Here is a 46407-nt window from a genome sequence, read left to right as displayed (position 1 = left end):
TTAAATTCCTACTTATTGCTAACCCTTTTTTTTGACTTAAAATAAAGTATTTAAAAATCAATATATTAAAAAATCACTTAAAAAAAGGGTTTTTAATAGTAAAATTGCGCTTTGTCTTTTTAACAACTGCATTTATAGTATATTCGATTCTAGTTCACTGCCGTGTAGGTAGTTTATAAAGCACTCTAAACATTGAATTAAATCATATTTAAGTTCACTGACGTGTAGGTGGCCAAAAATCCATACAAACCGCCTTCTTGAAGTGACCCCCAATAGTTGGACAACCAATTACTGGGGGTCTTTTTATGTCAAAATATAGTCGAAAATTAAAAATTATCATAGCTAATGAATTCTTATCAGGAGAATCATCGAAAATTCTTTCAAAAAAATATGCGATATCTGCTCGTCAGATTCGATATTGGTCCCAAGTGGTTGCGATTCATGGTGGTAACGCCTTTCAACCAACACCTCATTTACGTCATGCCGAAGCAAGATTACAAGCACTAAAATTAATGTGGACAAATAATTGGTCTCTCGGGCACACTAGTGCTATGCTTAATTTAAGTTCCCCCGGGCTTCTATTTGTTTGGCTTGATAGATATCATAAAAAAGGTTTCCGAGGGCTTGAATATCGTTCCAGAGGAAGACCCTGTATGAAGCAACCCCGTATTGAACCCACTCACAGTGATGATGAAAAAACAATTGAAGAATTAAAAGAGGAAATTGCTTATCTACGAGCAGAAAATGCTGTTCTAAAAAAGTTAGAAGAGCTAAAGCAAGCAAAACGACAACAAACAAAGAAAAAACGTTAGTTGTTTTAGCTCTTAAATATCAGTATTCCTTAAAACATTTGCTATCAGCAACAAAACTGGCAAAAAGTGTTTTTTATTATCATGTTAATAGGTTGAAAACCCCGTCTGCTTATGAAAATGAGTTAAAACGTATTGAATCGATTTACCATGAACATAAAGGGCGTTATGGTTATCGCCGAATTCATTTAGCGTTGATAAATGAAGGAATTAAGCTCAATCATAAAACGGTACAACGATTAATGGGTCAACTTAATCTCAAATCGACAGTAAGACCTAAAAAATATCGTTCTTATCGTGGAGAGACAGGTAAAACAGTAGCTAATTATCTTAAAAGAGATTTTGAATCATCGAGACCGAATGAAAAATGGGTAACGGATGTCACAGAATTTAAGGTAAATGAACAGAAAATTTACCTATCGCCCATTATCGATTTATATAATCAAGAAGTAATCGCTTATAAAGTGGCTAAAAATGCACGTTTGACCTTGGTGACAGATATGCTTCAAAAAGGGATATCACGATTAAAACAGTGTGAAAAACCGTTACTACATAGTGACCAAGGCTGGCAATATAGAAATTGCCATTATCAGAAGCTACTAGCTAATAATGGCATCAAACAAAGTATGTCCAGAAAAGGAAATTGTTTAGATAATGCGGTAGCTGAAAACTTTTTTGGTCTATTAAAATCAGAAATGTATCATGGACAATGCTTTCAAGATGCAGATGAATTGATTGAAAAAATAGAAGAATATATAGAATACTACAACATCAAACGGATTAAGGCCAAATTAAAAGGCCTGACTCCGGTTGAATATCGAAATCAGGCCTTACAAGCCGCTTAATAAAAGTGTCCAACTTTATGGGGTCACTTCATAGGAACGGTTTTTTATTATTGGTTAGATAATTTTACAATTATCCTTGGTATTTTTTCATGACAATTGATGCATTAGTACCGCCGAAACCAAAGCTATTAGACATTACTGTGGTTAATTCACGTTCGGTTGGCTCGGTAATAATATTCATGCCTACTGCTTCATCTGCAAGTTCGTCAATATTGATACTTGGTGTAATAAAGCCGTGTTCAAGCATAAGTAGTGAATAAATCAATTCTTGTGCACCGGTGGCACTTAATGAGTGACCAGTCATGGATTTAGTTGAAGAGATAGCCGGGATATTATCACCAAATACTTGTTTGATTGCCCATAATTCTTTGACATCACCAACTGGAGTTGAGGTACCATGGGTATTGATATAATCAACTGGCCCATCAAGATCTTGAATAGCAAGCTGCATACAACGCATTGCCCCTTCACCAGATGGAGCTACCATGTCATAACCATCTGATGTTGCGCCATAACCAACAAGTTCACCATAGATATGTGCACCACGGGCAAGAGCATGTTCAAGTTCTTCAACTACTACCATTCCGGCACCGCCTGCGATTACAAAACCATCACGGTTTTTATCATAGGCACGAGATGCTTTTTCTGGTGTGTCGTTATATTTAGTTGATAAGGCGCCCATAGCATCAAATTCGCATGACATTTCCCAACATAGTTCTTCACCACCACCAGCAAACACGACATCTTGTTTACCAAGTTGAATAAGTTCAGCAGCATGACCAATGCAGTGTACTGATGTTGCACAAGCTGAAGTCATTGAGTAGCTAACACCTTTAATTTTAAATGGTGTCGCTAAACATGCAGAAATCGCTGATGACATCGATTTTGTTACTGCATAAGGGCCAACACCTCTTAAACCTTTTTCTTTCATGCCGGCAACAACATTATATTGAGTTTTGGTTGAGCCACCATAACCAGCGATAAGACCTGTGCGTGGATTAGATACTTGCTCTGGGGTTAATTTTGCATCTTCGATTGCTTGTTGTAGCGCAAGATATCCATAAATAGATGCATCGTTCATAAAACGGACAACTTTTCGATCGATTAATCCAGTTGTATCTAATTTGACATTACCACAAACATGACTACGCATTCCGCTATCTTTCATTTCTTGCGAAAAAGTAATACCACTTCGGCCTACTCTTAACGATTCTAAAACTTCTTTGGTATTATTCCCAATGCTTGAAAGAATACCTAATCCTGTAATTACTACACGTTTCATCTAATGCTCTACTCCTAAGTTAACTGGCTTCATATGAAAAATTGGTCTGATTATAGCGTACACTTGTAAGCTGAACAATACCCTCAGATTGATTTTATTTGTTAAGTTAATAAATAAAATTGGCATGACCGGTCAATAAATCAATTAATATGATTATATTTACGTTCTATTAATAATATCTTTATTAAATCAGTCTTAATCGCGAGTTTATTGAACAAATATTTTTTAAATTCGATCTGATTATTAACTTGCTTATACCAATAAAATCACTATAATACTGTAAATATATACAGTTGTTGGTAATGATTATGATTCAAGAGAAAATGATCTCAAAGCTTGAGATTTTAGCCGAATCTGCAAAATATGATATTTCATGTGCTTCAAGTGGTACTTCACGCAGTAATAAAAGTAAAGGTATTGGTAGTGCTTCGCGCTGTGGTATTTGCCATTCATTTACTGCTGATGGTCGATGCGTTTCGCTGTTAAAAATCATGTTAACTAATTATTGCATGTTTGACTGTGCTTATTGTATCAATCGCCAGAGTAATGATATTCCTCGTGCAGGATTTACGCCGAAAGAGTTAGCGGAACTGACGATTGAATTTTATCGTCGCAATTATATTGAAGGGCTGTTTTTAAGTTCGGGTATTGTCCGTAGTGCTGATCATACGATGGAAAAAATGATTCGTGTGGTCAAAATATTACGGCAAGAATATAACTTTAATGGTTATATTCATATGAAGGCGATTCCAGGTGCCAGCAATGAATTAATTCGTGAAGCAGGTTTACTCGTTGATCGAATGAGTGTCAATTTAGAGATCCCTACCGAGCGTAATTTAAAATTATTGGCGCCAGATAAAGATCATCAAACCATTTATCAACCAATGCGGCATATTCAGCAAAATTTGCTAGAAAATATTGAAGATCGTAAAAAAATCAAATCAACACCAAAATTTGTTCCGGCAGGGCAAAGTACTCAGGTGATTATTGGTGCGACAGATGAAACCGATAATCAAATTTTACAGCTCACCGCCAAGCTATATAAGCGACCAAGTATGAAACGGGTTTACTATTCGGGATTTATTCCAGTAAATAGTTATGATAAGCGATTACCGGTTTTGCAAGAAGTTCCAAGAGTGCGAGAAAATCGTTTATATCAGGCAGATTGGTTACTTCGTTTTTATGATTTTAGTGTCGATGAAATTGTAAATGATGAACATCCAGATCTTGATTTGACGGTTGATCCCAAATTATCTTGGGCGATTCGTAATCCGCAATTTTTTCCGGTTGATATCAATCGGGATAGTTACCAAAAAATCTTGCGCGTACCAGGTATTGGAGTTAAATCAGCAAAATTAATTGTTATGGCAAGGCGACATCGCAAACTAAATAAAGAGGCGCTCAAACGTATTGGTGTGGTGCTAAAACGTGCACAGTTTTTTATTATTTGTCATGAAATGAATACTTTCAAAGTATTGGATTCATCTGCTGAATATATACGTCTAAGTTTACAAGATACGCCTCGGCTTGAAGTAAAACAACAATCTATTCCACAACAACTGGTTATGGGATGGTAATTTATGCTAGCGTTTTATTATGATAAATCTTTTGAAGGGTTAATGTGCGCGGTATTTGATGCATTTAAACTAAAAAAAATGCCTGAATGTTTATTAGCTGAGGGCGAAGATGTGCCACTTTTGGTTACTGATTTTCATCAAGTTGAGTATCGCAACAGTAAGTATGAGCGTGTTTATTCTGCACTGCAAAAAAAATTATCGCAGATTGCACTAAATCAACTCTTGTTTACTTGGCTTTCAGAATTACCTAAAAGTGATTTAATTATTTTTCGCTATATTTGTAAAGTATTTAAGTCAACCAATTCGATTGAAACTGATTTTGCTGATGCGGATGTGTTAGCTGTTTATGATATAGCCAAAAAGGTAAATAAAGAAAAACATCATATTCAGCAATTTGTTCGCTTTAATAGCATTCAAAATCCAGCGAACAGTTGTGATAATAATGACAAAATTTACTTTGCGGTTATAGAGCCTATATATAACGCTTTACCGTTAACCACTCGATTTTTTAAAGATCGTTATGCCGATCAAAAATGGGCAATTTATGATGAAAAACGCCAATATGGTTATTTTTATGATTTAGATAAGATTGAGCAAATCTGCTTGAACGATAACGATCCTCTGATCGTTAATAAGCAAATTAACCAAGATTATCTAACTGATGATGAAAAATTGTTTCAAACCATGTGGAATCGTTATTGTCAGGCCTTAACCATTAAGGAACGAGTCAATCCAAGATTACAAAGGCAAAATATGCCTAGACGGTTCTGGCACCATTTACCCGAAATGCAAGGCAAATAAAAAACGCCGAATAAATCGGCGTTAATTAATGATAAATAGTAAAATTTATTGGGCATCAATTTCATCAATAATGCCGTTAATGCTTTGTTGGCGTTGTTGTTCTTTTTGCTCATCAACTTTACCGCCAGAGGCATTAAAATCATTGCGCTGGAAGTAAGCATTACGCATAAAGTTGTATGGGTCATCACTATTTTTAATTAAATCTTCATACTCAATGGCCACAGCTCGAGCTTCAATGCCATCAAATACACCGCGAACCAGTGCCCATTGCCAATCGATCCAAACAAGTGGTGGATATAAAGTATCAACCAGATCACCTCCTTCTTGACGAAGTGTTGCCGAACCATAGAAAGGTAATACAACATAAGGGCCATAAGGGACATCGTAATGACCTAATGTATCACCAAAACCACGTTTAGGACCTTTTTGTAATTGAGGATCTGCTACACTTGCAACATCAAATAAACCGGCAACACCAAAAACTGTATTAATAAAGAATCTTGCTAAATGTTTACCGGCTTCATGCCCTTCACCTTGTAAAGCACTATTTACCATTGATGCTGGTTCAGAAAGGTTAGATGAAAAATTAACTACCCCTTTACGAACTGGTGTTGGTACATAATCTTTCCACACTACGGCAGCAGGGCGCAAAATATAAGGGTCAAGCGCATAGTAGTTAACATTAAACATGGTTTTATTAAAACCCGATAACGGGTCACTATAACTATTTGTTTCAGCCTTATAGGTCGCACAACCTGTCAACGCTAAAACCGAGAACATCATACCTATAATTTTTTTTCTCATAATGCTACCGAATACAAGTGATAAAATGTCGAATGTAAGGATTGTATCATGTTTGCTTAAAATAGAAAATTTTTCATTATTTGATTGATATTGCATTGATAAATTTATTAGAATAAACGCCTTTGATGACCTCATAGTTAAATGGATATAACAAGCCCCTCCTAAGGGCTAGTTGTAGGTTCGATTCCTACTGGGGTCAATTTTATTTTAAATTCAAACTAATAAAATTTATCAGTGATGCAGTAATCTCCTTAAAGTTTTACTACATCAATATTTTATTAAATACCTTTTTTAACCCGCTCCCATTCAGTTTTTAAAACATTTTGCGTGTTTTTTGTTAGTTGTTTTTGATAAGAAGTTAGAATTTTATTTGATTTATCTTAATTCGGATTTAGCATAAGTTGTAAAAGTTATGAATTAAAGATTATGCTTTTAGCGAAATTTTATATAGCAGTTGTGGTTTATTTTTTTGTTAGTAGCAATTTTTTTATTTTTCGATGGTTTTATAAGCAATTTAAAATATACCAATTAAAATTCCCACTATTTTACGATATTAATTACACTGTAATCTGTTGTGTTATTTAAAATCGATGAATTGGTTCATTACTATATTGTTGAAATTATACATAGAATAAACTATGCTTTTTTTATTTAAATCAGTAGATAATTAATAATTGTTTTGAACAATTATATTACTCTTTTGAGTATAAACAGTACAATTATCAGGAATGTCTTTGTTTATAAATGACATGGCTCCAATTTTGACATTATTCCCAATAGTTATTTCGCCACCTAATATGATAGAGTTTGTCCCAATATAAACGTTATCACCAATTATTATGTTTATTGGCTCATGTCCTATACCTATGGTTACATTATGATGAACAATAAAGTTTTCTCCTATAGTTACATTTTTATTGATAGTAATAGAGTGTGGATGAACAATTGATAAATTTTTACCAATTTTAGTGCCTAACATTATATCAATACAGAACTGATTAATTAATTTCATCTGTATACGTTTTGCAATATCCTTCTGTTTTCTATTACCGTATAAATACATTTCGTTAATAAGTCGCCACCAAAATAGATATTTTTTTTGTAATGACCTTGTGCTTAAGTATGATTTTAATATTCTATAGATAGATATTTTTTTTCCACCAGTTAATTCGTTTAACCAACATTGTTTCAAATGCGTCAAATCATGATTAAGCAAAAAATGAATAATTTGTATGTATTTCATTGAAATAATCCTTTATTTTAACTGGTTTAATTCTAACATATTTAATTTATTAATCTTAAAAAACATTTGAGTCTAAAACCAAAAGAAGTTGTTAATATTAATTAGGCTCTAAATGATGAGATATAAAAAAATCAATTAATTTGATATTAACTTAATAAGTGTTAATATATAATAATAAGAAAAAATTTTATAACTAAATATATGAATATTAATTACTTTACTTTACTTTTTGTTGTTGTTAGTCCTTTTGTTTTTATGTCAATTATGTATTATTTTCTGCCGAAAAGAATTAAACATGTCTTGGTTGACGAAAAAAATAAATACCAAAATATTGATGGATTAAGAGGTATAGCCGCAATATGCGTAATGTTTGTTCATTCCTTGTTATCATATCATTTTCTTCATTTCAAAACATGGTGGGATCAAGATACTTTATCTCAAACATTTGATAAATCAGTAAATCTTGATATTGGTGCGACAATTTATTCCCTCGGTGGATTTGGTGTCTGTATTTTCTTTATGATTACCGGTTTTTTGTTTTATGATAAGCTTATCCGCTCTGAAGGACATATTAATATTAAAAACTTTTTTATAAAAAGATTTTTTAGAATTTCACCATTATATTATTTTGTAATTTTGTTGGTTTTTGTTTCCGCTTTAATCACTGGACCAGCTGAATTTTCAAGTCTTAAAAAATGTATCAAATCTTTTTTATCGTGGTTATGTTTTTATTTTGTAGACATAAAAACAATTTCTTCAATAGCTCCTGGTTCAGTACCTTTAGCTGGTGTTTTATGGACTTTAAAAATAGAGTGGATTTTTTATTTTTGTGTTCCGTTTCTAAGTTTATTTAATAGAAAAAAAATTGTTTCAATTGCATTTGTTTTGCTAGGGTTAGCGACTATTATTATCATAAATCAGTCTAAAATAATGGTATTAACTATTACTAATATCATACCTTTCTTTTTTGGGATGTTAGCCAGCTTAATTGCTAATAATTATTTAAAAATTAACAAAAAAATATTAGTTAACCACATAACCTCATTTATCATTTTATTAATAACAATGTTTTCTGTTTTTCTACATAATAAACCACTTGTTTATTGCTTATTATTAGGGTTGGTATTTATAGTTATTAGCAATGGTAATTCTGTTTTTGGACTATTAAAGACAAAAATCTTAATTTCACTTGGTACCATTAGCTATAGTATTTATTTAATTCATGGTTTGATTTTATTTCTAATAAATTTGGTATTTTTAAGAAATGGTAGCTATTTAGTCAATACATTAATAACAATATTTATAACATTATTGGTTAGCATATTTACGTTTTATTTTGTAGAAAGAACAGGTATTAATTTTGGTGGAAAAATAACTAAATCTAAAAAAAGTTGATCAATGAATCTTAGTTTCTGAAAGTCATTATGATAATCTGCATTTGGATTATCATATTTAGTTTTTTATTTGATAACTGATTTATGTAAACTTTAGTGATTTTTATTGTTACTCTATTTTTCAATAATTGTTATTTTGATTGATTATCGATTAATATTGTTTAGTGAAAATGATTAAGCGACGGCTCGCATAAATTAGTTATTTTGATATTAAAATAACTAATTATTGACATAGGGTAATCCCGGTTTTACCTCAACAGTTTTTTTTTAGGTGATTTAAATTTGTTGTAAGGCTTGTAGGATAAATCTTTGAATTGGTACGCCCGGGTGGACTCGAACCACTGACCCCCACCATGTCAAGGTGATGCTCTAACCAACTGAGCTACGGGCGTACATTTGAAACATGCAAATATTAGCTGGCAAATTGTTTTGTTTCAAGTAAAAAAAATCAAAATTAGTTGTTTTTTTAATCTTTTGCGTTTGTTTGTTGGAAAAACAGTCAATATTGTTAATCCAATAATATACAGATTCTTGTTTTTTGCCATTTTTACTCAACGATGTTATTTTTTGAAGAAATTCTATTTATTACGATTTGTAAATAAATGTAAATTCACGGTGGTTTGTTCATATCAAATTCGATATACTCCATAGAAAATAGATAAGGTATTACTGGTTCAGGTTAGTATGTCATTTAGAGATCAGATTGAGGACGTGTTACACAATGTTTTTGGTTACAAATCGTTTAGAAATCAGCAAAGAGATATAATTGAATCAGTTATTGCCGGACGAGATACATTAACCATTATTCCAACTGGTGGTGGCAAATCACTTTGTTACCAGATTCCGGCTGTATTATTGCCCGGTACAGCATTGGTTATTTCGCCACTTATTTCGTTAATGAAGGATCAAGTCGATCAATTATTAGTTAATGGGATTCCAGCCGCTTTTTTAAATGCAACTCAAGCTCCAGAAGAGCAACAAAATATTATTGAAAAATATTTAAATCATTCAATTAAATTATTATATATTTCACCTGAGCGACTGGCTGTGTCGTCCTTTTCTTCATTAATTACTGCTCATCCTCCTTCATTAATCGCTATTGATGAGGCGCATTGTATTTCACAATGGGGGCATGATTTTAGACCTGACTATCGTCAATTAAGCCATTTATCATTGCGTTTCCCTGAAGTGCCTATTATAGCGTTAACAGCAACTGCCGATAAATTGACTCAAGCTGATGTGATTAATCAACTTAATTTAATCGATCCTTTGGTGGTAGTGCGTAGTTTTGATCGGCCAAATATACGTTATACGGTAGTTGAAAAATTTAATCTTACTGAGCAAGTTGTCTCTTTTATTGAAACGCAAAAGGGGAATAGTGGTATTGTTTACTGTTCAAGTCGCTCCAAAGTTGAGGATATGACAACCAGACTTGCTAAAAGGGGGTTCTCTGTCGTTGCTTATCATGCTGGTTTAACCACTGCTGAACGTCAACAAGCACAGGAGAGTTTTTTGAAAGATAATGTGCAAATTATTGTTGCAACCGTCGCTTTTGGTATGGGAATTAACAAACCTAATGTTCGTTTTGTAGTGCATGCTGATTGCCCTAGAACAATTGAGGCATATTATCAAGAAACTGGTCGAGCTGGCCGGGATGGCGTTCCGGCAGAGGCACTTTTATTATTTAATAGTAAAGATCTAAATTGGTACCATCGACAAATCGCCGATAAACCAGAGAATAAACATAAGCAAGTTGAGCTACATAAGATACAAGCTATGGAGTCATTTGCCCAAAGTATGACTTGTCGGCGCACGGTATTACTTAACTATTTTGGCGAAAATAGAACCGAACCTTGCAACAACTGTGATATCTGTCTTTATCCTCCTGAGCATTATGATGGATTAATTGATGCACAAAAAATACTTTCTTGTATATACCGAGTTGAGCAGCGTTATGGTGCTCAATATGTTGTTGATGTACTACGAGGATCTTCGCGCTCGCAAATTAAAGAAAATGGCCATGACAAATTATCGGTTTATGGTATAGGTAAAGCGCATTCTTCTGACTATTGGCTTAGTGTAATTAGACAATTAATTTATTTGGGATATGTCAGTCAAAATATTTCCACCTTCACTACGTTACAATTGACCGAACAAGCACGTGCGATACTTAAAGGTCAAGTAGCCTTATCTTTAGCAAAACCACGTTTAGAAATCGTGAAGAAAAGTCGTTTAAATCGTTATGCTAGAGCGATTAATTTAACTACGATATTATCTTATGAAGAACGAATATTATTCAACAATCTTAAGCGGTTGCGCAAAGAAATTGCTGATATGGAAGATATTGCCCCCTATATTGTATTTAGTGATGCAACCTTGCTTGAAATGGTGCAAACTAAACCAGAAAGTAAGAAACAACTGATTAATGTTACCGGTGTTGGCAAAATTAAATTAGAAAAATATGGTAATCTTTTCTTAGACGAAATTAATGATTTTATGATAAAAAACTTATAACAATGTTTAAAATATTATCTATAATAGCTATTTTTTAAATCATTTTAATTATTTTTTATAATTTAATTTATTAAAAATGGAGTTTTTATGCCCACTATGAATGATATGCCACAGATGTTGGCATTAGTTTTATTGCTTATTATTTTATATCTAGGTGATGTTGTTTCAACACGGACTAAAGCTTGGATACCTTCAGTTTTTATTTGTGCTGTCCTGTTTTTATTAGGTTATTGGACATTCTTCCCAACTGATATTGTTGCTCGAGCAGGTATCCCAAATGTAGTAGCTGTTATGTTTATGTATTTATTGATTGTAAACATGGGAACTTTGTTATCAATAAATGAGTTGATACTACAATGGAAGACAATACTTATATCGCTTTCAGGAATTGTGGGTATTATTGTTGTTGCTATTATAGTTGGATATCTATTTTTTGACCTCAACACCATTATTGTCGCTATTCCACCATTAGTAGGTGGTATTGTTTCAGCTATTATTATGGCTAAAGGAGCAACTGAGGCAGGATTGCCAGATCTGGCTGTATTTGCAATTATAATCTATGTAATGCAAGGTTTTATTGGTTATCCATTAACATCAATTATGCTGAAAAAAGAAGGTCGCCGAGTATTGAAAAAATATCATGAAGGGACTTGGGTCGTTGAAAAAGATGTTAGCACTATGGATAAGCAAGCTGCAACTACTGATGAAAATCCGATGCCAAGTCTGTTTGCTAAAATTCCAGCAAGTTATAATTCTTCGTACTTTATCTTTTTACGTATTGCAATAGTGGGCTTTTTAGCTTACTCAGTATCGGAAGTATTGAAACCTGTCGTCAGTATTAGTCCATTTGTTTTATGTTTATTATTTGGTGTTGTTGCTGCTTCTTTAGGTTTTTTAGAACGTCACCCTTTAAAGAAAGCCGGTGGTTTTGGGCTTGCGGTTATGGGGTTAATGTTATTTATTTTTGATACTTTGAGCCGAGCAACGCCGGATATGTTAATTAGACTTATCACACCTTTAATTATTTTTATTCTTTCTGCTGTTGTTGGGATGTTTATTTTTTCGGTTATTGTTGGTAAAGTTTTAAAAGTAAGTAAAGAAATGGCTTTTTCGATCGCTTTAACAGCACTATATGGCTTTCCGGCTGATTATATTATCACTAACGAGGTTATTAATAATTTAACCAAAGATCCAAAAGAGAAAGAGGTATTAACCAGCCATATGTTACCACCGATGTTAATTGGAGGATTTATTTCAGTAACGATGGTATCGGTTGTATTAGCTGGCATCATGGTTAATATGATTGTTGGTCCGTTAACGCCAATCAAATAGTTGGAAATTTAATTATCAGATTCAACTTGTAGATTTGTGCAAATATGTGCACTATTAAAAGAATACATATGAAATATATAAAAGGTAGTAACATGATTAATCAAACTATTAAAGATTCAATAAAACAGAACATTAACGACATGATTACGTTTCGTCGTGATTTACATCGCCATCCAGAATTACCGTGGGAAGAATTTAGAACCACTGATAGAATTGCTGAAGAACTTGATAAAATTGGTATTACTTATCGACGCACTAAGCCGACAGGTATTATTGCTGAGATCCAAGGCGGTAAGCCAGGCAAAACGATTTTACTTAGGGCAGATATTGATGCTTTACCGGTTAAGGAATTAAGTACCAATATTGATTATCAATCCACTATTGATGGCAAAATGCATGCTTGTGGACATGATACTCATACCGCTATGCTGCTCACTGCTGCTAAAACGTTATATTCTATTCGGGAACAGTTAAAAGGTAATGTGCGATTAGTATTTCAGCCGGCTGAAGAAATTGCACAAGGGGCAAAAGGGATGATCGAACAAGGCGTACTTGAAGGTGTTGATAGCGCTTTTGGTATGCATATATGGTCACAAATGCCAGTTGGTAAAGTATCTTGTGTTGTTGGTTCAAGCTTTGCTTCAGCAGATCTATTAACGGTTAAATTTAAAGGTCGTGGTGGTCATGGTTCAATGCCACATGATACCGTGGATGCGGTTATGGTTGCATCTGCATTTGTTATGAATGTTCAATCAATTGTTTCTCGTGAAATATCGCCTCTCGATCCTGCGGTTGTGACTATAGGTCGAATGGATGTGGGTACGCGTTTTAACGTAATTGCTGAAAATGCGGTATTAGAAGGTACTGTGAGATGTTTTAATGTTGCAGTGCGTGAAAAAATTGAAGCTGCAATTAGACGTTATGCCAACCAAGTAGCAGCTATGTATAGAGCGACCGCTGAAGTCGAGTATATCTATGGGACCTTACCAGTTATAAACGATAAAGAAAGCGCACTATTAGCACAAAAAGTCATTGTTGAATCATTTGGTGAAGATGCATTGTATTTTGAAGCACCAACTACCGGTGGTGAAGACTTTAGTTATTATACTGAAAACATTCCTGGTGCTTTTGCTTTAGTTGGATCTGGTAATCCTGAAAAAGATACTCAATGGCCACATCACCATGGCTGTTTTAATGTTGATGAAGATGGTATGGCGTTAGGTGCAGAATTTTATGCACAATATGCATGGGCCTATTTAAATCAAGATTAGCCATTCATAATTAATCATCAATTGATTATTTTCTTTACTTATCAACCTTCGATTTACTGTTTGAAGGTTGATAAATCATTTTTCAATAAATTAACTCCCCAAAACAGCCTAATAATTTGAAAATTTGTGCAAAGGGGATTTTATTGCTAAAAAATCTAACCTAATATCGAATCGGTTATCGGCATCTTAAAGACTAAATTGACACTTTATGGTATGATTAGCAAAATTTATTAGTAAAAGTAATGGTGATTATGAGTTATCAAGTCTTAGCACGTAAGTGGCGACCAAAATCATTTTCTGAAGTAGTAGGGCAACAGCATGTTTTAAAAATTTTATCTAATGCTCTTTCTCTTGGTCGAGTACATCACGCTTATCTGTTCTCTGGTACTCGAGGTGTAGGTAAAACTTCGATTGCTCGATTATTAGCCAAAGGTTTAAATTGTGAAAGTGGTATAACGGCAACGCCTTGTGGTGTTTGTGATAATTGTCGTGAGATTGAACAGGGGCGTTTTGTTGACTTACTCGAAATTGATGCTGCCTCACGTACTAAAGTCGAAGATACTCGGGAAATTTTAGATAATATTCAATATTTGCCAAGCAAAGGCCGTTTTAAGGTTTACTTAATCGATGAAGTACATATGCTCTCTCGTAGTAGCTTCAATGCTTTATTAAAAACATTGGAAGAACCACCAGAACACGTTAAGTTTTTATTAGCAACAACTGATCCGCAAAAATTACCTATCACTATTTTATCGCGCTGTCTGCATCTGCACTTAAATGTGCTTGATACATCATTAATTGCTGAGCAACTAAAACATATTTTGCAATTAGAACAAATTGACAGTGAACCACGAGCAATACAGCTGTTAGCTAAAGCAGCAAATGGTAGTATGCGCGATGCATTAAGTTTAACCGATCAAGCAATAGCGCTTGGTAATGGTAAAATTGATGCAGCGTCAACAGCCTCCATGCTTGGTACTTTAGATAAAGCAATTCCTTTTTCATTAATTAATGCTCTTTATCAAAATGATGGTAATACTTTGATGCAACAGATTGAAGCGGCTGCTGTGCAAGGTGCAGATTGGGATAATTTATTAGCCGAATCTATTGCTTTGTTACATCAAATTGCCTTATTACAAGTTGTGCCGACAGCATTGGGTGATTATACAGATAATGAAGAACAGTTACGCTTCTTAGCTCAATATATGGCGCCTAATGATGTGCAACTGTTTTATCAAATTTTATTAATGGGTCGGAAAGAACTTGCTTTTGCACCAGATAAAAAAATGGGTGTTGAAATGAGTTTTTTACGCGCTTTAGCATTTATGCCTAAAAATGTCGATGCGATTATGCCACCAGCTGCAACAGCGACTACACCGACTACACCGACAAAAAAAGTTGAATCGCCTATTAGAACACAACCAGCTCAGGTTGTGACGACTTCATCACAAAACGCAAATGAGGCAGCGCCTATACAGCAAACTGTTAAGTCAGCTATTGAGAATCAGCAATTAAATGACAGTACAATAGTAAGACCAGCTACTAGTGATGAAAATACTGTTTCACAACCAGAAATATCACTTCCTGATGATGCATCATCAATCACTAAAAATATTTTAGAGATGCGAATGCAGTTAATGAAAGAGGAACAAAAGCCAAAAAAGCCTGAATTGGTTGATCACCATCAACCATCTAATTCTTTAATTAACAGTAAACGGGATGACGTTCAGCAGCTTGCCAAGCTAGGCAATGATAGTGAAAAAAGTGATGAGGAAGTGGAACAAGAAGAGATAACTGCTGAAAATTATCAATGGCAGGCTTGTGGCATAGTTGAAACAAAAAATGAACCAGCACTTGATGCAAAAACATTATGCGATTCTTTCAAAGTTGATAAAACGCCAGAAATGGTTAAAAAATTAATTGTCGAAATGGCTGAAAAAGACGCTTGGTGTGCTGAAATTGAACAATTAGAACTTGCGCCATTAATTAAACAAATTGCGATTAACTCCTACCCTGAATTAATTGATGATAATCATATTATTTTGCATACGCGTTCGGCTGTGGAGCATCTAGCTAAATCGTCAGCAAATTGTATTAAGTTGCGAACTGCGCTGTCAAATTATCGTCAAAAAACACTCAATCTAGAGGTGGTGATTGATGATAATAAGGCTAATAAGACACCGTTAGAATTGCGTGAGGATTTATATCAACAAAAGCTTGAACAAGCTAAATTGACGATTCATCAAGATCCTAAAGTTGAGACGATTTGTCAATATTTTGATGCCAAGATTGATGAATCGAGTATTCGTCCTGTATAATTACAGAATAAATGTTTTTTAATGAGGAATAATTATGTTTCCAGGTGGAAAAGGCGGTTTGGGTAATTTGATGAAACAAGCCCAACAAATGCAAGCAAAAATGCAGCAAGCTCAGGAAGAAATTGCTAAATTAGAAGTTACCGGTGAGTCAGGTGCTGGTATCGTTAAAGTAACTGTAAATGGTGCGCATAGTTGTAAACGTGTGGAAATTGATCCATCTTTATTAACTGAAGATGATAAAGAAATGTTAGAAGATTTGATTGCGGCTGCTTACAATGATGCAACTCGTCGTTTAGAAGAAGCGCAAAAAGAAAGAATGGCTCAAGTAACTGGCGGCATGCAATTACCTCCAGGCTTTAAAATGCCATTTTAAGTTGAAAAATTAATCAGATATCGTCTTATGCATTTTGCCGACTAAGTCGGCAAAATTTCTTTTTATCTCCTGTCTATTTATACAGTTTTTCTTTATTAATTTTTTCCTATCAGGTAAACTAACTGATAATTACATTCAATTCACTTTCAATGTTGATTATATCAATTTGATTAATCTAGAATCTTAAATATTGTTTAATTTAGGGTTATTTTAAGCAAACTTATTTAATCAACATTAAATTTATTAAGGATATATTGTGATAGGTCGTTTACGTGGAATCATTATTGAAAAACAACCACCTAAAGTATTAATTGAAGTTGGTGGTGTTGGCTATGAAGTTTTTATGCCAATGACCTGTTTTTATGAGTTACCCGACAATGGCAAAGAGGTAATTGTGTTAACTCATTTTGCTGTTCGAGAAGATGCTCAAGTGCTTTATGGTTTTAATCATGAACAAGAACGAGAGTTATTTCGTGAATTAATTAAAGTTAATGGCGTTGGCCCAAAATTAGCCCTGGCGATTTTATCTGGAATGTCAGCAGCGCAATTTATTAATGCTGTTGAACAAGGTGAAATTAAAACATTGGTCAAATTACCGGGGGTAGGGACTAAAACCGCTGAACGATTAATTGTTGAAATGAAAGATCGTGTTAAACGCTTTGGTGAAGAACTATCAAATGTTAACCCGGCTATTGATATTGGTGATATTAAAAAATCATCCAACCAAATTGAAAGTGAAGCAGTTTCAGCGCTTATTGCTTTGGGTTATAAACCACAAGAAGCCAGCCGTATTATTAGTAAAGTCATTAAACCAGAAATGGATTGTGAAATGCTAATACGTGAAGCATTAAAGTCAGTATTATAAAGTAGGTATTGATAATGATTGAAGCGGATCGTTTAATTGCTCCACAGGCACAAAAAGAAGAAGAGTCTTTAGATCGAGCCATTCGTCCTAAGTATTTGGATGAATATATTGGCCAACCTCAAGTTCGTGAGCAGATGAAAATTTTTATTCAAGCTGCTAAACAGCGTAGTGACGCACTTGATCATGTTTTAATATTTGGTCCTCCAGGTCTAGGTAAAACTACATTGGCAAATATTGTTGCTAATGAAATGAATGTTAATTTACGTACCACATCAGGCCCTGTATTGGAAAAAGCGGGTGATTTAGCTGCTATGCTAACCAATTTAGAACCTAATGATGTGCTATTTATTGATGAAATTCATCGATTATCGCCAGTTGTTGAAGAAATCTTATATCCGGCAATGGAAGATTATCAACTTGATATTATGATTGGTGAAGGGCCAGCAGCACGTTCAATTAAAATAGATCTGCCTCCTTTTACCCTCATTGGCGCAACGACTCGAGCGGGCTCATTAACGTCGCCATTACGTGATCGCTTTGGTATTGTGCAACGACTTGAGTTTTATCGTGTAGAAGATTTGGAATATATTGTTAGCCGTAGTGCAAAATTTTTAGGTATGGATCTTTCTAAAGAAGGGGCTTACTTAATTGCTAAACGATCTCGAGGTACGCCACGGATTGCTAACCGTTTATTACGACGAGTTAGGGATTATGCTGATGTTAAATCTAAAGGCGTTATTGATGAACGAATTGCCACTCAAGCATTAGATATGTTAGATGTAGATAATGAAGGCTTTGATTATATGGATCGTAAGTTACTTCTGGCTATTATCGAGAAATTTATGGGTGGGCCAGTAGGTTTAGATAATATTGCAGCTGCAATAGGTGAAGAGCGTGAAACTATTGAAGATGTGTTAGAACCATTTTTGATTCAACAAGGTTATATCCAAAGAACGCCGAGAGGCCGAATTGCCACACCTCATGCTTATCGACATTTTGGTATTGTTCAAGATGATTAACTAGACCAACTGACTTTCAGTTTAAATTGCCGAATATTTGATAAAACACCGCCGATTGGCGGTGTTTTGCTTTTGTAGTATAAATTAACCGAGTTCTTTTTCAGTAAAAATACCACTGAATAAATCAGTACTAAGATAACGTTCACCTGAAGATGGTAAGATAACCACGATGGTTTTATTGGCATTTTCTGGTAGTCGCGCCAAGCGGTCAGCAGCAAATACTGCCGCACCGGACGAAATTCCTGCTAAAATACCTTCTTTTTCCATTAATAGCCGCGCAGTATCGATAGCATCTTCATTGCTTACTTTTTCGACCAAGTCAATCAAACTTAAATCTAAATTATCAGGAATGAATCCTGCACCAATACCTTGTATTTTATGTGGTCCTGGTTTGATTGGCTCACCAGCAAGTGCTTGGCTAATAACAGGTGAGGTACTTGGTTCAACCGCTACTGCAGTGATGTTTTTACCTTGTGTTTTTTTAATATACTTAGTTACACCAGTAAAAGTCCCACCAGTGCCGACACCAGCAACAAAAATATCGACTTGTCCATCTGTGTCAAGCCAGATTTCTGGTCCGGTAGTTTTTTCATGAATTTCTGGATTAGCGGCATTACTGAATTGTTGCAGCATAATATTGTGTTTAGGATTACTAGCAACAATCTCTTCCGCTTTTTCGATTGCGCCTTTCATTCCTTTAGCTGCATCGGTTAGCACGAGATTAGCACCTAAAGCTTTTAAAAGTTTACGGCGTTCAATGCTCATGCTTTCAGGCATGGTTAAGGTTAATTTATATCCACGAGCAGCTGCAACCGCAGCAAGTGCGATACCAGTATTACCACTGGTTGGCTCGATAAGTTCAACATCAGGGTTTAATAAACCACGTTTCTCAGCATCCCAAATCATATTTGATGCAATGCGACACTTGATACTGAAACTAGGATTACGAGATTCTACTTTGGCTAATATATTTCCTTGTCCGAAATGTTTTAATCGAACTAAAGGTGTATGGCCAATGGTCTGTGAATTATCATCAAATATTTTACTCATGTTTGAATCCTTTTTTATTGCCTAATGATAAATAGTATCACTTTGTTAAGATTAATATCATTATAAATATAACTATAAAAGATGAAACTAATTAATAATTATAACAATATGCATTTTGGGAATAAGCAATAGATTAAAAGAGCAAATGCTTGAACATTATCATGATGAAAAACGGATTGGCTTAAATTGGCAGGTATATCTATCGCCAAATTACAGTAAGTCTACTAAATTTATGTTGTACATATAAAAAAGGTAATATAAATTAATATTTTGATAAAGAGTAATAATTAGCTAAAAGATAATTTCTTATCCGTATAGTAAACTTTTTAGAAAAAGGAAAATTTTAAGCGCAATATATTGATAAAAATAATTCAATTTAATCGAAGACGTCATTTTCCATATCTAACTCAATTTTTTTAATCGCTTGTTCACAACGATATATACGATTATCTAATGCTGCTATTTTTGTATAATCAATAGCCTCAGGTGATAGTTCTAATTCGTATTTCATCTCTTGCAATCGACGTAGATAATCTAAATGTCTGGAATGTTTTTCCGCAACGGTTTCTTTAATCACGTAACTGGTTGGTTGCTTACGTAAATGTACAGTAGCAAGTTCTCGACTTAGAGCAGTGATTTGGTCAATAAGTTTTTCTGATAAAAATTCAATTTGACTCAGTTTTTCGGTTAAAGCGGCATCACAGAGGGATTGATAAGTAAGCTTAATCTTATCGATATAAAATTGGAAATCGACTTCAATCTTACTGCTATTAAACAGATGTTCATCAAAATAGTGTTCTTGATAAGCAGGTTGATCTGATAGGTTGATCTGTTGCTCAAGTTGATTGATCTGCTCTTTTAATTTTTCCAAAAAGTTCTGCATAAATATATCTTCATTGTTGGTTAGATGTATCATCATCTTGTCCAAAATAATTGCCTAAATGAATTTTAGATAGATTCATCAATTTCATTAATGCTTCAAACGTTAATTTTTCATTAGGATTGCGATTTGGACTGATTACTTTTTTTTCGATTAGTTGTAATTTAATACGGTTATAATCATCAACCAAATTTAGTGGTAATGGTGATTGAGATCGATAGCCTAACCATAATATTCCTTGAATGGGTAAGCTCAAAGCAAATAAAATGGTAACAATAGTTACCGCTAATTGTGCTGGTAAATAATATTGCCAAACAATTAAGCCAATAATAATTGGTGGTAAGATTTTTTTCGCGGTTTTTATGTGGTTAATAATTTTTAATTCCGGAAATGAATATGAAAGCGCCTTATCTTTGGGGCAAAGATCCATATATGTTTGACCTGCCTTAAATTTTTTAACTAAATTCATCTGATTTGGATTCCTCGACATTCACATTTTAATGTCTTAAAATAGTGTCATTCAAATTGGGGGCTCTCTTTATTTTATCTTAAAAACCAAGATATCAGAAGTCGCCTTGTATATCACATTGATTATTTAATCATGTGTAGAGTTACCAATTTTGATTGGTATATATCTTTTTATTCAATTTATAGGAATTACTATGTCATCAAGTAATAACGCTCTTGTTCTGAATTGTGGAAGTTCATCTTTAAAATTTGCAATCATAAACCCTGAAAATGGTGATGAATTTTTATCTGGCTTAGCTGAATGTTTTCACCTTCCTGATGCTCGTATTAAATGGAAATTAGATGGTGAAAAGAAAGAAGCTTCTTTAGGTGCTGGTGCAGCGCATAGCGAAGCAATTAGATTTATTGTAAACAGTATTTTTCCACAAAAACCAGAATTATTAGATAGTATCAAATCAATTGGGCACCGTATTGTTCATGGTGGTGAGAAATATACCCAATCAGTTGTAATTGATGATTCAGTATTAAAAGGGATTGAAGAAGCAGCAGCTTTCGCACCTTTACATAATCCAGCTCATTTAATTGGTATTCGTGAAGCTTATGTTGCTTTTCCTCATTTAAAAGATAAAAACGTCGCAGTATTTGATACCGCATTCCATACTACAATGCCTAAAGAAGCATATTTATATGCAATTCCTAATGAATTATATACTAAACATGGTATTCGTCGTTATGGAGCTCATGGTACAAGTCACTATTATGTTAGCCGTGAAGCTGCTAAATTATTAAATAAACCTGTAGAAGAAACTAACGTGATTACTTGTCACTTAGGTAATGGTGCCTCTATTACTGCAGTTAAAAATGGTAAATGTGTTGAAACTTCAATGGGATTAACGCCACTTGAAGGTCTAGTTATGGGTACTCGTAGTGGTGATATTGATCCGGCTATTATGTTCTTCTTACATGACAACTTAAAAATGTCTGTTGCTGACATTAACAATTTATTAAACAAAAAATCTGGTTTACTAGGTTTAACAGGGGTTAGCAGTGACTGTCGTTATGTAACCGAAAATTACGATAAAGATGAAAATGCAAAAAATGCCTTAGATGTTTTTGTTCATCGTTTAGTAAAATACATTGGTGGTTATGCAATGTTATTAGACGGTCGTCTAGATGCAATCGTATTTACTGGCGGTATCGGCGAAAATTCTGAAGAAGTTCGTCGTATGACTTTACAAAAATTAAGCTTACTTGGTTTTGAACTTGATCAAGAACGCAACTTAGCGGCTCGTTTTGGTAAAGGTGGTAAAATTACTAAAGATGGTTCAGCAATCGCGATGGTAATTCCAACCAATGAAGAACTTGTCATTGCTCAAGATGCTGCACGTTTAACAGCTTAAAAGCTTTTAAAACCGCCTACAAGGCGGTTTGTTTTTTGGATTTAATAAAAGAATTAAGAGGAAACAAATTATGTCTCGTACCATTATGCTGATTCCAACAGGTACCAATGTTGGTTTAACAGGTGTAAGTCTAGGTGTTATTCGAGCAATGGAGCGTCAAGGTATTAATTTAAATGTATTTAAACCTGTTGCGCAACCAAGAGCAGGTGGCGATGCCCCTGATAATACAACTACTTTAGTTAGCTCAAACACATCCATTCCTACTTTAAAACCGTTAAAAATGAGTCATGTTGAGAACCTATTAGGTTTAAATCAACAAGATGTATTAATGGAAGAAATTGTCGCTCTGTATGCTGAAAATACCAAAGGTGCTGATGTTGTTTTAGTTGAAGGTATTGTACCGACAACTGATTATCCATTTGCTAATGAGTTAAATAATAACATTGCTAAAACACTTGGCGCTGAAATTATTTTTGTTGTAAATATGGGTAAAGATAATCCTGAACAGTTAAAAGATCGTATTGAGATTGCCCGTTCTAATTTTGGTGGCATTAAAAATGATAAGATTATTGGTGTCATTGTTAATAAAGTCAATGCTCCAGTTGAAGAGCAAAATCTTGCCCGTCCTGATGTGGCCGAAATTTATCATACGCCAAAATTTGATAATAAAAAAATCACTATTAAGGATTTAAGCGAGCATAGTCCATTACCAGTTCTTGGCTGTATTCCTTGGAATATTGATTTGAGTGCTTGCCGAGCAATCGATATTGCTAAACATTTTGATGCAAAAATTATTAATGAAGGTGCAATTAAAAATCGTCGAATTAAACACGTTTCTTTCTGTTCTCGTAGCGTCCAAAATATCATCAATCACCTGCAACCAAATGCGCTTTTAGTAACTTCAGCCGACCGCGCTGATGTATTGGTTACTATTAGTTTAGCAGCGATGAATGGTGTTGCCATTGGCGGGGTATTACTAACTGGTGGTTACGAGATTGATGACAAAGTGTATAAGTTATGTCAACCAGCATTTGATACTGGTTTACCGGTATTTACGGTTAAAACAAATACATTCCAAACTTCAATTAACTTACAACAATTTAATCTAGAAATCCCAGTTGATGACAAAGAGCGTATGGATAATACTCAAAACTTTGTTGCTGACCATATTGATGCAAATTGGATTAAATCATTAAATGAAGTTGTAAATTCTGCACGACGTTTATCTCCTCCTGCATTCCGTTATCAATTAACTGAACTTGCTCGTAATGCGAAAAAAGTGGTGGTATTACCAGAAGGCGACGAACCAAGAACCGTTAAAGCTGCTGCAATTTGTGCTGAGCGTAACATTGCAAAATGTTTGCTGATTGGTAATCCAGATGAAGTTCGTAAAGTGGCTGCATCACAAGGTGTTACCTTAGGCGCTGGTGTTGAAATTGTTGATCCAGAACGTATTCGTGAAAAATATGTACCACGTTTAGTCGAATTGCGTAAAAACAAAGGTATGACAGAAGTCATTGCTCGTGAGCAATTAGCAGATAATGTAGTACTTGGTACAATGATGCTTGAAGCAAACGAAGTTGATGGTTTAGTTTCAGGTGCAGTACACACTACAGCGAATACAATTCGTCCACCATTACAATTAATCAAAACTGCACCAGGAAGCTCACTTGTATCATCAGTGTTCTTTATGTTGATGCCAGACCAAGTGTATATCTACGGTGACTGCGCAATCAATCCAGATCCGAATGCACAAGAGCTTGCGGAAATTGCTATCCAATCTGCTGATACTGCAATTGCCTTTGGTATTGAACCACGCGTTGCAATGATCTCTTACTCAACCGGTAGTTCTGGTCAAGGTGCCGATGTTGAGAAAGTGAAAGAAGCTACTCGTATAGCACAAGAAAAACGCCCTGATCTAATGATCGATGGTCCATTACAATATGATGCTGCCGTTATGCCTGATGTGGCAAAATCTAAAGCACCTAATTCACAAGTAGCTGGTAAAGCAACAGTATTTATCTTCCCTGATTTAAATACTGGTAACACCACTTACAAAGCGGTACAACGTTCAGCGGATCTTGTCTCAATTGGTCCTATGTTACAAGGTATGCGTAAACCTGTGAACGACTTATCACGTGGTGCATTGGTAGATGATATTGTTTATACTATCGCATTAACAGCTATTCAATCAGCACAAGAACAAAATGCTGCTAAATAGTTAGTATTTATACGGCAATTTATGAGAGGTTATTAATAACCTCTCATTTTTATTTCACCTACCAATCCTCTTATTTTTAAATACGGTTTTTTGATTGCAATTCAATAAATGACAAAATACTTTTGGGACTGGTTTTTAGCTCTTTAGGGTTTATATTTATGTGATATAAATTATATAAATGTGAATTTACTATCTGTTTAAACTATTATCTATAGATAAATTCGAGTTATTTTTGCATTAATAATAACGAATTTTAAAGTAACAACATTGAGTTTTGCGATATAGTTCGATTTTTAATGACCTTTATTGAAGTTAAGACGCTATGAATTTTCTTAATAAGCTAAATAATTTATACCTCACTTTGCAAACGGCTATTTTCTCATCTTGATTAAGATAGTCATGTACAAAATAAGATTATAAACCTTTATGTCGTAGGATGAATATACAAAAAAAATGTTTATACGCTATTTAAGCTTAATAATTAGATGATACAATAGCCACCAACTTTTATATTAGCCCATATTTTAGGAATTAAGATTGATGAATAAAGACATCCACCAGCAGCGTATATTAATTTTGGATTTTGGCTCACAAGTAACGCAGTTAATTGCTCGACGAGTTCGTGAAATCGGTGTTTATTGTGAACTTTGGCCATGGGATGTTTCGGAAGAAAAAATTAAACAATTTAATCCTAAAGGTATCATTTTATCGGGTGGTCCCGAAAGTACTACCGAGCAAAATAGCCCTCGTGCACCTGAATATGTATTTAATGCAGGAGTGCCGGTATTAGGTATTTGCTATGGTATGCAAACAATGGCGATCCAGTTAGGTAAGGGCGGAGTCGTTACTGCATCTAATCAACGTGAATTTGGTTATGCTAAAGTAGATATTGTTGCAAAATCAAAATTAACAGACGGAATTTTAGATAGCATTAATGATCAAGGTATTAATCAGCTTGATGTTTGGATGAGCCATGGTGATAAAGTAACCTCATTACCAGACACATTTAATTTAATCGGTCAAACAGAAACCTGTCCATTTGCTATTATGGCAAATGATGAAAAACAATTTTATGGTGTACAGTTTCATCCTGAAGTTACTCATACTGTTAAAGGATTTGAACTATTACAACGCTTTGTTATCGATATTTGTCATTGTGAAAAATTGTGGACACCTTCTTCAATTATTACTGATGCCGTGGCACGTATTAAAGAGAAAGTTGGCCAAGATAAAGTATTGTTGGGCCTATCTGGTGGTGTTGACTCTTCGGTTACTGCACTATTATTACATCAAGCAATTGGCGATCAATTAACCTGTGTTTTTGTTGATCATGGTTTATTACGTTTAAATGAAGCACAACAAGTAATGGACATGTTTGGTGATAAATTTGGTTTAAATATTATCGCGGTTAATGCTGAAGATCGCTTTATGGCGGCATTAAAAGGTGAAGCAGATCCTGAAGCTAAACGTAAAATCATTGGCCGAGAGTTTGTTGCAGTTTTTGATGAAGAAGCAGCAAAACTTAAAGATGTAAAATGGCTAGCTCAAGGGACTATTTATCCCGATGTTATTGAATCAGCCGCCGCTGACACAGGTAAAGCGCATGTTATCAAATCTCACCACAATGTCGGTGGTCTACCAGAAGATATGAAAATGGGCTTAGTTGAACCATTACGTGAATTATTCAAAGATGAAGTACGTAAAGTTGGTTTAGAACTCGGTTTACCATACGATATGCTATATCGTCATCCATTCCCTGGACCAGGTTTAGGCGTACGCGTATTAGGTGAAGTGAAAAAAGAGTACTGTGATTTATTAAGACAAGCGGATGCTATCTTTATCGAAGAACTTTACAAAGCTGAACTATACCACAAAGTTAGCCAAGCATTTACCGTATTCCTACCGGTACGTTCAGTTGGTGTTATGGGCGATGGTCGTCGCTATGATTGGGTTGTCTCGCTACGAGCCGTAGAAACCATCGACTTTATGACCGCCCATTGGGCGCATCTTCCTTACGACTTTTTAGGAAGAGTATCAAACCGTATCATCAACGAAGTTAATGGCATATCACGAGTTGTATATGACATCAGCGGCAAACCGCCAGCGACTATTGAGTGGGAATGATTCCGCGTCTGGCACAGCCAGGCACCTGATGGCATGAAATGCCGCTAAGCCCGCGTAATTGCGGGCTTTTTTTTGTTTGTGTTTGGCACGATCTGGCAACGGGAGGAAGCGCCAAGCACCGTTTGAGCATGGCATTAAAGCTGGTATTATGGTTTGGCGATGCCATGATTGATGCCGATACCATGCTGCGTTCTTTTGTGTGTTCATGGTATTAATATTCTATAAGTTACTGTTTCGTAAGAAAAAATACGATAAATTCGAGATTTTTTCAGCATGGTATCGGAGACGAAGAAGGACAAGGTACATGCTGACCGATACCAAGCTGCGCAATCTCAAGCCCAGGGACAAACTCTACAAAGTGAATGACCGGGAAGGTCTCTATGTGGCAGTGACTCCAGCCGGCTCCATCTCGTTCCGTTACAACTACTCAATCAACGGTCGGCAGGAGACCATCACCTTTGGGCGTTATGGTGTCGGTGGCATCACCCTGGCCGAAGCCCGCGAGCTGTTGGGTGACGCCAAGAAGATGGTTGCGGCGGGCAAGTCGCCGGCCAAGGAGAAAGCCCGAGACAAGGCGCGGGTGAAAGATGCAGAGACGTTCGGTGCCTGGGCGGAGAAGTGGCTGCGTGGCTACCAGATGGCCGACTCCACCCGCGATATGCGCCGCTCGGTTTATGAGCGTGAGCTGAAGCCGAAATTCAGCAATCAGAAGCTGGTGGAGATCACCCACGAAGACTTGCGGGCGCTGGCTGATGCCATTGTTGAGCGAGGCGCACCGGCCACCGCCGTTCATGTGCGTGAAATCGTGTTGCAGGTATTTCGCTGGGCCATCGAGCGTGGGCAGAAGGTCGAAAACCCGGCAGAACTGGTGCGCCCAACAAGCATCGCTCGATTCGAGCCACGTGACCGAGCGTTGACGCCAGAAGAAATTGGGCTGATGTACCAGTACATGGAGCGAGTGGGCACAAGCCCAACAAACCGTGCGGCGGCCAAGCTGTTATTGCTGACGATGGTGCGCAAGAGCGAGCTGACCAATGCGACCTGGAGCGAGATCAATTTCAGCGAAGCGTTGTGGACGATTCCAAAGGAGCGGATGAAACGCCGTAACCCGCACCTGGTATTTCTGTCCCAGCAGGCTCTGGATATTTTCATTGCCATGAAAACCTTTGCCGGTGGTTCCGACTTCGTTTTGCCATCACGGTACGACTCGGATGCGCCGATGAGCGCTGCCACACTTAACCAGGTGCTGACGCTGACTTACAAGGCGGCGCAGAAAGATGGGAAGTCACTTACCAAGTTCGGACCGCATGATTTGCGGCGCACAGCCAGCACGCTGTTGCATGAGGCCGGCTACAACACCGACTGGATCGAGAAGTGCCTGGCGCACGAGCAGAAGGGCGTGAGGGCTGTCTACAACAAGGCTGAGTACCGCGAGCAGCGGGCGGCGATGTTGCAGGATTGGGCCGATATGATTGATGAGTGGACTTCGGGAGGCAGTAAGGGTTGATGTTTTTGCTATCTTTGATAGCATTGAAGTTGATGCCGTGAATTTATAAATAAGGCCGCCATTGGCATCGGGCAGGTCAATTACCGATTAGCTGCTTCGCGCAGCTACTCGATGAATAGCAACTATTCATTTGAGAGGTATTGACCCATGCAAAATATAAAGACCCTCATCAACAGGAAGAAGCTCCTGGAGATGATCCCGCTTTCGACACGAACAATTTATAACCTGGAGCAGCGAGGGGATTTTCCACGCCGTATCGCGTTAACCAGTAGAAATGTCGCCTGGGATTTGTCAGAGGTCGAAGAGTGGATTGAGGCACGTAAATCATCGGGTGATCAAGCTGCGCGACCTGGCCCTATAGAGGGCTAGTTATATGGCTCTTGATCTTATGGCGGCTTTCACGGAATTGCCGCCACCCATTGATTATGTTCTGCCTAATATGGTTGCTGGCACTGTTGGTGCTCTTGTGTCGCCTGGTGGGGCTGGTAAATCCATGTTGGCCCTTCAATTGGCTGCACAGATTGCAGGCGGGCCTGATTTACTTGAAATAGGCGAGTTTCCCACCGGGCAAGTGGTCTATCTGCCTGCTGAAGATCCACCGGCCGCTATTCACCATCGTCTGCACGCCCTTGGGGCACACCTCAGCGCAGCGGAACGGCAAGCCGTGGCTGATGGTTTGCTCATTGAACCCTTGATCGGTAAATGCCCAAACATCATGGCTGCTAGCTGGTTCGATGCTCTCAAACGAGCCGCTGAAGGTCGTCGCTTGATGATCTTGGACACTTTGCGGCGCTTCCACATTGAGGAGGAGAACGCTAGCGGGCCGATGGCGCAGGTTGTTGGGCACATGGAGGCCATAGCCGCTGATACAGGCTGCTCCATTGTGTTTCTGCACCACGCGAGTAAAAGCGCAGCCATGATGGGGTCGGGCGATCAACAGCAGGCCAGTCGTGGATCGTCCGTACTGGTTGATAACATCCGTTGGCAATCGTACCTATCCGGCATGACGCAAGGCGAGGCCGAGATACTGGGGGTCGATGATTGTCAGCGTGGGTATTTTGTCCGCTTTGGCGTCAGCAAGGCCAACTATGGCGCACCTTTTCAAGAACTCTGGTTTAGACGGCACGACGGCGGCGTGTTGAAGCCTGCTGTACTGGAGCGGCAGTGCAAGGTGAAAAGGAGACAGCGTGAAGAAGCCTAAGCATGACCTGACCCACGTCCGACATGATCCCGCGCACTGTTTGGCACCTGGCCTGTTCCGCAGCCTCAAGCGTGGCGATCGCAAACGCTGCAAGCTGGACGTGACCTACACCTTTGGCGAGGACGAATCCATGCGTTTCGTCGGATTCGAACCTCTCGGGGCCGATGATATGCGTCTTTTGCAAGGCATCGTGGCCCTTGGCGGCCCGAACGGCATCTTGCTAACCCCGGAACCGACCAGTGAGACGGGGCGACAGCTACGGCTATTCCTTGAACCCCGTTTCGAAGCCATTGAGCAAGACGGCTTGGTGGTTCGTGAGAGCCTGACCAAACTGCTCTCAGAAACGGGCATGACGGATAGCGGCGACAACATCAAGGCGCTCAAAGCCAGCCTGCTGCGCATGTCGAACGTCACCATCCTTGTGACGAAGGGACGGCGGCAAGCCGCGTTCCACCTGATGAGTCATGCTTTTGACGAGACGGACGGCAGGCTATGGGTTGCCCTGAATCCGCGTATTGCCGAAGCGATCCTGGGGCATCGTCCATATGCCCGTATCGACATGGCGGAAGTGCGGGTGCTACAGACTGATCCGGCACGGCTGATGCACCAACGGCTATGCGGCTGGATCGACCCCGGCAAATCCGGGCGCGTGGAACTGGACACGCTTTGCGGCTATGTCTGGCCAGATGAAGCCAATGCCGAAGCTATGAAAAAACGCCGTCAGACTGCCCGGAAGGCACTGGCCGAACTTGCCGCCGTGGGTTGGGTAGTGAACGAATACGCCAAGGGAAAATGGGAGATCAAGAGGCCTGGCCCCACGGCAACTGCACCCGTTTACCGTCGTAACGTTCCCTTGTTACCGTCGTAACGCTCCCCTTCTGCCGTCGTAACGTTCCCCGTCCCAATTTGGAAAACCCAGACGGTGCGCTGCTTTGCGGGCAGTTTGGGAAATCCATCCAAGATTATCTAAAGATAATCCATCATGCGCGGTGCAGCTCGCGCCTTGAGGGCGCGTTCTGACCTTGCCAATAAAGCCCTGGCGGGCTTTATCAATCGGCCATAGGCCGATGGTTTAACGCCAAGAAGAGAAGGCGGCTTCAGTGGCCGCTGAAACGCCTTGTGAGAGGGGAAAACAACCCGGAGTCCCTTATTCCATGAGCTGAAGCAGAATCTGCGTCTAACGGTGCTGGAGGGCCGCTGTGTGCACTTGTAGTTATCTGTACTGAAACCTTGGCTCGAAACGTGAAATGGCTAAGCAGTGCCCATTCGTTCGGTAAGAATAATAAGAAGATTATTATTCTTATTATTACCAAGCAGGAATGAGCCGTGTGTGTTGGACGCCCATAACCAGTAACCTGCGTGAAGGTGTCAACATCAGGAAAGGTTGCCCCTCAAGTATCAATACGTCGCCTTAGTGGTATGACGGGAGGGGAGGCAAATTTCTTGTGTTCATTGACACTTGAGGGGCGGGTTATGCCCTTCTTTTTTGGCGTCCAACTCGCCCCATCGGGGCGAATGGTTTGTGTCGATTGTTGGCATTTTAGGTTCCGATTTAAAGCCGATTGAGCAGCGATTTTGAAGCGACTATGTCGATTGCAGGCCGATTTGGTGACGATTACGGTTATGTTGCCAAGAATCGGTGTTTGTTTGACGATAAAACGCTTTACGTTCGATATGCGCTAGATTTTCAATAGTGGGTGAAATGCGGGCAGGATGGGTGAAGTTAGCTAACCGGCAAGCCGGTTATCTATCTTCACTGTCCCTTATTCGCGCCGGGGGCACTCAACGGGAATCCTGCCCTGCGGGGCTGATCGGCTACCGCCGGTTGCAAGAGTATAGGTCTTGCTATTTTTAATATCTTTGATAGCATGGTTGTCGGGTACACCAAAAGGGTATTGATATGGCAAATGTGCTTATCAGGAATTTACCCGCCGAGGTGCACCGTGCGTTGAAAGTTCGAGCAGCGCTCAACGATAGGAGCACCGACGCGGAAATACGCGAAATACTGACGGCGGCAGTACAGCCGCTAGAGCTTGAAGAGATTGGCCGGGAAGTTGGCTTGTCCGAAAGCGATAAAAAAACAGAGTAGTTTTACGTTTGTAAGTCCGGGCCTCAGCGCCAAGGGCAATACCGATCAGCTAGTGGCGTAGCTCTTCGATGAAACGTTGCCGAGAACAAGCACAACGCTTGGTCAAGGCAATGCCTTCTTTTCATCGACGGAGTACGACCATGAAGTCCAAAATTTTAGCGGCTAAAAAAACCGCTCTAGCCGTTGCACTCGCAACCGGCTTTATCACCACTACCACCGCCCCTGTGCAAGCTGGTATCCCCGTCATCGACGGCGGCAACCTGGCCCAGAACATCATGACGGCCATCGAGTCGGTGGCGCAGACGCTCAAGCAGATTGAGCAGTACCAGACCCAGTTGCAGCAGTACGAAAATCAGCTCCAGAACACGATGGCCCCAGCCGCGTATATCTGGGATCAGGCGCAGACTACGATCAACCGGCTGATTGCCGCGCAAAACACGCTGGCCTATTACGAGAACCAGCTAGGCAGCCTGGATCGTTACCTGGCCAAGTTTCAGGACGTGGCCTATTACCGCAGCTCGCCATGCTTCAACGGCAGCGGCGGATGCACGCCGGCCGAAAAGGCAGCGATGGAAGAGAACCGCCGCCTGGCGTCAGAGTCGCAAAAGAAGGCCAACGATGCCCTGTTCCAGACCGTTGCCGACCAGCAAAAGGCTTTGAAGGATGACGCCCGTACCCTGGAGCGGCTGCAAGGCGCGGCCCAGGGTGCAACTGGCCAGCTACAGGCCATCGGCTACGCCAACCAGCTCGCCAGCCAGCAGGCCAATCAGCTCTTGCAGATTCGCACCATGTTGACCGCCCAACACAACGCGGAGGCAGCCCGGATTGCAGCAGAACTCGATGCCGAGGCGCGAGGTGATGCCAGGGCCGAGCAAATGCGTACCTGGACGTTTCGCCCGAGTCCGGCAGACAACTACTAGGGAGGCGGTGAGATGAAAAAAATCTTTTTTACTACCGCGGCTACGTTGCTGTTGTTGGCTGGATGTGAACAGGAAAGGATGCCCGAACCAAATGCGGCGACGTGTGCCCCCGATGCGTTCCAGGCAGCACTGAATGAAATGCGCAGCGAAGCGAACCGAGAGGCCTTTACCGAGGAATGCAGAGCATTCCAGAAGGCCAAGCAGATGCGTCAGTGGGAGTTCAAGCCCAGCCCTAAAGATGATTATTGAGGTGGTCGCCATGAGAAAGAAAATTGCTCTAGGTGGCTTGATGATGGTCGCCACAATGGTGCTGGCTGAACCTGCAATGGCGCAGGAGCTAAGTAGCAGCGGTGTTATGAATGATGTGCTCAAGCGTTTTCATGATGCTGCCGCAACATGGGGGCCAGCTATTGAGTCCGCTGCATCGCGTTTGTTCTGGACGCTGGTTGTGATTTCGATGGTCTGGACATTCGGCATGATGGCTTTGCGCAAGGCCGACATTGGCGAGTTCTTCGCGGAGTTCGTTCGCTTCACGATCTTCACCGGCTTTTTCTGGTGGTTGCTGACGAATGCGAACCAGGGCATGAATATCGCCGGTACGATTGTTCAGTCATTGCAAACTCTGGGCGCGCAGGCGGGGGGACTTTCCAATAGCAATCTTGGGCCCTCCAGCATCCTTGATCTTGGTTTCGAGTTATACAACCGCACAGTACAGGCCACCTCGGAGCTGGGATGGCGGCAGATGGCAACTGCTCTGGTCATGGAGCTAATGGCCCTGGCTGTTTTGTTTGTCCTGGCGTTGATTGCGGTCAACCTGTTGCTGTTGCTCGCATCAGCCTGGATTCTGTTGTATGCCGGTGTGTTCTTCCTTGGCTTTGGTGGAAGTCGTTGGACTTCCGACATGGCGATCAATTACTACAAGACCGTGCTGGGCCTGGCCGCACAGCTTATGGCAATGGTGCTTCTGGTTGCGATTGGCAAAGAGTTCATCAATCACTACTACACGCAAATCAGCGAGAACATGGCATCCCAGGAACTGGCCGTGATGTTGGTTATATCGGTCATCTTGCTTTTCTTGGTCAACAAAGTTCCGCCGATGATTTCTGGTCTTGTGTCTGGTGGTGGTATTGGCGCAGCCGGTGGAATTGGAAACTTCGGTGCGGGTGCGGCAGTTGGGGCGGCGGTGACGGCGGCCAGTATGGCAACTGGCGGCGCTGCCCTGGCAGGTAAAGCGGTTATGGGTGCCGCAGCCGGTGCAGCCGGAGGTGCAAGTGCACTCCAAGCGGCTTTTCAGAAAGCATCAGCGAGTATGGAAACCGGCGGTGACATGTCCAGCATGGGGTCAGTTGTCAGCAGTGGCGGAAACGGTGGTGGTGAAGCGGGTACTGCTGGCAGTAGCCCATTCGCCCAAGCGGCTGGCTTTGGTGACAGCGGCAGTAGCTCAAGCGGTGGCGGCTTTGCCAAGGCCGCGAAGCTGGCCACAGGCACGGCCTCCGAGTTAGCCAAGGGTGTCGGCTCTCAAGTGAAGCAGGGATTCCAGGAGCGAGTGAGCGAAACCACAGGCGGAAAACTGGCTGCTTCGATACGCGAAAGCATGGAGCCGAAAGAAGCAAGCCAATCTGGCCAGTTCGAGGGCAATAGCTTGGGCGCCGATTCTGGCCCAGATAGTAACGAAGTCAGGAGTTAGCACGATGACGACATCAACATACATGGCCGCATTGGCGGCCCTGGATGAAGCGCCAAGGGAAGAAGTCAGCCAGGTATTTATTTCGCCGCTGGGTGATCAATCGACCGAGGTCGATGCAGAGACAGAAACAGCCGCTTTTGTATCACGGCCAGACCCTATGAGAGAGAGCGAAACTAAGCCGATAAGTATTGAGGTTAATGGCGGCAGGAATGAGCGGTCAGCATTCGCGGAGGCGGCGGGGCTGTACCTGTAGGCGCACCGGGCTGGCCACAACCAGCCCGGCACTTTCAATCAACACCTACTGGAGAGGTGAATTATGACAACACAACATATTATCGAACCAGGGCAAGCAGTGCATCAAGCAGCGGCTATTCTTTCTTCTTTGGAGTACATCAACCAAGCGGAAGCGCGGAGCCTTGGGCCATTGGCCGAAGCCGTCGCTAATGCTTTTATGGTGGTGTACTACCAAGCTGAAACGGGCCGGGCGACACAGGCTGATTTTCAAGAAGCAATGAACGCCTTGCGCCAAGCGTGCAGCTAATGACGAAAGGGCGGCCACTCGAACTGGCCGCCTTTTTCAATCTTCACTGTTTGGCCATTCCCGACCCACAGACGGCGCATCCATCCATTCGCGTTCCTCCGGCGGCAGCGGGTAAGCCCCGGATGCTTCCGCGTCGGCCAGTAGTTCGGCCAGTGTGTAGCGCACCCGACCAGTGGAAACGGCGCGGGCCGGGTCGGCCTTCTCATGCAGCCTGTTCTCTAGGTTCTTTGGGTCTGTCATCGGGCGACCTCAGCAAGCATGGATACTAGGTGTTCCAGGTCAGTGATCGAATGCGCCAGGAAGCGGCCGGCGCGGCAATCTGCAATCATTTCCTCAGTTTTTTCCTACTCATGTTCAACCTCGTTCGTACCAGCTCTTCGAGCGATTCACCACGCGCACGACCAGCAGCATCACCGGCACTTCGACCAGGACGCCGACCACGGTTGCCAATGCAGCGCCGGAGTGCAGACCGAACAAGCTGATGGCGGCCGCCACGGCCAGCTCGAAGAAGTTGCTGGCACCGATCAGGGCCGAAGGACAGGCGACAGAGTGCTTTTCCCCCGCCCGCTTGTTCAGCCAGTAGGCTAACCCGGAATTGAAGAACACTTGAATCAAGATCGGCACGGCTAGCATGGCGATCACTAACGGCTGCCGGATGATGGCCTCGCCCTGGAAGGCGAACAGTAGAACCAACGTCAGCAGCAGCGCGGCCATCGACCACGGCCCGATCTTCTGCATGGCCCGTTCAAAGGCGGCCTGTCCTTGCTTGAGCAGATGCCGCCGCAAGAGCTGCGCCAGGATCACCGGCACGATGATGTAGAGCACGACCGAAATCAGCAGCGTGTCCCAAGGCACCGAGATCGAGGACATGCCCAGCAGCAGGCCGACGATGGGCGCGAAGGCCACGATCATGATGGCGTCGTTCAGAGCCACTTGCGAGAGCGTGAAAAGCGGGTCGCCGTTGGTAAGGCGGCTCCACACGAACACCATTGCCGTGCAGGGCGCGGCGGCCAGCAAGATCAAGCCCGCGATGTAGCTGTCCAGTTGATCGGCCGGCAGGAACGGAGCGAACACTTGTCGGATGAACAGCCACCCCAGCAGGGCCATCGAGAATGGCTTGACGGCCCAATTCACGAACAGCGTGACGCCGATGCCGCGCCAATGCTCTTTGACCTGGTGCAGCGCCCCGAAGTCGATCTTGACCAGCATCGGGACGATCATTACCCAAATCAGCAGGCCCACCGGCAAATTGACCTGGGCCACTTCCATGCGGCCTATGGCCTGGAACACGTCAGGAAGGCCCTGGCCGAGCGCAACACCGGCGACGATGCACAGGGCCACCCACAGCGTCAGGTAACGCTCGAAGCCGCTCATCGGGGCCTGGCGCGGCTTCGCGGCGATGGCCTGTGCGCCGGCGCTCATGCTTCCTGCTCGGTCTTGCCGATGTTCGCCAGCTCGCGCTTGATGGCCGTCTGGTCAAGCATTTTGAGAGGCAGATTCACGAACAGGCGGACGCGGTTCATCATGTGCCGGAAGGTTTGTTCGAAGGCCCGGCGCTTCTCGGCGTCAGTGCCTTCGACGGCGGCCGGGTCTTCAAATCCCCAATGCGCCGAGATCGGCTGACCAGGCCACACCGGACACATTTCGCCGGCGGCGTTGTCGCAGACGGTGATGATGAAGTCCATCTTCGGTGCGTCGGGCGTGGCGTACTCGTCCCAGCTCTTGCTGCGCAGATTCTCGGTCGGGTAATTCACCGACTCCACCTTTTCGACGGCGAAGGGATTGACCTTGCCGGTTGGGTGACTGCCGGCGCTGTAGGCGCGGAAGCGCCCTTGCCCCATCGTGTTGATGAGAGCTTCGGCCATGATGCTGCGCGCCGAATTGCCGGTGCAGAGGATGAGGACGTTATAGATTCTTTCGGTCATGATGTTTCGCTTTCTGGTAGTGGCTGGGGAGCAATGGCGATGGATGAAAGATCGGTGGCCTCGTCGATGACGTGGCCGGCCGCTTTCCGTTCGGAATAGCGGTCTGTCAGTGCTTCACGGTGCGGCCGTACCAGCGCCGTGAAGCGCACCAGTTCTTCCATCACATCGGCTATTCGGTCGTAGTACGGCGAGGGCTTCATGCGGCCCGCCGCGTCGAACTCTTGGAACGCTTTGGCGATACTCGACTGGTTCGGAATGGTGAACATTCGCATCCAGCGGCCGAGCAGACGCAAGGTGTTCACGGCGTTGAAGCTCTGCGAGCCGCCGGATACCTGCATCACGGCCAGGGTGCGGCCTTGGGTCGGCCGGATGCCGGCCATTTCAAGCGGCAGATGGTCAATCTGCGCCTTCATGACACTGGTAATCTGACCGTGGCGTTCCGGGCTGCACCAGACTTGTCCCTCTGACCACTCGGACAGGGCGCGCAGCTCCTTGACGGCCGGGTGATCGTCGCTTTGCACTTGATCGGGCAACGGCAAATCGGACGGGTCGAAGATGCGTGTTTCTGCGCCAAAGAATTGCAGCAGCCGGGCCGCTTCCTCGACGGCCAGCCGTGAGAACGAGCGGGCGCGCAGCGAGCCATACAGCAGCAGGATACGCACCGGCGGGGCGTCGGGTGCCAGCCCGAGCGCCGGGCGCTCGATGGCAAAGGATTTGTCCAAAGCGGGCAAAGAATCGGGGTCGGAAAGATGGCGAAGTCTCATGCCAACACCTTCCCGGCTTCCGTGGTGCAAGACAGGTTGCACACCTGGCCGCCGCAGCAGTTTTCCGTGAGAAAGGCCACCAGGTTAGTGGCCGTCGAAAAGTTCGCCTCGTAGATCACAAATCGGCCTTCTTGCCGCGACGTGACCATGCCGGCGTGTGCCAGCTCTTTCAGGTGGAAGGATAGCGAAGACGGCGGGATGCCGGCCGCTTCGCTGATTTTTCCGGCGGCCATGCCGGCGGGGCCGGCCTGGACGAGAAGCCGGAACACCGCGAGGCGCGATTCTTGAGCGATGGCCGCCAGGGCGGCTACAGCATTTATCGTTTCCATGTTTCAATAATAGTCGAAATATGGAGTGTGCTCAATAGCTCATTTAAGCTGTAAAAATGAGCTAGGCGCATTTAGATCGATATGTGATAAATTGGCCTGCCAGTTTAAGATGGGTGCATTTGAGTATGCCCAAAGGAGCCCGCAAGTATGCGCAGGACGAAGCCAGTAGCCGCGCCGATGGTGGCGCGGGTCTATCTGCGCGTCAGCACCGACGCGCAGGACTTGGAACGCCAAGAGGCGATCACTACGGCCGCGAAGGCCGCCGGCTACTACGTCGCCGGCATCTACCGTGAGAAGGCATCCGGCGCACGCGCCGACCGGCCTGAGCTGCTGCGCATGATCGGCGACCTACAGCCCGGCGAGGTGGTCATTGCCGAGAAGATCGACCGCATCAGCCGCCTACCTTTGCCCGAGGCCGAGCGCCTGGTGGCCTCGATACAGGCCAAAGGCGCACGCCTGGCCGTCCCTGGCGTGGTCGATCTATCCGACCTGGCGGCCGAGGCCCAGGGCGTCGCCAAGATCGTGCTGGAAGCCGTGCAGATCATGCTTTTTCGCCTGGCCTTGCAGATGGCCCGCGACGACTACGAGGACAGGCGCGAACGCCAGCGCCAAGGCATTGAGTTGGCCCGCCAGGCCGGGCGGTACAAGGGCCGCCGTGCTGATCCGAAGCGCCGCGCCCAAGTTGTCGCGCTGCGCAAGTCCGGCTACAGCATCAACAAGACCGCCGAGCTGGCCGGGTACAGTGCGGCCCAGGTGAAACGGATATGGGCCGAGGTCAGCCAGGCCGAAGCGAAGCAGCACGGCGCGTTCGTGGAGGACGCATTGACGGAAGCCGATGCCCTGGCCGCTGTCGGCCAGGATGAGCGCCAGGAGGAAAGGGCATGAAGAAGCCGAACCAAGACGACGAGCCGTTTTTCATCACCGAGGAGATTGCGGCCGAAATGATCGCCGGCGGCTATGAGTTCGAGCTGCCGCCCATTCCTTGCACCATCCGCCTACGCGACGTGCTGGAGCGCATGACCGATGCTGAGCTAGCATTGCAGCCGGGCGAGATCGCCGACCAGGAGCGTGAACGCTGCCGGCGCAAGCCGTGTTCAACCTCATGATCTGGTCATGGTATTTTTCATGGCACTGAGCCTGATAGTTCTTGCAAATTGTTGTCACTAAAGGGTTTTGTGTGCTTGTTTACAATCGAGTGGGAGTGACGGGCACTGGCTGGCAATGTCTAGCAACGGCAGGCATTTCGGCTGAGGGTAAAAGAACTTTCCGCTAAGCGATAGACTGTATGTAAACACAGTATTGCAAGGACGCGGAACATGCCTCATGTGGCGGCCAGGACGGCCAGCCGGGATCGGGATACTGGTCGTTACCAGAGCCACCGACCCGAGCAAACCCTTCTCTATCAGATCGTTGACGAGTATTACCCGGCATTCGCTGCGCTTATGGCAGAGCAGGGAAAGGAATTGCCGGGCTATGTGCAACGGGAATTTGAAGAATTTCTCCAATGCGGGCGGCTGGAGCATGGCTTTCTACGGGTTCGCTGCGAGTCTTGCCACGCCGAGCACCTGGTCGCTTTCAGCTGTAAGCGTCGCGGTTTCTGCCCGAGCTGTGGGGCGCGGCGGATGGCCGAAAGTGCCGCCTTGCTGGTTGATGAAGTACTGCCTGAACAACCCATGCGTCAGTGGGTGTTGAGCTTCCCGTTTCAGCTGCGTTTCCTGTTTGGGGTCGTTTGCGGGAAGGGGCGGAATCCTACGCTAAGGCTTTGGCCAGCGATATTCTCCGGTGAGATTGATGTGTTCCCAGGGGATAGGAGAAGTCGCTTGATATCTAGTATGACGTCTGTCGCACCTGCTTGATCGCGGCCGCGATAGCTAGATCGCGTTGCTCCTCTTCTCCATCCGCGTTCCAAGCTGCGGAAAGGCACCCATAAGCGTACGCCTGGTCGAGCAGGCGACGCGGATCGACGTCCAGCGCACGAGAGAATGCGTCCGCCATCTGTGCAATGCGTCTAGGATCGAGACAAAGGTCGTCTCTGTCAGCCGGATCGTAGAACATATTGGCGGCGCCAAAGCCCACTTCACCGACCAGACCGACGGGATCTATCACCAGCCAGCCGCGACTGGAGAACATGATGTTTTCATGATGCAGATCGCCATGTAGCCCACGCAGTTCCGAGGCATTGCTCATCATTTGATCGGCTATAATCGCCGCGTGGACGTAGTCAGTTTGACAACCTGCGTTTTGATCATCGCGCGCCCGCTGAAACAAAGCTGCAAAGCGATCCCGGATCGGGAGAAGGGCAGAAGGCAGGGGTTCCTCAGATGCGGCATACAGCTTCGCCATTAGTTCCGCTGCAATTTCGGTCGCCTGGTAGTCGCCGTGCTCGGCAACGATGTGAGAGAGCATTCGCTCCCCGGCATATTCGAGCAACATCAGATTGTTCTCACGACCGAGCAACCGGACTGCTCCCCTCCCATTGCGCCATACCAGATAGTCGGCCCCGCGCAGTTCATCAGCAATGTCTTCTATAGGTTTCAATCCCTTGACGATTGCAGGAGTCCCGTCTGGCAATGAAACTTTCCAAACGAGGCTGGAAAAGGTGTCCGCAATGAGAACAGGTTGCGAAACGTGCCAATGAGCAGGAAAAACAGGCGGCATGAACATCAACCCCAAGTCAGAGGGTCCAATCGCAGATAGAAGGCAAGGCGTTCGCGGTCGGGGGCTTCGATCCCCAATACATTGAATAGGACAGCGAAGGCGCGCTCTGCTTCATCTGGCGCTGCCCAGTTCTCTTCGGCGTTAGCAATCATGAGTGCCAAATCGGCATAGCGATCTGCTGTTCCGAGCCGCCCAAGGTCGATCAGACCCGTGCATTGAAGAGTTTTAGGGTCCACCATGAAGTTCGGCATGCAGGGATCACCATGGCAAACAACCATATCGGTGCGCTCTTGGTCGAGCCGCACCGGTAGCTCTCGTTCGACACGAGCCAAAAGATCGAGCTGCGGCGTACTCTTGTCCTCGTCCGGTAAGAAGTCGGGATTGACGGCATTGCGGGACACCACATCAACGGCGCGTCCGAACATTCGCGACAGCCTGCGCTCAAACGGACATTGATCAACCGATAGGCTGTGAACAGCGCCAAGTTGCTGCCCCATTGACGGCCACGCTTTGAGCAAATCCGCTCCAGACAGATCAGCCGCCGGTACTCCCGGAATTGCCGTTATCACCAAGCATGCACCCTCCTGTTCCTCCTGCCAGTTGATGACCTCGGGGCAAGCCACACCTCGACCTTTGAGCCAAATGAGGCGGTCACGCTCTCCAGCGAGCTCACCGCGGCGGGAAGCAGGTGCGATTTTCGCGAAGGCATGCCCGTCACCACGTCGAAAAACAAAATCACCAGATTCTCCGCCTCTGACAGGCAACCAGTCAGAATGCGATTCACCAAAAAAAATATTAGTTCGATTCAATGGAGGTTCCTTCAGTTTTCTGATGAAGCGCGAATATAGAGAAATATCCCGAATGTGCAGTTAACGAATTCTTGCGGTTTCTTTCAGCGCCGCCAATACCGCCAGCCCGTCGCGCAAGGGGCGCGGCTCGTGTGTGCGGATGAAGTCAGCTCCACCTGCGGCGGCGGCAAGCTCTGCAGCGAGTGTCGCGGCCCCGACATCCCCCGGACCACGGCCTGTGAGCGCGCGCAGAAAGGATTTGCGCGAAACAGACAGAAGCACCGGCAAATCGAAGCGCAGCCGCAATTCATCGAACCGCGCCAGCACCGAGAGCGAGGTTTCGGGAGCAGCCCCCAGAAAAAACCCCATGCCGGGATCAAGGACAAGGCGGTTGCGTTTGATACCGGCACCCGTCAGCGCCGCGATGCGCGCGTCAAAGAACGCCGCAATGTGATCCATGATGTCGCCAGCGGGTGCCTCGCGCCGATCTGCCTGCCCGTCTTGCACCGAATGCATAACGACGAGTTTGGCAGATGATTTCGCCAATTGCGGATAGAACGCAGCGTCTGGAAAACCGCGAATATCATTGAGATAGGCCACACCACGCGACAAGGCATAGGCTTGCGTCGCGGGTTGATAACTGTCGAGCGAGACGGGAATGCCATCTGCCTTGAGCGCGTCCAGCACCGGCGCGATACGCGCGATTTCTGTGTCGGACGAAACAGGCGCGGCGTCGGGATTGCTGGATGCCGGACCGAGGTCGATCACATCTGCCCCCTCGGCCATCAGCTTACGCGCCTGCGCAATGGCTGCGTCTGGCGCCAGATACCGGCCTCCATCGGAGAAACTGTCCGAGGTTATGTTGACGATGCCGAAAATGATGAGCGATTTATTCATGGGGGCCTCTATAATAATAATAATCGAGCATGAGTCTCATACGGATGCTCGGGTCGAAAGGGAATCCCCAGGCGAGTAACCTGTTTGCGGTGATCCATTAGCTGCAGGAGCAGAATAGCATACATCTGGAAGCAAAGCAAGGAAAGCGGCCTATGGAGCTGTGCGGCAGCGCTCAGTAGGCAATTTTTCAAAATATTGTTAAGCCTTTTCTGAGCATGGTATTTTTCATGGTATTACCAATTAGCAGGAAAATAAGCCATTGAATATAAAAGATAAAAATGTCTTGTTTACAATAGAGTGGGAGTAGCACTTTCTCAGTTGTTATCTTCAATTAATATCTAAAAGCCATTCCATATCGAATGGCTTTTTTATTGTAAGATTTTAAAAAATTATTAAACTAAACGTACAGCTAACAATAATCATTCATTTTACATTTAGATGATTATTCGCTCTGTTGCATACCAGATTAGCGATTGTGAGTGATCGACAAATTGATTTTCATCATCTAATAATAATTGGATGGCTCTTTTGGCTTCAGGTGAAGTTCTGATACTTAACATTTTTTCTTTACTTTGCCAGTAAATTTCAGCCATTCCATCAAAATCAAAAATAGGTGCATCTCTGCTATTGCGCATAGCATTTCCCGGTTTTTTATCCTGTAATGGAACACTTTGGACGTAATGAAGAATTCCTAGCGCTTCTTTTTGTGAATTAACCAAAGTTGCATGATGGTTACGCCAATAGTTATCAAATTCTTGGTAACTTAATGTCTTTTTTCGCTTAACTAACGTAATTAGTTTGATCATTTAATATCTCCTTTAATAAATACAACCATATGGTGAAGTATGACAGCGCTGTTAGAGTCAATAGGATGTATTATGAAAATTGGTGAATTATCCAAAATTAGCCAAATTAGTATAAGGATGCTTAGATATTATGAAGAGGCAGGATTGTTGTCTCCAAAACGCACTCTTTCAGGTTATCGTCAGTTTGAAATAGATGATATTGACCGAGTTAAACTCATTCATAAATTAAATAGTGCCGGATTAACATTAAAAGTTATACGTAAGATCCTTCCTGGTTGGCAATATCAAAGTAACAAATTTTCCTTGTAAGGAGTTTAAAAATGGCTTGAGTGAAACACTTTTAAAACTTGATAAACAAATTGAACTTTTACAACAAAGTCGTAGTCATTTAATAACCTTGTTAAAGGAAAATAATGAAAATAAGTAAAATTAAGATTGTTTAAATAGGCTTTCAATCGTCAAATGCTAAAATTAAAATGGGATATTACCTAAAATTAAAAGATATTGGAGAAGCTAATCCTCCGCAGAGTAGGGTTATTGTTTATCATTTTAATTACAACGTTATTGATAAAAATTATGAATAGTTTTCTTTTAATAATCCTATTATATCGCTAGACAGTGGTTATTCTTGTTTATTTTTGCAGATTAAATATGATCTAAATAATGAAATAAATAGGATGTTATAGACCTAAACATTGAAATAAAGCTAAATTAGAATTTCAGGTTATTTTTGTTATTATAAAATCGAATTTTTAGTTAATTATTAAGGTAAAACATGTTTAATTTAAAAAAATATTTAGTTGGTTTATTGGCATTGTTTAGTGTTTCTTGCTATGCATTCGATCATGTTGTTACTTTTGTTTGTACAGGTAACACAGGCCGTAGCCCTATGGCCGAAGCATTGGCTAAGGATTATGTTGACAAACATAATCTCAATATTGAGGTTCGATCACGGGGTGTTAATGTTGATCCAAGTGAATTAACACCAGAAGAAGGTACAGTTAAGGTATTAAAATATAGAAATATTGATATATCTTCACATAAAGCAACGCAATTAGTGAAAGAGGATATCGATAAATCAGAATATTTACTGACAATGACGCAAAAACATAAAGATAAAATTTTGGATAAATTCCCAGAATCGAAAGATAAAGTATTTACATTATCTGAATTTGCCACAGGTAAAAATGAAGATCTTTCTGACCCATACAAATTACCATTATCTGCTTATATCAAAGTAGAAAAACAATTAGATAAATTTTTACCATTGGCATTGGATAAAATTGCCAAAGAGAAATAATTTGATCTAAATATATTCTTATAAATTTTCTTTTTTAAAACCGCATAATTGCGGTTTTTTAATATTTACGTGATTTCGATAATAGATTGTTTTTCCTGATTTTTAATAAATGAACTATAAAAAATTATTGCTTGAGTATATACTCTTGCCTAAAGATTTTATTCTTCCATATAGTTGTATGTAGAAGAGTATAGTGAATAGTTATTGCATCAATTTATAAGTGAAGGAGCATTGAGTATGATTTTAGGTAATGTTAATCATTTGGATTTAGTTCCATACTTGCCGGCCAAAATTAAACAATCGATTGAATACGTAAAGGACAATGTTAATAGCAATACACCAGCTGGTCGTTATGATATCGATGGTGACAATATGTTTTTTATGGTGTCAGATAATTCATTAAGATATATTCATGACGCTAATCCTGAATATCATAAAAAGTATATTGATGTACAAATTGTTTTAGAAGGGCAGGAAGGTATGGCTATTTGTACTTTGCCTCCACACACTCAAGTTTTAGATGATAAAATAGCAGAAAATGATATTGCTTTTATCAAAACGCCTAACGAAGAAACTATGTTAATATTACAGCCTGACGATTTTATTGTTTTTTTACCCAATGAAGTTCATAAACCGCTTTGTGCTGTTGATAATAAGATTGCTACGGTTCGTAAAGTTGTGGTAAAAATTGCATTGAATTATTTATAGATAGAGTAAGGATTTTAGGTAACACTATGACTACAAATATCGCTGTTATTGGCGAATGTATGATTGAGCTTTCAATAAAACAAGATTCAACAACCCGTAATTTTGGTGGTGACACGCTTAATACCTCGGTTTATTTATCGCGTTTGTTGACCAATAAAGATTTTTCGATTCACTATGTGACAGGCTTAGGAACCGATCCTTTTAGTCAAGAAATGCTTGATAGTTGGCAAAAAGAGCATATCTCAACTGATTTAGTTCAAAGAATGGCTGATAAAATGCCAGGGCTTTACTCCATTGTTACTGACGAGCAAGGTGAACGTTCTTTTTATTATTGGCGTAATGATGCAGCAGCTAAATTTTGGTTAAAAACAGCCGAAACAGCCAAAGTTACTGAACAAATTGCTAAATGTGATTATGTTTATTTAAGTGGTATTAGTATCGCAATTTTAGATGCAGAAAGTATCGTTAAATTATTAGCGTTATTAAAACAAGTTAAGGCGAATGGTGGTAAAGTTATTTTTGATAATAACTTCCGTCCTCGTTTGTGGAGTAGCTTTGATTTAGCTCGTAGCGTTTATTCAGATATTTTGTCATACACTGATATTGCCTTTTTAACTTTAGATGATGAAGATTTATTATGGGGTAAATTACCTTATGAACAAGTTATTGAGCGTACTAAAAACTTTGGTGTTTCGGAAATAGTGATAAAACGTGGTAGTGATAGTTGCATCATTGATTCTTTGGAAGGTCGTTTTGAAGTTCCAGCTAATAAAATTGCTAAAGAAGATGTTATCGATACTACAGCTGCTGGTGATTCATTTAGTGCTGGTTATTTAGCTGCTCGTTTAAGTGGTAAAACTCCTTCACAATCAGCCAGTCAAGGTCATCTAGTGGCAGGAACTGTGATTCAGTATCGTGGTGCTATAATACCTTTGGACGCTACACCAAAATTAATTGAGAATTAATAAATAAAACGGTCTTAATGACCGTTTTTTATTGCAAATCAATATTTACCGAAATATTAGCCCTTAATATCTAACCAAAATAGATAGTAGGGCATGATGAATAAATTAAGGTAATATAGCAAAAGAACGAACCGGAAAACCTGATGCATTATTAGGTTTGGCTACAATATTAAAGATAACTGCTCCTTTAGCTGGCAGTTGATCTAAATTGGTCATTAATTCAACTTGATAAGTATCTTGCTCTAAAACATAGTATTCGCCTTTTAAAGCATTATTTTCCCTAAATGCTTTGGCTGAATCAGTATCAAAAGTTTCATGACCAATAGCTTTAATTTTTCGTTCTTCAAATAAAAATTTCAGTGCATCAAGTCCCCATCCCGGAATTTGGTTATTGCCATCGGCATCTTTATTTTCCATTGCCGTTTGTGATGGCCATTTTTTACTCCAATCAGTTCGTAATGCAACAAAGCTACCAGCTTCAATTTGTCCATGCTGCTGTTCAAAGCTTAATACGTCTGCTACTGAAAAAGAGAAATTAGGATCTTGTTGTGCTCGTTGCGATTGATCGATAACAATTAACGGTAATACCAGTTCTTGTAATTGTAATTCATGCAAATAGCGAGTGTTAGGCACAAAATGAATAGGCGCATCTAAGTGAGTGCCATATTGTCCAGCAAAACTAAAGTTTTGTGCTAAAAAACCATCATTATGATCAAATAGCGTTTTGATTTC

Annotated in this window: 47 protein-coding genes, 2 tRNA genes and 1 pseudogene (1 of these 50 running past the window's edge); 33 read left to right on the top strand and 17 right to left on the bottom strand. The window is 41.8% G+C overall.

From position 1 onward, the window contains the following. Positions 1–305: 305 nt before the first annotated feature. Together H3T56_RS04405 and H3T56_RS04400 are read left to right on the top strand one after the other, a co-directional pair. On the top strand, positions 306–812 hold the full coding sequence (locus H3T56_RS04405) for a helix-turn-helix domain-containing protein (RefSeq protein WP_198192112.1): 507 nt from the start codon (positions 306–308) through the stop codon (positions 810–812). Further along, a complete protein-coding gene (locus tag H3T56_RS04400) occupies positions 710–1654 on the top strand; it encodes an IS3 family transposase (protein ID WP_198192122.1) in 945 nt (314 codons plus the stop codon). The genes H3T56_RS04405 and H3T56_RS04400 overlap by 103 nt, the downstream gene beginning before the upstream one ends. Before the next feature lie 70 nt (positions 1655–1724). Here H3T56_RS04400 and fabB read toward each other — a convergent pair whose 3' ends face one another. Beyond that, on the bottom strand, positions 1725–2936 hold the full coding sequence (gene fabB / locus H3T56_RS04395) for a beta-ketoacyl-ACP synthase I (protein WP_065578940.1): 1212 nt from the start codon (positions 2934–2936) through the stop codon (positions 1725–1727). Positions 2937–3247: 311 nt separating this feature from the next. Here fabB and H3T56_RS04390 point away from each other — a divergent pair, with 311 nt between their 5' ends. Both H3T56_RS04390 and H3T56_RS04385 read left to right on the top strand, forming a co-directional pair. Beyond that, a complete protein-coding gene (locus H3T56_RS04390) occupies positions 3248–4513 on the top strand; it encodes a putative DNA modification/repair radical SAM protein (protein ID WP_065651269.1) in 1266 nt (421 codons plus the stop codon). Between the two features lie 3 nt (positions 4514–4516). Beyond that, positions 4517–5314 carry a TIGR03915 family putative DNA repair protein gene (locus tag H3T56_RS04385; RefSeq protein ID WP_198192110.1) on the top strand — a complete coding sequence of 266 codons (798 nt, stop codon included), beginning with the start codon at positions 4517–4519 and terminating at the stop codon, positions 5312–5314. A gap of 45 nt (positions 5315–5359) precedes the next feature. Here the strand turns inward: H3T56_RS04385 and H3T56_RS04380 are convergent, their stop codons facing one another. Next, positions 5360–6118, bottom strand: a complete 759-nt coding sequence (locus H3T56_RS04380; protein WP_110453588.1) for an MlaA family lipoprotein — start codon at positions 6116–6118, stop codon at positions 5360–5362. 127 nt (positions 6119–6245) lie between these two features. Between H3T56_RS04380 and H3T56_RS04375 the strand changes: the two genes are divergently transcribed. Next, positions 6246–6317: transfer RNA gene (locus H3T56_RS04375), tRNA-Arg, on the top strand. Positions 6318–6785: 468 nt separating this feature from the next. Here H3T56_RS04375 and H3T56_RS11600 read toward each other — a convergent pair. After that, positions 6786–7361, bottom strand: a complete 576-nt coding sequence (locus H3T56_RS11600; protein ID WP_086361304.1) for a serine acetyltransferase — start codon at positions 7359–7361, stop codon at positions 6786–6788. A 300-nt stretch (positions 7362–7661) separates the two neighbouring features. Here H3T56_RS11600 and H3T56_RS04365 point away from each other — a divergent pair, with 300 nt between their 5' ends. Then, complete coding sequence (locus H3T56_RS04365) at positions 7662–8756, top strand: acyltransferase (protein WP_165755954.1); 1095 nt, start codon at positions 7662–7664, stop codon at positions 8754–8756. Positions 8757–9070: 314 nt separating this feature from the next. Here the strand turns inward: H3T56_RS04365 and H3T56_RS04360 are convergent. Continuing rightward, a tRNA-Val gene (locus tag H3T56_RS04360) sits at positions 9071–9147 on the bottom strand. A gap of 292 nt (positions 9148–9439) precedes the next feature. On the opposite strand from H3T56_RS04360, the gene recQ reads away from it, so the two are divergent. The 7 genes from recQ (at position 9440) to ruvB (ending at position 18447) form a co-directional block, all read left to right on the top strand. Further along, positions 9440–11269 carry a DNA helicase RecQ gene (gene recQ, locus H3T56_RS04355; protein WP_198192109.1) on the top strand — a complete coding sequence of 610 codons (1830 nt, stop codon included), beginning with the start codon at positions 9440–9442 and terminating at the stop codon, positions 11267–11269. 105 nt (positions 11270–11374) lie between these two features. Continuing rightward, a complete protein-coding gene (locus H3T56_RS04350; RefSeq protein WP_370545497.1) occupies positions 11375–12601 on the top strand; it encodes a hypothetical protein in 1227 nt (408 codons plus the stop codon). 92 nt (positions 12602–12693) lie between these two features. Then, a complete protein-coding gene (locus H3T56_RS04345; RefSeq protein WP_065578934.1) occupies positions 12694–13872 on the top strand; it encodes a M20 family metallopeptidase in 1179 nt (392 codons plus the stop codon). 251 nt (positions 13873–14123) lie between these two features. Continuing rightward, the gene (gene dnaX / locus H3T56_RS04340) at positions 14124–16190 is read left to right on the top strand and encodes a DNA polymerase III subunit gamma/tau (protein ID WP_198192107.1); all 2067 of its coding nucleotides are present in this window, start codon (positions 14124–14126) and stop codon (positions 16188–16190) included. 34 nt (positions 16191–16224) lie between these two features. Further along, positions 16225–16563, top strand: a complete 339-nt coding sequence (locus tag H3T56_RS04335) for a YbaB/EbfC family nucleoid-associated protein (RefSeq protein WP_065578932.1) — start codon at positions 16225–16227, stop codon at positions 16561–16563. Positions 16564–16819: 256 nt separating this feature from the next. Next, a complete protein-coding gene (gene ruvA / locus H3T56_RS04330) occupies positions 16820–17428 on the top strand; it encodes a Holliday junction branch migration protein RuvA (RefSeq protein WP_086356960.1) in 609 nt (202 codons plus the stop codon). Between the two features lie 14 nt (positions 17429–17442). Then, on the top strand, positions 17443–18447 hold the full coding sequence (gene ruvB, locus H3T56_RS04325) for a Holliday junction branch migration DNA helicase RuvB (RefSeq protein WP_065612869.1): 1005 nt from the start codon (positions 17443–17445) through the stop codon (positions 18445–18447). A gap of 84 nt (positions 18448–18531) precedes the next feature. Here the strand turns inward: ruvB and cysK are convergent, their stop codons facing one another. From cysK to yfbV, 3 genes are all read right to left on the bottom strand, one after another. Continuing rightward, positions 18532–19497 (bottom strand): cysteine synthase A, encoded by a 966-nt coding sequence (cysK, locus tag H3T56_RS04320; RefSeq protein ID WP_065612870.1) that lies wholly within the window; start codon positions 19495–19497, stop codon positions 18532–18534. Positions 19498–19873: 376 nt separating this feature from the next. Then, positions 19874–20380, bottom strand: a complete 507-nt coding sequence (priC, locus tag H3T56_RS04315; protein WP_165756039.1) for a primosomal replication protein PriC — start codon at positions 20378–20380, stop codon at positions 19874–19876. 10 nt (positions 20381–20390) lie between these two features. Beyond that, entirely contained in the window at positions 20391–20846 is a 456-nt protein-coding gene (gene yfbV / locus H3T56_RS04310) for a terminus macrodomain insulation protein YfbV (protein ID WP_065612872.1), read from the bottom strand. 193 nt (positions 20847–21039) lie between these two features. Between yfbV and H3T56_RS04305 the strand changes: the two genes are divergently transcribed. From H3T56_RS04305 to H3T56_RS04245, 13 genes are all read left to right on the top strand, one after another. Then, positions 21040–22245 (top strand): acetate kinase, encoded by a 1206-nt coding sequence (locus H3T56_RS04305; RefSeq protein ID WP_086356956.1) that lies wholly within the window; start codon positions 21040–21042, stop codon positions 22243–22245. Positions 22246–22315: 70 nt separating this feature from the next. Further along, the gene (gene pta / locus H3T56_RS04300; RefSeq protein WP_198192106.1) at positions 22316–24466 is read left to right on the top strand and encodes a phosphate acetyltransferase; all 2151 of its coding nucleotides are present in this window, start codon (positions 22316–22318) and stop codon (positions 24464–24466) included. A 540-nt stretch (positions 24467–25006) separates the two neighbouring features. Continuing rightward, a complete protein-coding gene (guaA, locus tag H3T56_RS04295) occupies positions 25007–26590 on the top strand; it encodes a glutamine-hydrolyzing GMP synthase (protein ID WP_086364441.1) in 1584 nt (527 codons plus the stop codon). A 304-nt stretch (positions 26591–26894) separates the two neighbouring features. Then, the gene (locus H3T56_RS04290) at positions 26895–28097 is read left to right on the top strand and encodes a site-specific integrase (protein WP_000954590.1); all 1203 of its coding nucleotides are present in this window, start codon (positions 26895–26897) and stop codon (positions 28095–28097) included. Between the two features lie 147 nt (positions 28098–28244). Beyond that, positions 28245–28466 carry an AlpA family transcriptional regulator gene (locus H3T56_RS04285; RefSeq protein WP_001179606.1) on the top strand — a complete coding sequence of 74 codons (222 nt, stop codon included), beginning with the start codon at positions 28245–28247 and terminating at the stop codon, positions 28464–28466. Positions 28467–28470: 4 nt separating this feature from the next. Beyond that, positions 28471–29298, top strand: coding sequence for a helicase RepA family protein (locus tag H3T56_RS04280; protein WP_001162384.1), 828 nt, complete (start codon positions 28471–28473; stop codon positions 29296–29298). Continuing rightward, positions 29285–30166 carry a replication protein C, IncQ-type gene (repC, locus tag H3T56_RS04275; RefSeq protein ID WP_000743064.1) on the top strand — a complete coding sequence of 294 codons (882 nt, stop codon included), beginning with the start codon at positions 29285–29287 and terminating at the stop codon, positions 30164–30166. The genes H3T56_RS04280 and repC overlap by 14 nt, the downstream gene beginning before the upstream one ends. Before the next feature lie 1032 nt (positions 30167–31198). Then, positions 31199–31387 (top strand): stabilization protein, encoded by a 189-nt coding sequence (locus H3T56_RS04270; RefSeq protein ID WP_000024442.1) that lies wholly within the window; start codon positions 31199–31201, stop codon positions 31385–31387. A 140-nt stretch (positions 31388–31527) separates the two neighbouring features. After that, a complete protein-coding gene (gene trbJ, locus H3T56_RS04265; RefSeq protein ID WP_000836966.1) occupies positions 31528–32307 on the top strand; it encodes a P-type conjugative transfer protein TrbJ in 780 nt (259 codons plus the stop codon). Positions 32308–32319: 12 nt separating this feature from the next. After that, positions 32320–32556 (top strand): entry exclusion lipoprotein TrbK, encoded by a 237-nt coding sequence (trbK, locus tag H3T56_RS04260; RefSeq protein ID WP_000718002.1) that lies wholly within the window; start codon positions 32320–32322, stop codon positions 32554–32556. 10 nt (positions 32557–32566) lie between these two features. Further along, positions 32567–33994, top strand: coding sequence for a P-type conjugative transfer protein TrbL (trbL, locus tag H3T56_RS04255; RefSeq protein WP_001405816.1), 1428 nt, complete (start codon positions 32567–32569; stop codon positions 33992–33994). 4 nt (positions 33995–33998) lie between these two features. Continuing rightward, on the top strand, positions 33999–34247 hold the full coding sequence (locus H3T56_RS04250) for a hypothetical protein (protein ID WP_000213809.1): 249 nt from the start codon (positions 33999–34001) through the stop codon (positions 34245–34247). A gap of 63 nt (positions 34248–34310) precedes the next feature. Beyond that, the gene (locus H3T56_RS04245) at positions 34311–34535 is read left to right on the top strand and encodes a type I toxin-antitoxin system ptaRNA1 family toxin (protein WP_000211355.1); all 225 of its coding nucleotides are present in this window, start codon (positions 34311–34313) and stop codon (positions 34533–34535) included. Positions 34536–34571: 36 nt separating this feature from the next. Here H3T56_RS04245 and H3T56_RS04240 read toward each other — a convergent pair whose 3' ends face one another. The 5 genes from H3T56_RS04240 to H3T56_RS04220 form a co-directional block, all read right to left on the bottom strand. Further along, the gene (locus H3T56_RS04240; protein WP_000131871.1) at positions 34572–34775 is read right to left on the bottom strand and encodes a hypothetical protein; all 204 of its coding nucleotides are present in this window, start codon (positions 34773–34775) and stop codon (positions 34572–34574) included. 114 nt (positions 34776–34889) lie between these two features. Continuing rightward, the gene (gene arsB, locus H3T56_RS04235; protein WP_001272375.1) at positions 34890–35957 is read right to left on the bottom strand and encodes an ACR3 family arsenite efflux transporter; all 1068 of its coding nucleotides are present in this window, start codon (positions 35955–35957) and stop codon (positions 34890–34892) included. After that, positions 35954–36460: an arsenate reductase ArsC gene (locus tag H3T56_RS04230; RefSeq protein ID WP_000140066.1), complete on the bottom strand. Its 507-nt coding sequence runs from the start codon at positions 36458–36460 to the stop codon at positions 35954–35956. Before H3T56_RS04230 ends, arsB begins: the two co-directional genes overlap by 4 nt. Then, positions 36457–37224: an arsenical resistance protein ArsH gene (gene arsH / locus H3T56_RS04225; RefSeq protein ID WP_001239389.1), complete on the bottom strand. Its 768-nt coding sequence runs from the start codon at positions 37222–37224 to the stop codon at positions 36457–36459. Before arsH ends, H3T56_RS04230 begins: the two co-directional genes overlap by 4 nt. Further along, a complete protein-coding gene (locus H3T56_RS04220; RefSeq protein WP_000447876.1) occupies positions 37221–37553 on the bottom strand; it encodes a helix-turn-helix transcriptional regulator in 333 nt (110 codons plus the stop codon). The genes arsH and H3T56_RS04220 overlap by 4 nt, the downstream gene beginning before the upstream one ends. Before the next feature lie 147 nt (positions 37554–37700). Here H3T56_RS04220 and H3T56_RS04215 point away from each other — a divergent pair, with 147 nt between their 5' ends. The 3 genes and pseudogenes from H3T56_RS04215 to H3T56_RS04205 form a co-directional block, all read left to right on the top strand. After that, positions 37701–38438, top strand: a complete 738-nt coding sequence (locus H3T56_RS04215; protein WP_001366550.1) for a recombinase family protein — start codon at positions 37701–37703, stop codon at positions 38436–38438. Beyond that, positions 38435–38659, top strand: coding sequence for a hypothetical protein (locus tag H3T56_RS04210; RefSeq protein ID WP_000743213.1), 225 nt, complete (start codon positions 38435–38437; stop codon positions 38657–38659). The genes H3T56_RS04215 and H3T56_RS04210 overlap by 4 nt, the downstream gene beginning before the upstream one ends. A gap of 210 nt (positions 38660–38869) precedes the next feature. Further along, a pseudogene (locus tag H3T56_RS04205) lies at positions 38870–39274 on the top strand (IS91 family transposase); the annotation flags it as partial. 106 nt (positions 39275–39380) lie between these two features. Here H3T56_RS04205 and H3T56_RS04200 read toward each other — a convergent pair. The 4 genes from H3T56_RS04200 to H3T56_RS04185 all read right to left on the bottom strand — a co-directional run bounded on the left by H3T56_RS04200 (position 39381) and on the right by H3T56_RS04185 (position 42702). Further along, positions 39381–40217, bottom strand: coding sequence for an aminoglycoside O-phosphotransferase APH(6)-Id (locus H3T56_RS04200; RefSeq protein WP_000480968.1), 837 nt, complete (start codon positions 40215–40217; stop codon positions 39381–39383). Further along, a complete protein-coding gene (gene aph(3'')-Ib, locus H3T56_RS04195; protein ID WP_001082319.1) occupies positions 40217–41020 on the bottom strand; it encodes an aminoglycoside O-phosphotransferase APH(3'')-Ib in 804 nt (267 codons plus the stop codon). The genes H3T56_RS04200 and aph(3'')-Ib overlap by 1 nt, the downstream gene beginning before the upstream one ends. 60 nt (positions 41021–41080) lie before the next feature. Further along, on the bottom strand, positions 41081–41896 hold the full coding sequence (gene sul2 / locus H3T56_RS04190; RefSeq protein WP_001043260.1) for a sulfonamide-resistant dihydropteroate synthase Sul2: 816 nt from the start codon (positions 41894–41896) through the stop codon (positions 41081–41083). 434 nt (positions 41897–42330) lie between these two features. Then, a complete protein-coding gene (locus tag H3T56_RS04185) occupies positions 42331–42702 on the bottom strand; it encodes an EthD domain-containing protein (protein ID WP_198192105.1) in 372 nt (123 codons plus the stop codon). 39 nt (positions 42703–42741) lie between these two features. Between H3T56_RS04185 and H3T56_RS04180 the strand changes: the two genes are divergently transcribed. The 4 genes from H3T56_RS04180 (at position 42742) to H3T56_RS04165 (ending at position 45675) form a co-directional block, all read left to right on the top strand. Next, the gene (locus tag H3T56_RS04180) at positions 42742–43011 is read left to right on the top strand and encodes a MerR family transcriptional regulator (protein ID WP_198192104.1); all 270 of its coding nucleotides are present in this window, start codon (positions 42742–42744) and stop codon (positions 43009–43011) included. Between the two features lie 466 nt (positions 43012–43477). Further along, a complete protein-coding gene (locus tag H3T56_RS04175; protein ID WP_198192103.1) occupies positions 43478–44002 on the top strand; it encodes a low molecular weight protein arginine phosphatase in 525 nt (174 codons plus the stop codon). A gap of 237 nt (positions 44003–44239) precedes the next feature. Next, positions 44240–44710, top strand: coding sequence for a YhcH/YjgK/YiaL family protein (locus H3T56_RS04170; RefSeq protein ID WP_198192102.1), 471 nt, complete (start codon positions 44240–44242; stop codon positions 44708–44710). A 26-nt stretch (positions 44711–44736) separates the two neighbouring features. After that, on the top strand, positions 44737–45675 hold the full coding sequence (locus H3T56_RS04165; RefSeq protein ID WP_086356949.1) for a sugar kinase: 939 nt from the start codon (positions 44737–44739) through the stop codon (positions 45673–45675). Positions 45676–45780: 105 nt separating this feature from the next. Here the strand turns inward: H3T56_RS04165 and H3T56_RS04160 are convergent, their stop codons facing one another. Continuing rightward, positions 45781–46407: the 3' portion of a cyclase family protein gene (locus H3T56_RS04160; protein ID WP_086356948.1), read on the bottom strand. Its footprint extends 111 nt past the window's final position; 627 of the gene's 738 nt are visible here — the last part of the coding sequence; its start codon lies beyond the right edge, outside the window; its stop codon occupies positions 45781–45783.

This window comes from Gilliamella sp. W8123, from assembly GCF_016101085.1.
In the GTDB taxonomy this organism is placed as follows: domain Bacteria; phylum Pseudomonadota; class Gammaproteobacteria; order Enterobacterales; family Orbaceae; genus Gilliamella; species Gilliamella apis.
The sequence above is the reverse complement of the archived record's forward strand: the minus strand, read 5'-3'. Positions and strand labels throughout refer to the sequence as shown.

Excerpts from the sequence above, each read along its gene's own strand:
- H3T56_RS04405 (WP_198192112.1), top strand. The coding sequence starts at position 306 with ATGTCAAAATATAGTCGAAAATTAAAAATTATCATAGCTAATGAATTC.
- fabB (WP_065578940.1), bottom strand. The coding sequence starts at position 2,936 with ATGAAACGTGTAGTAATTACAGGATTAGGTATTCTTTCAAGCATTGGG.
- H3T56_RS04385 (WP_198192110.1), top strand. The coding sequence starts at position 4,517 with ATGCTAGCGTTTTATTATGATAAATCTTTTGAAGGGTTAATGTGCGCG.
- H3T56_RS04380 (WP_110453588.1), bottom strand. The coding sequence starts at position 6,118 with ATGAGAAAAAAAATTATAGGTATGATGTTCTCGGTTTTAGCGTTGACA.
- H3T56_RS11600 (WP_086361304.1), bottom strand. The coding sequence starts at position 7,361 with ATGAAATACATACAAATTATTCATTTTTTGCTTAATCATGATTTGACG.
- recQ (WP_198192109.1), top strand. The coding sequence starts at position 9,440 with ATGTCATTTAGAGATCAGATTGAGGACGTGTTACACAATGTTTTTGGT.
- H3T56_RS04350 (WP_370545497.1), top strand. The coding sequence starts at position 11,375 with ATGCCACAGATGTTGGCATTAGTTTTATTGCTTATTATTTTATATCTA.
- H3T56_RS04345 (WP_065578934.1), top strand. The coding sequence starts at position 12,694 with ATGATTAATCAAACTATTAAAGATTCAATAAAACAGAACATTAACGAC.
- dnaX (WP_198192107.1), top strand. The coding sequence starts at position 14,124 with ATGAGTTATCAAGTCTTAGCACGTAAGTGGCGACCAAAATCATTTTCT.
- H3T56_RS04335 (WP_065578932.1), top strand. The coding sequence starts at position 16,225 with ATGTTTCCAGGTGGAAAAGGCGGTTTGGGTAATTTGATGAAACAAGCC.
- ruvB (WP_065612869.1), top strand. The coding sequence starts at position 17,443 with ATGATTGAAGCGGATCGTTTAATTGCTCCACAGGCACAAAAAGAAGAA.
- cysK (WP_065612870.1), bottom strand. The coding sequence starts at position 19,497 with ATGAGTAAAATATTTGATGATAATTCACAGACCATTGGCCATACACCT.
- priC (WP_165756039.1), bottom strand. The coding sequence starts at position 20,380 with ATGCAGAACTTTTTGGAAAAATTAAAAGAGCAGATCAATCAACTTGAG.
- yfbV (WP_065612872.1), bottom strand. The coding sequence starts at position 20,846 with ATGAATTTAGTTAAAAAATTTAAGGCAGGTCAAACATATATGGATCTT.
- H3T56_RS04305 (WP_086356956.1), top strand. The coding sequence starts at position 21,040 with ATGTCATCAAGTAATAACGCTCTTGTTCTGAATTGTGGAAGTTCATCT.
- pta (WP_198192106.1), top strand. The coding sequence starts at position 22,316 with ATGTCTCGTACCATTATGCTGATTCCAACAGGTACCAATGTTGGTTTA.
- guaA (WP_086364441.1), top strand. The coding sequence starts at position 25,007 with ATGAATAAAGACATCCACCAGCAGCGTATATTAATTTTGGATTTTGGC.
- H3T56_RS04290 (WP_000954590.1), top strand. The coding sequence starts at position 26,895 with ATGCTGACCGATACCAAGCTGCGCAATCTCAAGCCCAGGGACAAACTC.
- H3T56_RS04285 (WP_001179606.1), top strand. The coding sequence starts at position 28,245 with ATGCAAAATATAAAGACCCTCATCAACAGGAAGAAGCTCCTGGAGATG.
- H3T56_RS04280 (WP_001162384.1), top strand. The coding sequence starts at position 28,471 with ATGGCTCTTGATCTTATGGCGGCTTTCACGGAATTGCCGCCACCCATT.
- H3T56_RS04270 (WP_000024442.1), top strand. The coding sequence starts at position 31,199 with ATGGCAAATGTGCTTATCAGGAATTTACCCGCCGAGGTGCACCGTGCG.
- trbJ (WP_000836966.1), top strand. The coding sequence starts at position 31,528 with ATGAAGTCCAAAATTTTAGCGGCTAAAAAAACCGCTCTAGCCGTTGCA.
- trbK (WP_000718002.1), top strand. The coding sequence starts at position 32,320 with ATGAAAAAAATCTTTTTTACTACCGCGGCTACGTTGCTGTTGTTGGCT.
- trbL (WP_001405816.1), top strand. The coding sequence starts at position 32,567 with ATGAGAAAGAAAATTGCTCTAGGTGGCTTGATGATGGTCGCCACAATG.
- H3T56_RS04250 (WP_000213809.1), top strand. The coding sequence starts at position 33,999 with ATGACGACATCAACATACATGGCCGCATTGGCGGCCCTGGATGAAGCG.
- H3T56_RS04245 (WP_000211355.1), top strand. The coding sequence starts at position 34,311 with ATGACAACACAACATATTATCGAACCAGGGCAAGCAGTGCATCAAGCA.
- H3T56_RS04240 (WP_000131871.1), bottom strand. The coding sequence starts at position 34,775 with ATGACAGACCCAAAGAACCTAGAGAACAGGCTGCATGAGAAGGCCGAC.
- arsB (WP_001272375.1), bottom strand. The coding sequence starts at position 35,957 with ATGAGCGCCGGCGCACAGGCCATCGCCGCGAAGCCGCGCCAGGCCCCG.
- H3T56_RS04230 (WP_000140066.1), bottom strand. The coding sequence starts at position 36,460 with ATGACCGAAAGAATCTATAACGTCCTCATCCTCTGCACCGGCAATTCG.
- arsH (WP_001239389.1), bottom strand. The coding sequence starts at position 37,224 with ATGAGACTTCGCCATCTTTCCGACCCCGATTCTTTGCCCGCTTTGGAC.
- H3T56_RS04220 (WP_000447876.1), bottom strand. The coding sequence starts at position 37,553 with ATGGAAACGATAAATGCTGTAGCCGCCCTGGCGGCCATCGCTCAAGAA.
- H3T56_RS04215 (WP_001366550.1), top strand. The coding sequence starts at position 37,701 with ATGCGCAGGACGAAGCCAGTAGCCGCGCCGATGGTGGCGCGGGTCTAT.
- H3T56_RS04210 (WP_000743213.1), top strand. The coding sequence starts at position 38,435 with ATGAAGAAGCCGAACCAAGACGACGAGCCGTTTTTCATCACCGAGGAG.
- H3T56_RS04200 (WP_000480968.1), bottom strand. The coding sequence starts at position 40,217 with ATGTTCATGCCGCCTGTTTTTCCTGCTCATTGGCACGTTTCGCAACCT.
- sul2 (WP_001043260.1), bottom strand. The coding sequence starts at position 41,896 with ATGAATAAATCGCTCATCATTTTCGGCATCGTCAACATAACCTCGGAC.
- H3T56_RS04185 (WP_198192105.1), bottom strand. The coding sequence starts at position 42,702 with ATGATCAAACTAATTACGTTAGTTAAGCGAAAAAAGACATTAAGTTAC.
- H3T56_RS04180 (WP_198192104.1), top strand. The coding sequence starts at position 42,742 with ATGACAGCGCTGTTAGAGTCAATAGGATGTATTATGAAAATTGGTGAA.
- H3T56_RS04175 (WP_198192103.1), top strand. The coding sequence starts at position 43,478 with ATGTTTAATTTAAAAAAATATTTAGTTGGTTTATTGGCATTGTTTAGT.
- H3T56_RS04170 (WP_198192102.1), top strand. The coding sequence starts at position 44,240 with ATGATTTTAGGTAATGTTAATCATTTGGATTTAGTTCCATACTTGCCG.
- H3T56_RS04165 (WP_086356949.1), top strand. The coding sequence starts at position 44,737 with ATGACTACAAATATCGCTGTTATTGGCGAATGTATGATTGAGCTTTCA.